A 57,671-nucleotide genomic window follows, 5' to 3' on the forward strand; every position below is an offset into this window, starting at 1 on the left:
CACTTTCGCCATAGCCAATCTCATCCAGTCGTGTGAGATGGCCACCGACGTCGTAGCTGAAACGCCGGGTCAGGTTATCCACCCGCACTTCTTCGCTCAGCCGGTCCGAAGCGTCGTAGGCAAAGCGGTACGTGGCGTTGTTTTCGTTGACCAGCGCGGTCAGGCGCATGGCCTTGTCGTACTCGTAGCGAACCCGCTGGCCCTTGGCATCCTGGCGGCTGCTCGGCAGGCCGCGGGCCGTGCGCATCAGGCGGGTGGTCTGGCCCTTGCCGTCGGTGTGGCTGAGCACCTGACCGTAGACGTTGTAGGTGAAGCTTTCCGTGGTGCCGTCCGGGTGGCTGATGCGCAGCACTTCGCCGTCGGGCTTGCGCTCCAGCGTGGTGGTCTTGTTCAGTGCATTAGTTAAGTTAGTCAAATGACGTAAAAACTAAGAATTTGCAAGAAAATGATAGCTCTCCCCAAGCGATAACACACTAACAATTTTTAAAAAACAAAACCACACAGCATACGAACCAATTAAACCTTATGTCAAAACAACAGCACGAAGCCATCGTCGCAGGTGAATTGCTAATGGGTTTCCAGATTGAGCTTGATAATAAAACGACCAATGGTGGCGCGCGCGAACAGACTGCGGCCTTACGGCACTCTCTGTTCGAGCCGTAGCCAATGTCACCCCTGGCTTCGGCAAGCAAGAAAAATCACGGCACATTGAAAACGGAGCGAAGCCAGTAGTTTAATAAACATCTCAGCATCGCCATAATTAACAATAATCAATGAAATTTAACTATCAACTCATTGCGAGACTTAGTATCCTCTAGGAATATTGCCATCCATGCATCCATAACTTCAAAAATATCAATCCCCATTTCTGGAGTCACAGGATCTTCATGCCACCATATCAAGCCTTCCGTATCATCTTGCTTGTCGGCCTCTACCGCGACATAGTCTCCGGCGCCATTCGAGAATACCGTAATCCACTTATCAGCAAAAGAGTCGTCCTCCTCATCAACTAAGTCGGAAACACGTGACTGGTCACTAAGGCATTGCGGCCCCATTGAGCGCGCCGGAAAGAAAGTGTACCCATCATGCACTTCACGATAAAAATCTTGAAGCCTACTGGGAAGGTGCTTGAATTCCCCAGCCTCAGTCCTTTCCACAGGCCTCCCCCCTACATAATAGTAGAAACTGGCGCCATCATGAAAGACATACACCATTTCAATCTCAGCATCTATCAATAATACGGTGCCCAGCAAGCAGTCCTTGAATAGCGCGAGCGTTGTTGGAAACTCATTTAAAAATGAATCCCAACCTTCAGGATATACAGGCGCAAGATCAAGACCAAGCCCAAAACCCTCCCAACTTGCGGGCAAGACGACATCTTGAGGGATGTCTTTGAGATCGAAGCACAACTTACGGCCAGAAAATTCAACACTGAGATCTTGCAAAATATCATCAAGAGTAATCATCTAATTTTTCCTACAAGACACCAGATATCATTTCTTGCAACTCAACTTCCAATTTCATCGCTCGCTCCATCATACTACTTCTGAAACCAGCGTCAACATCTACTCCACCTTTTTTATACCGAGTCCATTCTGAGTAGGTTTTAGCGCCGCGCGAGGTATTAGCAGTTTCACTCAACCCATGAAAATTAGGCTTGTAATTCAATATCTCGACTTGCTGTTCAAATGTCAATTTATCAAATCCTTTCATTTCTGTAATCGTCTTCATCGGGACGATATGATCAGCATGCAACGGCTTTGTAACTTCCAGCCCCGGCAGCGCTGGATCCTTCATGGGTAATACAACATCCTTATTCACCATCGCCTGGATTTCTCTGCTGGGCGTCTTCGCTCGCAACTTCTGGTAAAGCTGTGGAGATATTCCTTTCTTAGGTGTAAGTGGAGGTGCAGCCCGTCTAACAACTTTAACATTCCCGAGGTTAGAACCGAAACCATGAGACCGGATCTCATATCGGGCGTCAAATGCTCTTCCGCCTTTCGCGCCGATGCCCCCCCCAAGCAGAGCACCACCAAACGCCATCAGCTTCTGGCCATCAGAGCCCTCACCAAAAAGCTCGCCGCCAGCCCAATGTCCAGCCATTCCGCCAGCAATACCACCTGCCAACCCCGCCATCACCAACACTGGACTTGCCAGTACAAAAGCACTAGCCAGCCCCAACGCCATCACCGAACGCTCAAGCCAAACAGGAACTTCCGGGTCAATTGCATCAGTCGTCGCTGTCCCCCCTCCTATACACACATTAGGGGAGCCAGCACTTATTTTTGCATCACAAACTGTCCGGTCACCGACTCGAGCCGCAGGCTGACCATTGATATAAACCGAGTCACTGCCCTGGGCCAATATCTTAGGCCCCCCTGGATGATCCGAACACTCGGCATTATCCAGATGAGCCCTCGCAGCAGGCTTCCCATTTATATAAACGTTACTTGAGCCTGATCGTATTTGCCCTGTTTCACTACAAGCGAAAGATAGGCTACCAATCAGTTGACCGATTCCAGCGCCAGTAGCTGCTCCCGCGCCAACCATCGCGGCTAGCGCTACAGCCCCAAGCCCGCCGGTCCCGATAACGGCAATACCTATGAGTACCGCGCCTGCACCAATTGCTAAGCCAGCAAGCAATCCACCTAAAGCGCTGGAGTGCTCGATTGGATCATCTAATCTCGCAGCAGCCGCAGTCATGCTGATTCGGCCTGTTCAGCATCCCCCTCGTTCGCGGGCAGATAGCGCAGTTGAAGACTTTCAACCAACGTATCGAAAGCACTACGCTCCTCCGCCGTCATGCCTTTGGGACTGTTGCTCGTACCAGTAATTTGCATGAGCAAAGGCCGCTTGTACTCATCCTGATGCAGAAAAATCAGCTGTACTTGATGAACCGGTTGGCCTTGTTGTCGCCAACGAAACTCGACACGTCGGGCCTCCAATCCAGCTACCTCTACCGGGGAAACCGGCTCGATCCACTGAACATGGGACAACGTCTTTTTCAACTCACCAAGCAGTTGTTGCGCAAGCGTCTCCAAGTCCGTACCCGGTTCCACTGGCGAACGCCCCACGACGAACGAGAACGGGCTAGGTCCGATGTCCGTCAGCGTGAAGACGTGAAACGTCTTGTCTTTTAAATTTTCTGGACGAACGAAACTCAATTCATTTGTAAGAAAACGCTCTGGTGGAGGGGGCTCCGCATTGCGAGCCTCCTCTTCTAGACGCTCACGCTCAAGGCATTCTTCGCGTTCGCGCCGTTCAGATAATCGGTCGTAGATGTTTCTACGCATGGGACTTTTCCTTGTCGCTAATCAAGACTTGTTCAAATTGATTATTTTGCTGCCTGCAACGTCCACGGAGATGCCTGACAGGGTAATCGTGCCATCCGATTTCATTTCCAGCTTGCTGCTTCCGACCTCCAACGTGATGGACGTTGCAGCCTTAATTTTCACTGCCCCTTGATCCACCGTCACAAAATACGAACCCTCCTCCACCGCAATACTGGTTTCCAGCTTGATCGTTTCGGAATGTTTGCCTTCGACGTTGATCGTTCGATTCCCGCCCACCTTGAGACTGTCATCTGCCTCAACCTCTGTATCCAGATTGCGCTCGGCGTGCATGATGATCTGCTCAGCACCAGCCTTGTCTTCGAAGCGGAAGAAGTTGGCATTCGACCCTTTGCCCTTCATCGACCGCGTCAGGAACCCACTCTGGGTCTTGTTCGCCGGCAGCGACCATGGCGGGGTGTTGGTGCTGTTGTACAGGCTGCCCATGATCAGCGGCCGGTCCGGGTTGCCGTCCAGGAACACCACCACCACTTCGTCGCCTACACGTGGGATCTGGATGCTGCCGAAGCCACCGCTGGCGCCGGACTGGGCGACACGTACCCAGCAGGAGCTGTGATCGTTGTATTTGCCATTGCGGTCCCAGTGGAACTGGACTTTCACCCGGCCCAGTTCGTCGGTGAAGATCTCCTCACCCGGTGGGCCGACAATGATCGCGGTCTGCGGGCCGGCAATGGTCGGTTTGGGCGTACTCAGCTGCGGGCGGAACGGGATCTTCTTGCGCACGCAACTGAAGGTGTTGAAGTAGCTGGCCTGCTGGCCGGTAAGGTAGTTGTTGTGGCCTTCGCTTTCCACGCTCATCAGCAGGAACTGACGGTCTTCTACCGGCCCCTGGTCGTGGATGTAGTGCTGCAGCAGTTCGAAGGTGTAGCCCGGCTTCATGGCCCGGCAGTTGCTGGCACCTTCAAACTTTTTGCCGCGCAGCTCCAGCGCCTCAATGCGCAGGCGCAGCAGGGTTTCGCCTTCGTCATAGGTACCGTGGGTGTACTGGCCGGGGAAGTCGTAGATCTCGAAGTTCTCGACATCGCCTTGATTGTTCACGCTGTTCAGCGCCACCGGCAGGCGGTTGTTCGGTTGGCGGTAGTCAAAGGTTTGCGTGGCCATCTTGCCGGATTGCAGTTGACGGTTACCGCTCCACTGGGTAATGGAGTCGGCGGTCTCGGTGACCGAGGCGCTGTGGAAGCGGATTTGCGGTTGCTCGGGGATGGCCACCAGCGTGCTGGAGTCATCGCAGATGATCATGGTGTGGCCTTCGGCGGTGTGCTCGAAGTAGTAGAACATCCCCTCTTCCTCCAGCAGGCGCTGGACGAAGTTGAAGTCGGTTTCGCGGTACTGGGTGATGTAGGTGTAGCGCTTCTGTGGCCGGGTCAGGCGAAACTCGTGGCGGGAAAACGCCGGGCATAGGGCGAACACTTCGGTGACCACTTCCTCGACCGTGTTGCCCTGGAAGATCCGCGTGTCGAAGCGGTTCTTCAGCATCGAGAACCACGGGTTGAGGGTGGCGGTATAGCGTGCCATGCCGCCGTCGCTGCCGATGCTGGCAAAGCGTGTGAGGTAGCCGGTTATGTACCGCGGGCCGCCTTCGGCCAATTCGATCTCGATGCTGACGTGCTGGCCCATCATGGATTTGAGCGGCACGCCGGAGTCTTCGCAGACCAGCAGCAGTTCGTAGTTGAACGCCCGCGACAGGGCTTCGGTGCCCTTGAAGGTTTCCAGCAGCAGCTCCTGCTCGGGGTTGGCCAGGTTGTGAAACTTGAACAGGCGGCGGTTCTGTGGCGACAGCAGCGCGGAGGCCAAGTCCATGATCATGCGAAATCTCCTTGAAAACACGGCCAGCACGCGCTTGCGATGCTCAGCTGCAACCCTGATCTTGCGGGCGTATTCTGCATGCGCGCATAACGCGCGTGCTTGCGGAATCATGCGACTGCCTACAGAAAGGAAAGTGCCATCATGCATTGAAATAAATGCGACAGGGTTCACATTCCCAAATGCCAGGCAGGCAGAAAGGCCCAAAGGAAACACCGGCAAAAGCTGCCCTGTCAACTCACTACAGGCCTAGGAAAACCGGGCAATACCGCCCTGCAAGGCAATGTCATATCGCCATCCTTCATCCTCCTCACTGGCGCCCGGAAGCGCCCCCGGCAATCGCCGAACGGCCCGTCACAGAAGGTTTTTGAGGTATCGATCAGAGCCCATGCCTGACAGCTCCCACTCGAACTGTCTCGCTACCTGACGCATCAACTCCACTGGCGGAGAAAAATGTTTCATAACGTGGATTGGTTCAAATTTTTTGCCACTGGCCAATTCCGCCAAATGGCCATCGCGAACGCGGCCGTAATGGCACTTGCGGGATGCGGTCAGCCACAAAGCCGTGCAGCGATGCTCAATTGCCATTATTGCCGCGCACGCCTGTCATGAGAACAATGGGCTCTCCGCCGGACTTCGCCCCCATCCTGAGGTCTGAAGCGACATGCTGCGCTCGCCGCCGAGCGCCGCCACTTCCATGGACAGTGAAGCGAAAATGGATCTTTTAGCCAACATCCCCAGTTGGGGAGACATCGAACGCAATCTCGAGCAGAAATTCAGCGAGCTCAACCAGAGCGTCGACAGCGGCCTGAACAGCGCCCATGAGGCCTGGGACGGTTTCAGCCGGCGAGTGAGCAATGGCGCCAACCAGGCCTATGGCAACCTCGGTGGCCAGCGTATCGACAACGTGCGCCAGGCCATGGCCCTGTCCTACCCGATCATTCAGGACAACCTCAAGCGCAAGTGGTCCTCGATAGGTATCGAGCAAATCCTGCCGGTACTGCTGCAACTGGTCAAAGAGGTGTCGATGATCCTCGGTGGCAGTGTGGCGGTTGGCTCGCTCGCCGGTGGCGTGGCCGGGGCGTTCGCCTTTGGCGTCGGCGCGGCGCCGGGCGCGGTGGCCGGCGCCGGCATTGGCCTGCAGGTCGGCAACCTGATCCTCATGGGCCTGGGGCTGTCCGCCATCGCCGAGTATTTTTATCAGGGCCTGCCTGCCTGCCTGTCGACCCTTCAGCAAGGCATGGCCACGGCCTGGTTCGCCGAGGATGGCCTCAAGCCCGCTGGCCTGGACCCGAGCGGCGGTTCCGCGGCGCAGGCCCAGGAGCGTGTCGAGCGTGCGGCGCGCCAACTGGCCCGCGGCCAGGAGCAACTGGTGTTGCTGCTGCTGACGGCCATTGTAACCTACCTGACCCGCGGGCAGATAAAGGCGGGCATTCAGAGGAATATGGAAACGCCCGCCATACGCAGTGCCCGGCTGCAGGCGGAAATGTCCAACAAGCAACTGGCCGCCTGGCTGGCAAAGAACGAGCAAAAGCTGCTGGCACATGCTGAACTTCAAGCACGTGACGCCACACCATTCAAGCGTGCAGAGACTGAACCACTACCTGCCAACGGACGCTCTCGCGAGCTATCGCAGAAGGCTGTTGAGCCGCCAAAACCCAAATACAAACCTGGATTCACCGAAGAAGATATCCTTGCAATCGCCAAAGGCGAAAGGCCCGACCCCACCACTTATCTAGACCCAGATTATGTCGCGCAACACTTGGCCCAATTCGAAAATGGCGCCTCACGCTTCATGACCCAGACCAACCTTGAGAAATACGGCATCGCACAGAGAGATGGTACGTCGTTCATCATGCCAGGCCACGAAGCAACCGAACTACTTGCCAAGACAGCAGGTGACAAGCGCGCGTTGGAGCAAGCCCTTGGCTTGCCTGAGAATTTTCTTGATACCAATGCACTGGTCCGGGTAGACATCCCTGATCCGAAGCAGTTGAATCTACGGATTCCATCAGGAAATGAAGCCGGTGCAAACGAATTCTGGATCCCTGGTGGCAAGCTACCTGACGGCAACAGTGAAGCCGTCATAGACGCGGCGGGTATTTCCGCCAAGATGTTCAGCACCTCTCCCCTTTTTTGAAGGCCCCCTATGAAATTCAAAGATCTTTTCATCAGTCGTCAACACATGTACTCAATCGGCATCGAAGAAGACGCTGGCCAGTATTACGTTTCGTTCCCCGTCAGCAACGGCATGGTTGACTACGAAGAATATTACGCCATCGCTCCAGCTACATTTGATGCCTTCATGGATGATCCTGATGCGGCGCTGGCTTTCGTGATAAAATGCCGCAAAAGACAACTCGATGAATTACTAATCATCAAGCCAGGAAAAAATCGGGGCACGGCCATCTAGTGCCACATAGATAAATGCTGACTAAATCCGACATTGCATGAACGTTTGACCCTGCCAACAAATGAGTGGCGCCCTCTTACGTTGCGGTGAAGTGGTGCATTTCCTTACCCCAATAAGGACTGACCATGAACACCGAAACACTCAAGCAAAAATTACTCAAGCTTCGCTTGATCATCGACAGCCTGATGGCGCAAGACCCTGCCGCGATGAAGCTGAGCGTCGAACTGGAGCCACTGCTGAAAGCCGCAGGCCATTAGCCCCATGCCTCCAAGTGAAAACGGCCAAGAATCGTACACATATCGATACAACTCATGCACATCACGTGGACCGAAATCCATTCCGTGGAACGATGCAAATAACCTGTATCGGAAATAACCTTTCAAACTAATATGAGCAGGTGAGAGATGAAACCAGCCACACCACTGGAGTATGTAGATAACGCAATTGCGCTGGCGATTGACCGACAAAAGCGCATTCCTGGCTTTACGGTTTACGCGACTATAGTCGACCAGTTAAAGTACATCAGGGCAGTTTTCGACGGTACCGAAAAGGATAAATCCAAGCTGCACAGGCTAACGATTGGAGCTGTTGCATCGAAGGAATTCGAGGAAAATGACCCGGAGCTGGCCAGGGTATTGAAGGACGCTTACTACGTGGCCATTCAGTCGGCCCGCGGCTTGACGATTCAACTACCTGATTGAACTCGGCCACTCGCGAGTTCATACCTTGGTTGATTACGAAGAGTACTATTGGACCGAACAGGCACCGTTCGTTGCCTAGCGGCAGCGGCCGAGCATCGCCCCTGCGATGGTCAGCAAGGGCCGGAAACGCCAGATGGACATGAGTTGATCTACCCGCCAAGCGCCAATCGAGGTCGAGCGCGCAGGACTCTCAATGCGCCACGCTATGGCATCCAAAAACATCGCGGGTAGAATTGCCGACGAGCTTTACGATGAAGCCAAGTGGTGGGTCATCCGCAAGCTGCGCCCCGACGGAATAGACTTGCCTACCTGGCCAAGCGCCCTCAGGCTGCCATCGATGCCCTCACTGCCATCGCCCCCACGTTCAACCTGCCCAAGCTCTGCGAATGAATACACGCTCCTCACAAATGTCACCCGGGCTTACGCCTCTCAAGATGAGGCTGCTGGCCGTCGCCATGTTCATCGCATTGCTCCTGGTAGGGGCCGTCTCGCTTTATGCCTATACCAACTACCTGTTCCCGCTGTACGGCAGGCTGCTTCGTGGCGCTCCGGTCGTGGAAACACCGTACCTCGCGTTCGGCCTGCTCATGGCGCCACCGGCACTCGCCATCCTGCTCGTTGGCAGCGCGATCTGCGCCTGGACCGGCAAGAAGTTCGACCCACCCCCTGCATCCCGGCTGCACCGCTTCCAGGCGTTGATGTTCGGGATATCGATTAAAACGCTGATCCATGTCGTCCCTGCGGTGATGATTCTGACTACGGGGGCTTTGCTGGCCAGGGGTTATACGCCCTGCTCGAAGCTGCTGATATCGGGTTCTGCCTGGCAGTTGTTCTGGGTCAATGATGATCGGGTGTGCTTCAAGCCGGATCACTACATCAACGACAACTGGCCATGCAAGGTCATCGACGGCAAGGACATTTGCGTCCAGGTCGATGGGCGGTGAGTTGCCTACCTTGGTCAGGCTCAAAGCGAGTACGGCGGAGAAAACCGACAAGGTGACAGTTGATAAGCCGCAGCAACTTGGAGACGGGGCGACGTGGACTTACAGCGGCGCCCCTCTGGACTATGCATACTCGGGCATTAAATGGACAAGCACACACTGAAAATTACAGCCAGAGCGCTTCGCGAAAAGCTTGAAACTATCAAGGACCAGAATCCTGACGCCATGACCATGCTCAACCTACTTCGCGACCTTCTGTTGAAATCTGAGAACGGTGAAATCCACGCACCTTTAGAGGCGCGAGACATCTCCTGGTATCGTTATCTACAGGAAACAAACTTACAAGACGACCATGAACTTAGCGAGGCTTTTGCCAAATTCTATATGGCGTTAATCAATGGACAAGAATGGAGTTCATTTAAAAAATTCCAGGCTAAAAGCCACTGAGCATAAACTGACCTGTTAACGTTCGACCTACTGCGATTTTGCCGGGCTGCAGTTGACGCGTTGAGAGCCATTACCTGATCAAAGGTGCTATCACTCACTGCCAGATAGCAGCTCGTCCATTTCATCCCCCTGAGGCGCGAGTTCAAACAACCGGCTTGCCAGTTCACAAATGTGCCGCGACCAGGCAACCTTGGCCACCCATTCCGGCGGCATGCCCGACACCCCATACAAGGCGCCCGCAATCTGCCCTGCCGTCGCCGCCACGCTGTCGGCATCATCGGCAAGGTTGGCAGCCAACAGAATCGCATCCCTGAAATTGTCCGTATTCCACACAGCCCAGAGCGCTGCTTCCAAGGTATCGACCACATACCCTGACGAGCGAATCTGCTCACGGGTTTTGTGCTTGTACTCCCCGGCATTGATGATCAAGGCCCGGGGCTGCAGGGGGCGCACCTTCGGCGACAACGCCTCTTCCTTGTCCGCGCCATTGAGCGCCAAATGCAGCTGTGCACCGAACAACTTGCAGCACTCCGAGACCTCAATCGCGCGATGGGTCACGCTGCTCTGCGTCACACTCTCCCACCAGGTTGCCGACAGCGAGTGGCGTCGGAAAATGGCCGTAGGCGCGAGCCGTATCAACGAACCGTTGCCCGCTGTCGAGGCCTCGAGATTGCCCATCCACGCAAGCCCTTGGGCCTCCCACCCTTCCAGGGCTCGGCGGGTGACATTGCCGATGTCGAAGCAGCGGCCATTGGCGCTGTTTTCGCCCTGCCGGTACCAGCGCACCATGGCATCGGCAAAGGTCGCGAAATCGAACTTGCCTTGGCTTGCGTAGGTGTCTGCCAGGCACAGCGCCATGCTGGTATCGTCGGTCCACTCACCTGGCGCGAGGCGGAACGGCCCACCGCCGACCATGTCGCTGACCTGCCCCTGATCGCGGCGCCGGAACTCCAGGGTGGTGCCTACCGCATCACCAATCGCCAGGCCCAGCAATGCACCCTGCGCGCGGTCTATCGCCTGGCCTGGTGTCAACGTGCAGGATCGGTCGCTCAGCCAGGCGGGCTTTGTCAGCGGCAGCCTTGGTGCGTCGGGCTCCGGCATGTAGGCCATGCGCTGTTGCAACTGCGGCGATAGTTCGGGGAGCAAATGGGCGTAACGCTTTGCGTAGTCGCTCAGGATTGCATCCGGGCTTCTCAGGTCGATCATGCTGATTCCTTGCAGTAGGTTGCTCTCGTCCATGCGCTCATTTTGCTTGACCTGCACTACTCCGGCAATGACCCGAGCAGGCCGCCGACCATGAGGATGGCACCGGCTACGCCGGTGTTCGCGGGTGAACCCGCTCCCACAGGGGCCGTGCAGGTTTCACGGTTTTGGCTGAGGCAATTGTTGCTGCAGGTAGGGCACAAACCCTGGGGCCGGCGCTGTTCCTGTGGGAACGGGCGTGCCCTCTCCCACAGTGATCGCGCACGTTTTCAAGGTTTTCGGTAAGACCGTTGCCTGTGCAGGTGCGGCACAGGCCCGGGGGTCGACGCTATTTCCGAGGGAGCGCGCGAGCTTTCAAAAGTCACCATCCAAACGGATGAATCACGCCTGATAACACTCTTTCCGCGCGGCACATTCCGTCGCATTGCCATCATCCTGAGGCGCCTCGCCAACACCTCCGCGAGAAAGCGGTCAGCGCAAAAAATGAGACCGGATTCACTTTTTGAAAAAATCTTTTGCCAACGATTTTCATCGCTTTCCAGCCCCTTTCGTACCCAGTCTTTAGGGCTTGACCCCCCATATTCTGCGCCCAAGACACGCTGTCAATATCATCGCGCCATTATTGCGTCGCGTCTCAAAACGGGGAAAAAATCCCCCCCTCGCCGGAACTTCTTCCGCAGCGAGGTGCCCTACTCGGCATTGCTGGCAACACAATATTCATATGCCAGCACTCAAATTCGCTGTAGCCGAAAGGCGATTTTTCAAGTCCACGCCACCGGCGTTTCAGGACGATCAAGCAGGCACATGGACGATGCACCAATGACACAGACATTCGATGTCGAAGCACTGATCAAGCTGCGTAGCCAGACGCGGGCGATCTCCGATGCGCTGAAGGCGCAGGCGGCGGATTACCTTGCCACCGTGGCACCGCTGATCCGTCCGCAAACCCTGTTTGGCGAATACCTGCAAGGCGCACAGCGCAGCAGCGGGCGCGAAACCCAGGGCCACTTCCAGGCCCTGGTCGAACTCTACGAACGTATCGGTTCGGCCGCGCCGTTCCAGCTGGTCACCGAGCTGGAAGTACCGCTGAACCTGATCAGCACCACCCCCGAACTGTTCCCGCTGGAATACGACAAGACCCTGGAACACAGCGGCCAGGTCATCCGCATCACCAGCCCGACCCGCTGGGTAGTGGGCTTCCACGCTTTCGACCTGGCACGGTTTCGCAATGTCATCAAAGACCCCAACCGCAGCAGCGCCGAGCTGTACCGCTTCGTGGTGCACTACCTGGTGCTGTTCTACTGCCTGAGCAAGTCGCCTGGCCTTGGCCGCCTGTTCGAGGGCTTGCGCTACGGCCTGAGCTTCGAGCGCCTGAAGGGCTTTGGCGACCTGCCGTTCTGCGTCATCAGCTCGCCGGTGCGCTCGGAACTTCCCGACGACTCGGTCATCCGCAGCAGCACGCAGATTGCCGGCAACACCAGCTTCGAAGAACTGGTAGGCCGCGACAACATCCTGGAAATGAACGACGAAATCCGTCAGCGCCTGCTGCTGACGATCGAAGGACTGTAACGCGCAGCGCCCGGCACCGGGCCGCGCAATGATTCGCAGCGAATTGCTCGCACTGGAGAACACGATGGCGAAGAAGGAAAGCACTCAGCACAAACTCGACCGCGTTCGCGCGCCTCGGGTCCATATCACCTACGACGTGGACATCGGCGATGCCATCGAGAAAAAGGAGCTGCCCTTCGTCGTCGGCGTACTGGGTGATTTCTCCGGCAACCCGCTGGAGCCGCTGCCCAAGCTCAAGGACCGCAAGTTCGTGTACATCGACCGCGACAACTTCAACGGTGTGCTCAAGGGTATCAAGCCACGCTTGACCTACCGCGTCGACAACACCCTGGCCAAGAACGGCACCCAGCTGGGCGTGGAACTGAACTTCAACAGCCTCGAAGACTTCGAGCCACAGAACGTGGTCAAGCAGGTCGAGCCGCTGCGCAAGCTGCTGGAAGTGCGCAACAAGCTGGCCGACCTGCGCAACAAGATGGGCGGCAACGACAAGCTCGAAGAGCTGCTGATGGATGTGCTGCAGAACACTGAAAAGCTCAAGACCTTGGGCAAGGAATTCGGCCGTGAAGCCGAAGTGGAAGACCCGTCCAGCGACGATCGCGCCTGAGCAGGAGCCCGAACATGACCGACAAGCAAACCGCACCGCAACAGGCCGGCGACCTGGTCGAAGTGGAAAACTTCGCACCACAGCCCTCGCTGCTCGACAGCATCATTTCGCAAAGCCGCGTGGCCCGCTCCGACACCGAGCGCAACCGCACCCGCGACCTGATTGGCGAACTGGTGAACCAGGTGCTCGAGGGTGAGATGACCCCGAGCAAGGACCTGATCGCCGTGCTCGATTCGCGCATCGCCGAAATCGACGCGATGCTCTCCGAGCAGATGAACGAGATCATGCACGCCCGCGAGTTCCAGCAGTTGGAAGCCTCCTGGCGCGGCCTGAAATACCAGGTAGACCAGACCGAGACCAGCACCACGCTGAAGATCCACCTGCTCAATGCCTCGAAGAAAGACCTGGTGCGCGACCTGAAGGCCGCCAGCGAATTCGACCAGAGCGCGCTGTTCAAGAAGGTCTACGAAGAAGAGTACGGCACCTTCGGTGGCGCGCCTTTCGGCATGTTGATCGGTGACTACGAGTTCAACCGCAACCCCGAAGACATGTACCTGCTCGAAGAGATCTCGCATGTCGCGGCGGCGGCGCACGCGCCGTTCATCTCGGCCGCTTCGTCCGAGCTGTTCGGCTGGGACTCGTTCACCGAGATGTCCGGCCCGCGTGACCTGGCGAAGATCTTCGACACCGTGGAATACGCCAAGTGGAAGTCGTTCCGCGCCTCGGAAGACTCGCGCTACGTCGGCCTCACCCTGCCCCACGTGCTCGGTCGTCTGCCGTATGGCCCGGATACCACCCCGGTGGAAGAATTCAACTTCGTCGAAAGCGTCGATGGCCGCGACCACAACAAATACCTGTGGATGAACGCCGCCTACGCCCTCGGCACCCGCGTCACCGATGCCTTCGCCCGCTACGGCTGGTGCGTGGCCATCCGCGGCGTGGAAGGCGGCGGCCTGGTCGAAGGCCTGCCGACCCATACCTTCAAGACCGACGACGGCGAAATCGCCCTCAAGTGCCCGACCGAAATCGCCATCACCGACCGCCGCGAAAAAGAGCTGTCGGATCTGGGCTTCATCCCCCTGGTGCACTGCAAGGGCACCGACTATGCCGCGTTCTTCGGCACCCAGTCGGCGCAGAAACAGAAGCAGTACAACACCGACATCGCCAACGCCAACGCACGCCTGTCGGCCCAGCTGCAATACATCTTCGCCACTTCGCGCATCGCCCACTACATGAAGGCGATCATGCGCGACAAGATCGGCAGCTTTGCCTCGCGTATGGATGTCGAGCGCTTCCTCAACCAGTGGCTGGCCAGCTATGTGCTGCTCGACGACACCGCCAGCCAGGAGGCCAAGGCCAAGTTCCCGCTGCGCGAAGCCCGCGCCGAGGTGTTCGAAGTGCCCGGCAAGCCAGGCGTGTACAAGGCCGTGACCTACTTGCGCCCGCACTACCAGCTGGATGAACTGACCGCCTCGCTGCGGCTGGTTGCCGAGCTGCCACAGGGCGCACGCGGCTGACAGGCCGTTGTGTACAGGGATGACACATGAGTAACCAGGCCCGCCTGCTGCCCTCGCTGCTCGACCGACTGCTGGACGACCGTCCCTACCAGTCGGCCGAGCCCGCAGCACAGCGCACCTGCTCGCTGGCCGAGTACAAGGCCAGCATCGTCCGCGACCTCGAAGTACTGGTGAACACCCGCCAGTCCCTGGTCGCCGAAGAGCTCGACGGCTTCAGCCAGCTCGGTGGTTCCATCCTTGAATACGGCATGCCGGACTTCATCAGCCGCAGCGTGCTCGACCCGCACGATCGTCGCCTGATCCAGCAACAGCTGGAGCGGGCGATCAGCACCGGAGACCGGCGCTTTCGCCGGGTCCGTGTTCAGCTGTTGGCCCAGCAGAACGGCCACCGCATGTTGACCTTCCGCGTGGACGCCGTATTGCGTCTGCAGGACATCAGCCGCCAGGTGTCATTCGACGCCGTGCTGCAGGTCAACACCCAGGAATACAAAGTGCAGAACCTCAACTGATGCTCGACGAACTGCTGCCCTACTACGAAAAGGAACTGTCGCACCTGCGCTTTCTCGGCCAGGAGTTTGCCGCGCAGTACCCGAAGATCGCTTCGCGGTTGCTGATCGAGGGCGACAACTGCGAAGACCCGCACACCGAGCGCCTGATCGAGGCGTTCTCGTTCCTGTCTGCGCGGGTGCACAAGAAGCTCGATGACGAGTTTCCGGAGATCGTCGAATCCTTCCTCGAGGTGCTGTACCCCCACTACCTGCGCCCTACTCCGTCGATGTCGATTGTCGAACTGAGCCTGGGCAGGCACGAGAAAGTCACCGAAGCCTACCGCGTGGCGCGCCATACCGAGATGCATGCCAACCCCGTGGAGGGCGTGGTGTGCAAGTTCCGCACCTGCTACCCGGTAGAGCTGTGGCCGATTGCCGTGCAGCAGGCCTCGTTCACGGAAATGGAACGTTCGGCCTTCAACGGGCACAGCGCCGACCTGGTCGCTCGTCTGCGCATCCGCCTGGCAGCCACCGGCGATGCCCTGTTCGGGCAGATGGACATGAACCGCCTGCGGTTCTTCCTCGACGGCGAAGCGACCCTGATGCTGCAGCTGTACGAGCTGTTGTTCAACAACCTGGCCAAGGCCACGCTGAGCTTCGACGACCAGGGCCGCAGCCGCGAAGTGGCGCTGCCGGCCGATGCCCTGAAAACCGTGGGCTATGCCCGTGACGAAGGCCTGGTGGACTACTCCGAACGCTCATTCCTGGGCTACCGCCTGCTGCACGAGTATTTCACCTTCCCCGACAAGTTCATGTTCTTCGACCTCAGTGGATTTGCCCGCATCCTGCAGGGCAAGGCCATCGAGCAGGTAGAGGTCAACTTCTATTTCTCCGACTACGACCTCAGCGAGCGCCTGGCGCGGCTGACCCAGAACATCGGGCGCAACAACTTCAAGCTCAACTGCACGCCGATCATCAACCTGTTCCGCCAGCAGGCCGAGCCGATCAAGCTGACCCACACCCAGCACGAATACCCGGTCACCCCTGATACACGGCTGCACAACGCTGCAGAAGTGGTCTCGATCGACCGGGTACGGCGGGTGCGCAAACTCGGCGGTATCGACCAGGTCGCCACCTGCCAGCCGTTTTTCGAACCCCGGGGTGAGCAAGACCCACACAGCAGCTTCTGGGTCGCGCGCCGGCGAAACCAGGGTGACGCCACTGCCATGAGCATCCGCGTGGTCGACCGCGATCTGGAATTGATCGACGCCAGCAGCGACACCCTCAGTATCGGCCTTACCTGCAGCAACCGCGACGTGCCGCTGATGCTGCCGTTCGGTGGGGAACGGGGCGATTTCACCATTCCCGCCAACTCGGTGATCAAGGATATCCGCTGCCTGCGCAAGCCCACCGCCACGGTGCGTGTGCCCTTGGGCAAGGGCCTGATCTGGCGGTTGATCGCCCACCTGTCGCTGAACCATCTGTCGCTGGTCAGCCAGGGCCGCGAAGTGCTGCTGGAGCTGTTGTCGCTGTACAACTACCGCAATGTCTCCGCCATTCGCAAACAGATCAACGGCATCAAGGCGATCAGCAGCGAACCGGTGGTCGCGCGCATTGGCCACCCGCGGCCAAATTTCGTGCGCGGCGTCGGCATCACCCTGACCCTGGACGAAAGCCAGTTCATCGGCAGCGGCGTGTTTCTGTTCGGCAGGGTGCTGGACCACTTCTTCGGCCAGTACTGCTCGATGAACAGCTTCACCCAACTGACCCTGCGCACCCAACAACGAGAAAAGAGAGTCGTCCAATGGCCAGCACGCACCGGCGATCAGCCCCTGGTCTGATCGATCAGGCCCGAGCCGAGCCGCACCGATTCGAATTCTTTCAATTGGTGCGCCTGCTCCGCCTGCACTACAGCCGCACCGGGCGCATGGACCTGGCAACCCGGCCGCACGAAGACCCGCTGCGTTTTCGTACCCAGCTGTCGCTGGCGTTCCCGGCCAGCGAGGTCAGCGACCTGCACTTCGAGCGCGAAGGCAAGGTGTCGCCGGCCGGATTGCCGCTGTCGGAAGTGCAGGTCACCTTCATGGGCCTGGTCGGGCCGTCAGGCGTGCTGCCACGCCCGTACACCGAGCTGCTGCTCGAGCGCCACGTGCAGTATCGCGACGATGCCGCCCATGCGTTTCTCGACATCTTTTCGCACCGCATGACCACGCTGTTCTACGAGGCCTGGCAAAAATACAAATTCCACATCGAGCACGAGCGCAATGGCACCTCAGGCTTCGATGGCTACCTGCTCAACCTGGTTGGCCTCGGGCCGCGCGCCCAGAAGCTGAAGTTCGAAGAGCAACCGTCAGCATTGCGTCGTGAGCTGTTCAGCTATTTTGCCGGCCTGCTCAGCCAGAAGCCGCGCAATGCGCTGAACCTTGAACGCATGCTCGGCTTCTATTTCTCGCTGCCGATCAAGGTCCAGCCGTTCGCCGGGCGCTGGCTGCACCTGCAGCCCGAACAATGCACCCAGCTCGGCCGCCGCAATGCCCAGCTCGGCCACAGCGCCGTCGCCGGCAACCGGGTCTGGGACTACCAGTCGTGCATCCGTATCGAGTTGGGCCCGCTGAACCTGGCCGACTACCAGCGCTTCCAGCCGGGCACCGCCTGCTACCGCAAGCTGGTCGAGCTGGTGCGCTTCTATATAGGTTCCGAACTGGATTTCGAAATTGCCCCACGCCTCAAGCGCGAGGCGGTGCCACGCGCCCAACTGGGCCGCAGCGGCAATGTCGCCCTGGGCTGGCTGGGTTGGCTCAAACGCCCTGGTCGTGACGCGGAGCCTTCGCGTTGCGCCGTCTTCCACATTCCTTACGATGGGGTCGCCTTGTGAACCTGAAGTCTCTGTTCGCCAAGCTCAACGAAACCAGCCGCACGGCCACCGAAAGCGCGGCGGCCCTGTGCCTGTCCGAGCACCATTACGACGTGGAAGTGGAGCACCTGCTGCTGCAGTTGCTCGACAACATCGACAGCGACCTGGCGCCGATCCTGCGCCACTACGAGGTCGTCGCCGAACGCCTGCAGGCGCAGCTGGTCACCGCCTTGGGCACCTTCAAGAAAGGCAATACCCGCACCCCGGCGCTGTCGCCACACATTACCCGCATGATCGAGCAAGCCTGGTTGCTGGCCTCGATCGAATACGGCGTAGGCCAGGTGCGCAGCGCCCACCTGCTGCAGGCCCTGCTTGACGATGCAGAACTGCGTCGCGTGGTGATCGCCTCGGCGCCGGAGCTGGAAAAAATCAACGCCGATGACCTGCGCCTGAACCTTGCCGCGCTGGTGGAGGGTAGCGCCGAGTCCAGGCAGGCCAGCCCGCTGGCCAGCCCAGCGGCGCCAGTGAGCACGTCGAGCAAGGCCAGCGGCAAGACCCCGGCGCTGGACCAGTACACGGTCAACCTTACCCAAAGTGCCCGCGAAGGCCGCATCGACCCGGTGCTGGGCCGTGAGTTCGAAGTACGGCAGATGGTCGACATCCTCACCCGCCGCCGGCAGAACAACCCGATCCTCACGGGCGAAGCCGGGGTCGGCAAAACCGCCGTGGTCGAAGGCCTGGCGCTGCGCATCGCCCAGGGTGACGTGCCGGCGGTGCTCAAGGACGTTGCCCTGCACACCCTCGACCTGGGCCTGTTGCAGGCCGGCGCCGGGGTCAAGGGCGAGTTCGAGAACCGCCTCAAGGCTGTGATCGAAGAGGTCAAGCGCAGCCTGCACCCGATCATCCTGTTCATTGACGAAGCCCACACCCTGATTGGCTCCGGCGGCCAGGCCGGGCAGAACGATGCCGCCAACCTGCTCAAGCCGGCCCTGGCCCGTGGCGAGTTGCGCACCATCGCTGCCACTACCTGGGCCGAATACAAGAAGTACTTCGAGAAGGACGCCGCCCTGGCCCGCCGCTTCCAGGTGGTCAAAGTGGAAGAGCCCGACGAAGACAAGGCCATTCACATGCTGCGCGGCCTGCTCGGCAAGATGCGCGAGCACCATAAGGTGGCGGTGATGGACGAAGCGCTGGTTCAGGCGGTACGCCTGTCCAACCGCTACATCACCGGCCGCCAGCTGCCCGACAAGGCGGTCAGCGTGCTCGACACGGCCTGCGCGCGCATTGCCCTGGCGCAATCTTCGCTGCCCGGCGCACTGGAAGACTGCCGTCGGCAGATCGACAACCTGCAGGCGGAAATCGGCGTGCTCGGCCACGAAGCCGGCAAGGGGCACGACCATGCCCGCCGCCTGGAAGCGCTGCAGGCTGCCCTGCAGGCCGAGCAGCAGCAGGAACAGCAGCTCAATGTTCAGTGGCAGCAGGAGCTGGAGCTGGTCGAACAGCTCAAGGCGCTGGACGCCGCCAACGATGCCGACGCCCAGCAGCTCAATACCCTGCGTGCCGAACTGGCGCGCGTGCAAGGCGACCAGCCACTGGTCCATGCGCTGGTCGACAGCGGCGCCATCGCCCAGGTTATCAGTGGCTGGACCGGCATCCCGCTGGGCAAGATGCTGCGTGACGAAATCGATACCGTGCAGCGCCTGCCGGCCCTGCTTGGTGAACGCGTGCTGGGCCAGGACCACGCCCTGCATGAGATCGGCAAGCGCATCAAGATTTCCCGAGCGCGCATGGAAGACCCGAACAAACCGATTGGCGTGTTCCTGCTGCTCGGCCCCAGCGGTGTCGGCAAGACCGAAACCGCCCTGGCCCTGGCCGACACCCTGTACGGCGGCGAGCGCAACCTGATCACCATCAACATGTCCGAGTACCAGGAGGCCCACACCGTGTCGAGCCTCAAGGGCTCGCCACCCGGCTACGTCGGCTACGGCGAAGGCGGCGTGCTGACCGAAGCGGTGCGCCGCAAGCCGTACAGCGTGGTCTTGCTCGACGAGGTGGAAAAAGCCCACCCCGACGTGCTGGAACTGTTCTTCCAGGTGTTCGACAAGGGCGTGCTGGACGATGGCGAAGGCCGCGAGATCAATTTCCGCAACACGGTGATCATCCTCACCTCCAACACCGGCACCGAGCGCATCATGCAGACCTGCCTGAACGCCACCGAGCTGCCGACGCCCGAGGCGATCGTCGAAGACCTGCGCGACCAGCTCAACCATGTGTTCAAGCCGGCCTTCCTCGGTCGCCTGAGCATCGTGCCGTTCTACCCGGTGCAGGACCAGATCCTCGAGCGCATCGTCGCCCTCAAGCTCGAACGCATCGCCAAGCGCTTCGCCCGCAACCACCAGGCCGAGCTCAGCTATGACCAGGCGCTGGTCAAGGCCATCGCCGCGCGCTGCACCGAGGTCGACAGCGGCGCACGCAACATCGACAACATCCTGTCCCAGACCCTGATGCCCGAACTCGCCCAGCGTGTGCTCGAGCGCATGGCCCAGGACGCGCCGATCCAGCACCTTGCGATCGAGCTGGGCAGCGATGGCGATTTCGCCTATCGCCTGGCCTGACCAGTACCCGGAGGTTTTGCCGTCATGCAACACAAGCACATCGTCCTCAAACGCCTGACCGCAGCCGCCTTGCTGGTGGCGCTGGCCGGCTGCGGGGTCACCGACCGTATCGGCAAGCGCATGGAAGACAGCTGGGCGGCCGACATGCTGGCCGACAGCGAAAAGGTCATCCTGACCTCCGACGGCGGCAACCAGCTCAACCCCGACGCCGAGGGCAAGCCGCTGTCGGTGGTGATGCGCGTGTATCAGCTGACCGACCTCGAGCGCTTCGCGGCTACCGATGCCGAGACCCTGTGGGACGCCCCGGAAAAAGCCTTGGGCAACACCCTGGTGGAAACCCGCGAGATCACCCTGCTGCCCGGCATTGGCCAGATCGACCAGTGGCCGCTGGCCAAGAACGCGCGCTACGTCGGCGTGGCGGCGTTCTTCCGCGATGAGCAGGACGCGCGCTGGAAAGTCGCCTTCGACGCCAACTCGCTGCGCAAGGACGGTATCTGGTTCTCCTCCGACGGCCTGCGGGTGCTGGTGGACAACACCGAAATCAGCGCCATGCGGGGCGTAGACGTACTGAACAAACCGCCGACCGCCGACCAGCTTGCCGCTGCGCAGAAGGCCAAGGATGCCGACGCGACCCTCACCGACAAGGTGCAGGACGCGGCCATCGACAAAGCCACCGACGCCGCCAGCCAGTCGGCCAGCAACGCCATGGATTCAACCTTCAACTCTTTAGTGGATAGCGTCAAATGAGCAAGCAGAGCCGGGTGATGTGGTCGGAAGGCATGTTCCTGCTGCCCCAGCACTTCCAGTATCAGGACGAATTCCATCAGCACCAGTTGGCTGAGGCGACCCTGCGCAGCACCCCTTTCCATTGGGGGGTTCAGGCGCTGCAGGTGGACGAGGACGCCCTGGCCAATGGTTCACTGCAGCTCAAGCGCCTGAAGCTGGTGTTCCCCGATGGCAGCCTCTACGACGCGCCGCAGCACGATCCGCTGCCGGCCGCGCGCGACCTCAAGGACCTGCTCAAGGCCAACGACCTGAAGGTGTATGCCGCGCTCAAGCTGCCCGAGCCATTCGGCCTCAACTACGTCGAGGATGGCCACGAACACAAGGCCGCACGGCGTTTCCGCAAGCAGTTCGACACCCTGCCCGACCTTAATGAAGGCGAGCTGGAAAACGAAATCACCAGCTTGCGCCTGAACGTCGTACTGCTGGTCGACGGTGACAGCCTCGACGGTTACAGCCACTGCCCACTGGCCAAGCTGACACGCAACAGCATGGGCGGTTTCAACGTTGACCCACATTTCGTCCACCCCACCTTGCACCTGGGCAGCCACGAGACCATTGCCGGCATCGGCAAGCGCCTGCTCGGCGCCCTGCAGGCCAAGAGCAAGGCGCTTTCCGGCCGACGCCGCGAGCGCGCCGACCAGATCGCCGAGTTCGGCTCCAGCGATGTGACCCTGTTCTGGCTGCTGAACACGGTCAACCGTGCCCACCCGCAGCTGGCGCATCTACTGGCCCACCCGCGCCTGCACCCGGAGCGCCTGTACCTGTTCCTGGCCGACCTTGCCGGCGGCCTGCTGACCTTCACCCTGGACACCCAGCTCAGCGACATCCCCGAGTACGACCACCACGACCCGGCCGCGTCGCTGGTCAAGCTCGACGAAATGATCCGGGTGATGCTCGACAACGTTGTGCCCAACCAGTGCATTGTCATCAACCTGACCCAGACCAAGCCATCGCACTGGCAAGGCCAACTGCACGACCCGCGCCTGGCCGAAGCCGACTTCTATATCGCCGTGCATGCCGACATGCCCGGCGCCAGCCTGCTGGAGCTGGTGCCCCGTGCCTTCAAGGTCGGTTCGCCGGAAGACATTGAAGTGGTGGTCAACAGCGCCATGCCGGGTGTCACCCTCAATCATGCCGCGCGGCTGCCGAACGCGATTCCGGTGCGCCTGGACAACCAGTACTTCGCCATCGAACCACACGGCACTGTGTATGAGCGAATGATCAGCGCCCAGGCCATCTGCTTCTATGCGCCCAGCGCCTTTACCAACCTCAAGCTTGAACTGATGGCGGTGCTCAAATGACCGAAGCCGTACTGCAACAGGGCGCCGTCCCGGCCGCCAGCGACAAACCGACGCTCAAGGACCTGGTCCAGGACTTCATCAGCATGGCGTTGATCGTACGTCGCGGCCGCCAGGTCACCTCGGTGCAGGCCTTCGAAGGTAGCGTCGAACGCTTCTTCGCCAACCTGGAACGTGATGCCCGTGCCGCCAACTACAGCGTCGAGCAGGTCAAGGACACCCAATACGCGTTGTGCGCCTTCCTCGACGAAAGCGTACTGCGCTCGGACGACAACGCGTTGCGTCGGCACTTTGAACTTCAGCCGTTGCAGTTCCGCTATTTCGGCGTGCACCTGGCCGGCGAAGGCTTCTTCGAGAAGGTCGATGCGCTGCGCGCCGACGTCAAGCAGAACATCGACGTGCTCGAGGTTTACCACCTGTGCCTGGCACTGGGCTTCGAGGGCAAGTTCAGCCTCGGGCAGAAAGACCAGCTGCGTTACCTGGCCAATACCCTGGGCCAGGATATTGCCCGCTACCGCAAGGCGCCCAAAGCCCTGTCACCGGACTGGGCACTGCCCGACCAGGTGTCGCAGATGCTGCGCCACGAAGTACCGCTGTGGGTGTATCTGGCGCTGATCGCGTTGGTCTGCGTCGCCGTGTACCTGACGCTGGACTGGTTGCTGGACAAGGACGTCGCCGCCCTGTCCGAACAAATCCGCCAGCTGTTCAGTGCCTGAGCACATACCAGGTAGCCGAGTCAGGAAGACATGAAAACATTACTGCGTCTGTTGAAAAGTTTCTGGGTGCTGCTGCCATTGCTGTGGCTGGCTAGCCTGTTGATTTGCTGGCTGGCCGCGCCGCTGGTGCCGTGGCTGCGTCATCATGTGCCTGAAGCGCTGGCAATCATCAGTGCCTGCTTCCTGCTGGTAATCGTGCTGCGCCAATACCAGCGCATTCGCGCCGAACACAACCTGGAGAGCCTGCTGCAGATCGAGGTCGACCGCTCGTGGAATGCCACTGGCGAGTTCCGTGACCAGCAGGTGCTGCGTGAGCGCCTGAAGCACGCCATCGCCATGCTGCGCACCGACCGCTCCGCGGGTGGCGGCGGCAAGGCGGCGCTGTCCGACCTGCCCTGGTACCTGGTGGTCGGCATGTCGGCGGCCGGCAAGACCTCGCTGCTGACCCATTCCGGCCTGTCGGCCAGCATCGCTACGGCCAACGACAGTGAAAGCGGCACCCAGCACTGCGACTGGTACTTCAGCCCCGACGCCGTGATGATCGACACCGCCGGGCGCTACCTGCGCGACGACCAGTCGGCCAGCGAGTTCTCGGCCTTTCTGCGCATGCTGCGTAAGCAGCGCGGCAAAGCGGCGATCAATGGCCTGGTGCTTGTGGTCAGCCTGCCCGAGCTGCTGGCGGCCAACAGCGATGAGCGCAATGCCCTGGCGGCCCAGTTGGTGGCACGGGTGGAAGAATACGCCGAATGCCTCGATGCCAACCCGCCGGTTTACCTGATGCTGAGCAAGACCGACCAGTTGCCGGGCTTCAGCCAGGCTTTCGACGGCCTCGACCTGCACGAACGCCAGCAGCCGCTGGGCATGACCTTTGGCCTTTCGGAAATCCGCACCAACGGCCTGCACGCCGTGCTGCAGACGCGCCTCAAGAAGCTGCAAGCTCATATTCGCCAGCACGTCGACGCGCAGATGATCGCCCTCGGTGCCGAAGCCGACAGCACCCTGCTGAATTTCCCGCAGTACTTCGCCGCCCTCAGCGGTGTGCTCGAGCAATTCCTCGAACACTTCACCCGCGGCCATCGCGGCGGCGCCCCGCTGCTGCTACGTGGCCTGTACTTCACCAGTGCACTGCAGAACGGGCAGCAACTGGGGCAGGTCTATGAAGACGTCATCGCCGACGAATTCGCCCTGCAGGCCGCCTACGATGAACAGGCCGGGCACGTCGGCAAGGCCCTGGGCAACCGGAGCTACTTCATCACCGACACCTTCCGCCAGGTGATCTTCCCCGACCGCGACCTGATCCTTTACCAGTCGCGCCTGGGCCGCCAGGCTGCGTTCAGCCCGCTGCTACTGGGCCTGGCCGCCGCCACCGGGTTGCTGTTCATCGGTTGGCAAGCGCTGTCGTTCGCCAATAACCGCCAGTGGCTGGACAGCCTGCGCGGGCAGCTGGCGCACATCGAGCAGGCAGCAGACCGCGAGCAGCAGCTGGCCGCAGGCAAGGGCCTGGAAGTGCTGCGTGAGCAGATGGCCAACGTCGAGGCCCATCGCCTGCAGGGAGTGCCCTTGCAGCTGGGTGGCGGCCTGTACCAGGGCGAGGCGATTCACCAGGTGACCCGCAGCGCCTACCTGGCGCAGCTGCGCAGCCAGGCGCTGGAACCGATCGCACGCAGCCTGCAAGTGCAGATGCGGGCGTTCAACACCTTCGCCAACGGTATCAACCAGGAGCTGGAATTCACCCCGGCCCCGCTGCCGAAGAAACGCAATGGCAAGCCGCTGGCCCCTGCCGTTGCAGCCAGGGCCAAGGCCGCGCTGGGCAACACCCGCGCTGGCGCCTATGCCGCCAAGGTCAACCTGGCCACTGCCAGCGATGGCGCCGAGCTGTCCGCCGCCACCGGTGGGCTGTCACTGTCCGAAGAAATGCTCGGGCGCCTGGACGAGCAGCAGGTGGCCTCGATCATCGAGGCCTACAACACCCTCAAGCTGTACCTGTTGCTGACCGAGCCCCAGGCCCATCCAGACCCGGCCTTCGTCGCTGCCAGCCTGCCCCAGGCCTGGGCCAGCGCCGCCGCCGAAGGCACCCCGGCCGACGCTGGCGTGATCGCGGAAAATGCCCCGCTGTACGTGCAGTTGCTGGAGCAGGGCCAAGCGCCGTCGTTGCCGCGCAACGAACAGCTGATCAACGAAACCCGGCAGAACCTCAAGTCGTTCATGATCTCCAGTTCGCTGGTCGATCGCGAATACCTGCGCCTGCAGCTCGAGTCGAGCCGGCAGTTCCCGGCGCTGAGCCTCAACGACCTGGTCCCGCAACCAGGCCGCGCGCTGCTGTACGGAACCGCGGGTGTGCCGGCGATCTACACCCGCCAGGGCTGGGACACCTTCGTCAAGCCCGAGCTGATCAAGCTGGTGTCGGGCAATCTGCGCAACGAGTCGGACTGGGTGCTGGACGGCGAAGGCGGCGATGCCATCGTGCAGAAGGCCAACTTCGTGCGCGAGTTCATGACCCGCTACAAGCGCGACTACACCCAGGCCTGGTACAAGATGGTCAGCAGCGTTGGCGTGCGCCACTTCGCCGACCTGGCCTCGGCGACCCGGGAACTGGGGCTGTTGAGCGACGTGCAGAACTCGCCAGTGAAGAACCTGCTGCAGGCGGTCAACGACAATACCCAGTGGGACCTGCCGGTCAAGCAGGCCATCCCGGCCCCAGGCACCAGCCGCGATGACGGTTTCTGGAGCAAGGTCACCGGTCTGTTCGACGCCAACGACACCCTGCCTGCCAACGTCGCCCCGGCCCTGCCGGCGGTGGACGACGGTAGCCTGGCCAAGCGCTTCGAGCCGGTGGCGCGGGTGTTCGCCGAAAACAACGCCGAAGGCGCCGACAGCACCATCATGGACCGCTACCTGGCCGCCTTGCGCAAACTCAAGGTGCGCATGAACAACATCCAGCGCTCGCAGGATGTGGGCAAGAGCAGCAAACAGTTGATCAGCGAGACCCTGGAAGGCCAGCCGAGCGAGATCACCACCGTGCGCAACTACGTGGAAAGCAGCGTCGACACCAGCCAGGATGGCCTGTCGCGCTCGCTGCAGGGGCTGTTCAGCCTGCCCATCCAGTATGCCTGGGCGACCCTGCGCGACCCGGCCGGCGAGCAGATCGCCAAGGCCTGGGCGCAGCAGATCGCCAAGCCCTGGGAGCAGGTCATGGCACACCGTTACCCGATTGCCGGCAGCAGCCGCAACGAGGCTTCGGTGAAAGACCTGCAACGCTTCGTGGATCCGGACAGCGGCCTGCTGCCGGCCTTCAAGCGCAACGAAATCGGCAACCTGGCCGGTGGTGAAGGTCTGGGCGTGGGCGATGGCAAGGGGCCGGCGCTGGTCAACCCTGGCATGCTCAACAGCATCGACAAGGCCAGCTCCGTGGGCCAGGTGATCGCCAGCCTGTCGGACCGTGACAACGGCTTCGAAATCATGCTGGAACCTTCGGCCAACTTCACCGACATCGTCTTCACCCTCGATGGCCAGGAGCAGCACTACCGCAACGGCCGCAGCAGCTGGAACCGCTTCGCCTGGCCGGGCACCAGCACCGCGCCGGGCGCGCGCCTGGACGTCGTCACCCTGAGCGGCACACGGGTCACCGTGTTCGACTTCCCTGGGCGGTGGGGCCTGCTGCGCATGAACGAGAGCGCTCGGGTCGACGACCTGGACGGCATTCAGCAACGCTTCAGCTGGAACACCGCCAGCGGCCGCGTAAGCCTTGTCGTGCGCAACTTCGGTGGGGTCAAGCTGACCGATCTGGGTGACGTCAAGGCCCTGAGCGCCCTCAACAGCAGGGGCGCGCAATGATCGGTTGCTTCGGCAAGCTGCCGTCGAGCGCAGATTTCGTCAGCCTGCATGGGGCGGCGGAAGAAGTCTGCGAGTTCGACGCCTGGTTGCAGTCATCACTGGCAGCCATGCGCTACCGCGATGACTGGCAGGCGTTGTTCGACGCGCTGCCGATGTGTTTTTTCACCTACCGCGCACGCAACGGCAACTGGCTACTGGGTGGCCTGCTCAGCTCGCGCGATGCCAGCCAGCGGCGCTACCCGTTCTTCATCTTCCAGCTGCTCAAGGGCGATGACAGTACTGGGCTGGTCAACCCGTTCACGCTTGGCGAGCTGTTCAGCGCGCAGATCAAGCCGATGCTGCACCAGGCCGTGCAAGGCGCCGACTGCATCCGCCTGTTCGAACGGATCAAGGCCTTGCGCCCGCTGCAGGGCCAGGACCTGGACCTGTTCCGCCGGGTGCACGCCAAGTTCCTGCATGATTTCAGCTTCGCGGATGTGGCCCGTGCCCTTCATGGATCCTGGCCAGGTTTCGACAGTGCCACCGCCCTCGCCCACCTCAAGCTCGGCAGTGCCTCGCTGCAGGGCGACTTTGCAGGCGGCATCGAATTGCCGTTGCCGGCCGAACGTGGCCTTAAAAACCCCACTGCCGACCTGTGGCTGACCTGGCTGGCCCGCATGAGCGAACACCGAGCGCTGCCGGCAGTGAGCCTGTTGGCCGACGATTTCATGCACCCGCAGCTGTACTGCTTCCCGGCGCGCCACGCCAGCTGTGCCTACCGCCTGCTCAGTGGCTGTGCCGACCCGCGCCAGCACCTGGAGTTGCTCAGCCCGCTGACAACGGTGCCACGGCTGCACGATTACGACCGCCCCCTTGAACATGTCATCGACCAGTTCGTCGATGCACTGGATGCGACGCCTGTATGAACAAGCTCAAGTACTACTGCCTGCGCTACCAACCCTACCTGCTGGGCGTGGCGTTCTTCCTGGCGATTTTCCTGGTCTGGGCCATCGGCCGAGCCTTCGGCTTCGCCTCGCTGCACAGCCTGCTGGCCGGGATCGGCGTGTTTCTGCTGCTGTCGGCGGGCTATGTACTGCTGCTGTACCGCGGAGTGGGTCAGCACCACAACCTTGAAGGCCTGCTGCGCGACGACGCCGACCAGGCTGTACTCAGTGCAGCCCCGGCCGACCGGGAAGAAGTCAGCCTGTTGCGCGAGCGCCTGCTGCAGGGCATCGAGCGCCTGCACAGCAACAAGCCGCGCGGTACCTCGAACAAGGATGCACTGTATGCCCTGCCCTGGTACCTGGTCATTGGTCAGCCTGCCGCCGGCAAGAGCACGATGATCCTGCAGTCGGGCCTGAACTTCCCTTATGCCGAGCGCGAAGGCGTGCGGGTCGCGGGCCTGGGCGGCACGCGCAACTGCGACTGGTTCTTCAGTTCTGAAGCGGTACTGCTGGACACTGCCGGGCGCTACATGAACAGCCCCGAGGAAGCCGGCAAGTGGCGCGGCTTTTTGCAACTGCTGCGCCAGCATCGCCAGCGCCGCCCCCTTAACGGCTTGATCGTCAGCGTCAGCATCGCCGATATCCTGCATGGCTCGGTCGAAGACCAGGAGCGCGTGGCCAAGCGCCTGCGCGAACGCATTCAGGAAAGCTGCGCGCTGCTGGAAGTGCGTCTGCCAATCTACCTGGTTTTCACCAAGTGCGACCTGATCCCTGGTTTCACCGCGTTCTATCGCCAACTGGACGACGCGGCTCGTGGTGAAGTGATGGGTAAAACCTTCTCTCACAAGGGTTACGAGCAAGCCGACTGGGGCCAGCGCTTCAGCAATGCGATGGACGAGCTGACCCGTTACTGGGGGCAGATGGCGAGCCAGCAGCTGGTGCAGCAGGATATCCAAGTCACTCGGCAGAACAACGCTGCCTACCGCTTCCCGCTGGAGCTGGCCGCGCTCAAGCCGCGCCTGCATCAGTTCGTCGACAGCCTGCTGCGTGCCAACCCTTACCAGAATGCCGAAATGCTGCGCGGTTTCTATTTCACCGCGGCGCTGCAGGCCGACGAGGCTCAATGGGGCTGCCACGGCCAGCATGTGGCCGAACGCTTCGCGCTCGAACACGCAGAAGGAACGGGCACTGCCGGCAGCCAGCCGGCGCCGCTGTTCATCAACAGCCTGTTCCGCAAAGTGATCATTCCCGACCAGCATTTGGTGGCGCTGTACACCAGCAACCACCGTGAACGCCGGCGCAAGGCCGGGTGGGTGGGCGCTGCCGGCCTGGCGGCACTGGTGCTGTGCAGCCTGTGGGGCTGGTCGTACCTGAACAACCGCGCCACCCTGGCCAGCATTGCCGGCGAACTGGCCCAGGCCAAGGCCGACGACCAGGCGGCCAGCGGCCAGTACACCGCCTGGCGAAGCCTAGACCGCCTGCGCTTCTGGGCTGCTCACTACCATGAGCAACACCACGCAAAGGGCGTGCCCCTCGGTATGCGCCTGGGCCTGTACCAGGGCCATGAGGTCGAGCCGCTGCTACGCGACCGCTACTTCGCCACGTTGCAGAATGTGATGCTAAAGCCCACGGCCGATAATCTGACCCGTACCCTGTACCTGCTGACCACGCTCAAGGTCTACCAGCGCAACACCCGTGAGCTGCAGCCAGTGAGCGGTATTGACAGCGTGGAGGCCGAGGCGCTGCCCCATGACAACCGGGCCCAGTCGATCGCCAATTTCGGAAAGGCGGCGCTGGACACTTATGTGATGCTTTCTCCGGGCCAGCGCGAGCATGCCGACCCGGCGTTTCTCAAGGCGCACCTGCCGGACTACTGGTACCCGGCCATCGCCCGCCATACCGGTAAGAGCATGGCCGCCGCTGGCAGCGAGGCCGGTGGCAACCAGGACTACCTGTACGCCAGCCGCCAGATCACGTTCTACAGCGACCAGATTCGAGAGCCAGATGTACCGCGCATCCTCGACAACGCCTTCCTGATGTCCAGTTCGCGCAACTACATCGATAGCCTGCGGGCCCAGTCACTGCGTGCCATCGAGACCATCACGCTGGAGTCCGACACCCTGTTCGCCTTCGGCCGCGCCGACTTCCAGAGCCTGAAAAACGAAGGCCAGCATCAGCTGAGCGCAATTGCCAGCAAGCTGCTGAACACCCCGAATATCGGCAAGATCATCATCTCGGGGCACGCCGACCAACTGGGTGACAGCCAGGGCAACCTGCAGGTTTCGAAACAACGGGCACAAACCATCCGCACCTATCTGGTTGGCAAGGGCGTACCTGCCGAGCTGGTGGTCGCGCAGGGTGAAGGCAGCCGCAAGCCATTGGTCAACTGCGACATGCAACAACCGCGAACGCAGTTGATCAAGTGCCTGGAGCCCAACCGCCGGGTGGAAATCGAAGTGCGTGGGCTTAACTGAGCCACGCCGCAAAAACCGGTCGCCGGGGCCTCACAGGATGAGGCCCGGGCGGCGGCAAGCTACCTCTGCCGGCGCGCCCGGCGAGGTCAAAACCAAGGGGCGCATGAGCAACCCTTTACATGTTGTTAATGGAGAGTTTCACAATGGCATTTGACGCGTATATCCAAATCGACGGCATCCCAGGCGAAGTTCTGGATGAAAAACACAAGGACTGGATCGAAGTGCTGGGCTACGAGTACGGCGCCACCCAGGCTACGTCGGCAACCGCCAGCTCCTCGGGCGGTGCGTCCTCCGAGCGCGTTGCCCTGAGCGACTTCAAGATCCGCAAGGCAGTCGACAAGGCATCGGCCAAACTGTTCGAACACTGCTGTACCGGCAAGCACATCGCCAAACTGAAGCTGAACGTGAACCGCGCCGGTGGTGACAAGGTCACCTACCTGACCATCGACATGGAAGAAGTGGTGGTCTCTTCGGTCAGGTTTGTCGCCGGTGGCAACCAGAGTGGTGAAGACAAGGCGGTCAGCGACCTGCCAGTTGAAGAAATCAGCTTCAACTTTGCCCGCATCAAAACCACCTACACCCAGCAGAACCGCACCGACGGCCAGGCCGGCGGCAACATCGTGGGTGGCTGGGACCGCACCGCGAACAAAGTGTTTGCCTAAGCACGTACCGAACCATGGGCCGCTTCGGCGGCCTGTGTTCTGCAGCGCGCCGGGTTTTCCGGCGCGCTGTTCACTAGCCATGTCCAGAGTGTTCTATGCCTGAAATTCTCAATGACCTCTCGCTGGCCACACTGGTCGCCCCTATCGAGGGTGGCAGTGGCGAAGACTTGAGCTTCTCTGCCTTGTTCGACCAGATCAAGGAGGCACGCCGGGCGGACCCAGACTACCTGACCCAGGGCGACTGGCAAACCGACTTGAAGACTGCCGACTGGGAGCAGGTGATCAACCTGTCGGCTCAAGGGCTTGCGCAGCAAAGCAAAGACCTGATGCTGGTGGCCTGGCTCTGCGAGGGGCTGGCCCAGCGTGAACACTTCGAAGGCATCACCTTTGGCCTCGAGCTGACCGAACAGCTCCTGGTTGCGTTCTGGGAAACGCTGTACCCCACCCTCGAAGACGGCCTGGACGAGCGCGCGGCGCGACTGTCCTGGTTGAAGACCACGCTCACCGACATTGCCGGTGGCTTGCCCATTATCCAGGGGCAGCATTTTGGCGTGTTGCGCTATGACGAATCACGCCATGTAGAAAACCTCGCCTTGCAAAACCCCAAGGCGATGCAGACAGCACTGAACGAAGGCAAGATCAACGCCGAGATCTTCCAGCGTTCGGTAGCGCTTACCGACACCGACTACCTGCGCGCCAAGGCCCAGCAGATCGCTACCAGCCTGAATGCATGCAAACGCCTGCAGGCCAGCGCCGACCGCCTGTTCGGCCACGAGGCGCCCAGCTTTGCCAGCCTTGCCGACATGCTTTCGCGTGCCAGCCAACTGGCGGAAAAACTGCTCAAGGACCGCGGCGTCGAGCTACACCCCGCCATCCCGGAAGAAGCACAGCCACAGGCCACGGGTGCCAACCTCCACGAAGCAGGTGAAGCGATGAATGCCACGCCCCCGACGACCGCGCCTGCAGCCCTGCGCACCACCCCGCTGACCCGCGACGAGGCATTCACCATGCTTGCGGGCATCGCCCAGTACTTCAAACAGAGCGAACCGCAAAGCCCGGTACCCTACCTGATCGAACGTGCGATCAAGTGGGGCAACATGCCGTTGGAAGGCTGGTTGAGTGACGTGATCAAGGACAACAATGTGGTGGACAACATCCGCGATGTGCTGGGTACCCGCTAGGGTCTGCAATAAAAGCCTTGAGACGAACGTCAGGTAAGGCGAAGACAGCCGGCGCCCTGCCACCCCACCGGCTCCATCGGGTAGATTCCTTGACTGCTGCCCACGCAAGGGCGCTGCAATTGCTGTTAACTTGAGCGCACTGCTCAGCTTCAGACAAGGACTGATTCATGCCTCCAAGCCCGACCACCCCAAGCGGTTTCATCCGCGTTCGTGGCGCCCGCGAGCACAACCTGAAGAACATCGATGTCGATATTCCCCGCGATGCCTTGGTGGTGTTCACCGGCGTGTCCGGCTCGGGCAAGTCCTCGTTGGCGTTCTCCACGCTGTATGCCGAAGCCCAGCGGCGTTATTTCGAATCGGTGGCGCCCTATGCCCGGCGCCTGATCGACCAGGTTGGCGTGCCGGATGTCGATGCCATCGACGGGCTGCCGCCGGCGGTGGCCCTGCAGCAACAACGCGGCACGCCGAGTGCACGTTCCTCGGTGGGTAGCGTGACCACCTTGTCCAGTTCGATCCGCATGCTCTATTCACGCGCAGGCCACTATCCGGCCGGGCAAGCGATGCTGTACGCCGAAGACTTTTCTCCGAACACGCCCCAGGGCGCTTGCCCGCAGTGCCATGGCCTGGGCCGTGTCTACGAGGTGACCGAAGCGACCATGGTTCCCGACCCGTCGCTGACCATTCGTGAGCGTGCGGTGGCGGCGTGGCCAATGGCGTGGCAAGGGCAAAACCTGCGCGACATTCTGGTCACGCTGGGCTATGACGTCGATATCCCTTGGCGCGACCTGCCTCAGGCGCAGCGCGACTGGATCCTGTTCACTGAAGAGACGCCCACCGCCCCCGTGTATGCCGGCCTGACCCCGGCGCAGACCCGCGAAGCGCTCAAGCGCAAGCTGGAGCCCAGCTATCAAGGCACGTTCATGGGTGCCCGGCGTTACGTGCTGCATACCTTCATGCACTCGCAGAGCGCGCAGATGCGCAAGCGTGTGGCCCAGTACATGCGCCCCAGCCCCTGCCCGCTGTGCCAGGGCAAACGCCTGAAGCGCGAAGCGCTGAGCGTGACCTTCGCCGGGCTGGACATCGCCGAACTGTCGCACCTGTCGTTGCAGGCGCTGGCCGAAGTGTTCCGCAAGGTGGCGGCAGCCGACTACCTGACCCGGCAGCAGGACGAGCTGACACTGGAAAAACGCCTGGCGGCCCAACGCATCGCCAACGAGCTGCTCGAACGCATTGATACGCTGCTTGACCTCGGCCTCGGTTACCTGGCACTGGAGCGCAGCACCCCGACCTTGTCTTCTGGTGAACTGCAACGCCTGCGCCTGGCCACGCAGCTGAATTCGCAGCTGTTCGGGGTGGTCTACGTACTCGACGAGCCGTCGGCCGGCTTGCACCCGGCCGACAGTGAAGCGCTGTTCGAAGCCCTGCAGCGCCTGAAACAGTCTGGCAACTCGGTGTATGTGGTGGAGCACGACCTGGACACCATGCGCCGCGCCGACTGGCTGGTGGATGTAGGGCCAGCTGCCGGCGAGCACGGCGGCACAATCCTCTACAGCGGGCCGCCTGCCGGCCTGGTCGAGGTGCAACAGTCATGCACCCGCACCTACCTGTTCAATGCCCCGGTACAGGCCGCACGCGCCCCCCGCCAGGCCCGCGACTGGCTGAAGCTTGAAGGCATCACGCGCAATAACCTCGATAACCTGAGCGCTGCATTTCCGCTGGGCTGCTTTACCGCCGTTACCGGTATTTCCGGCTCGGGCAAATCCAGCCTGGTCAGCCAGGCCCTGCTGGAATTGGTGGGGGCACACCTGGGCCATGCCGAGCAACGTAGCGAGCCCGAAGCGCAAAGCCTGGAAGACGAACCCGAACAGACCAGCAGCGGCCACGTAAGCGCCGGGCTTGGCAGCATCAAGCGGCTGGTGCAAGTTGACCAGAAGCCGATCGGCCGCACGCCGCGCTCCAACCTGGCCACCTACACAGGCCTGTTCGACCACGTGCGCAAACTCTTCGCGGCGACCGAGCAGGCCAAGGCACAGGGCTTCGACGCCGGGCGCTTTTCCTTCAACGTTGCCAAGGGCCGGTGCGCCAACTGCGAGGGAGAGGGTTTCGTCAGCGTAGAGTTGCTGTTCATGCCCAGCGTATATGCGCCCTGCCCGACCTGCCAGGGTGCCCGCTACAACCCCGAAACCCTGGCGGTGAGCTGGCAAGGCATGAACATCGCGCAAGTGCTGCAGTTGACCGTCGACCAGGCCCTGCAGGTTTTTGCCGAGCAACCGCCTGCCCGCCGTTGTCTGCAAGTGCTGCAGGATATCGGCCTGGGCTACTTGCGTCTGGGCCAGCCGGCCACCGAGCTGTCCGGTGGTGAAGCGCAGCGGATCAAGCTGGCGACCGAACTGCAGCGCATGGCCCGCGGGGTGACCCTGTATGTGCTGGATGAGCCCACCAACGGCTTGCACCCGCAGGACATCGACCGGCTGCTGGTACAGCTGAACCGCCTGGTAGAAAGCGGGCATAGCGTGGTGGTGGTCGAACACGACATGCGAGTGGTGGCGCAGAGCGACTGGGTGATCGATATCGGGCCGGGTGCTGGCGATGCCGGGGGCAAGGTGGTGGTCAGCGGCACGCCGCAGGTGGTGGCGGCATCTACCGACAGCCGCACGGCGGCGTTTTTGGCCAAGGCCTTGTGACCCCTGCGCATTGACTCAACGGAAATTGCTGTCGTTGCCTATAGCTTACATCCACCAAGCCAGCACCACCGGCAACCAGGCAAACGACAGCACCGTAGAACACATCACCAGGTTCGCCACCTGCTCTGGCTCACGGTTGGCCCGCACCGCCATCAGGTAGTTGAACACGGCTACCGGCATCGCCGACTGCACCATCAGCACCGCACGCTCCAGGCTGTCCATACCCAGTACCGCGCCCACTGCCCAGCCCACCGCAGCCCCCAGGCCAATGCGCAAGCCGCCCAGCAGCATGCCGCTGCCCACGTGACGCAGGCGAATGCTGGCCAGTGACACCCCCAGGGTCAGCAGCATGAGTGGAATGGTCATGCCGCCCAGCAGGTCTGCGGTGTTGGCCAGCCAACGCGGCAGTTCGAAATCGAGAAAAATGATGGGCATGGCGCCGGCCAGGCTGATGACGATAGGGTTGCGCAACAGCGCCTTGAGCGAAGCCGCCGTGCCGGAGATGGCCATGCCGATGGTGAACTGAACGATCGACAGGGTCAGGAAGAATGCCACGGCCAGGGCCAGGCCATGCTCACCGAAGGCATACAGACTGATCGGCAGGCCCATGTTGCCGGTGTTAGGAAACATGAACGCCGGCAGCAGTACCCGCCAGTGCATGCCCGACGCGCGACACACGAGCAAAGCGGCCAGGGCCATACCCAGGGTGCACAGCAAGCAGGCCACGGCCATGCTGGTAAAGGCATTCGGGTCCAGCTCGGTACGGCTGAGGGTGGACAGTACCAGCGAAGGTGTGCCGACGGTCATCACCACCCGGGCGATGAAGTCAGTGGGGTAATCCAGGCCCTTGCGGGCCCAGGCAAAACCAATTCCGGCGACGATGAAAACCGGGGCCAGGACTGCGAACAGCGACGCGAACATGGGGGCCTTCCTTGGTGGGGTTCGGCATTATGCAGCACTCTGTGAGATTACCGGGCCGATTTCAACGCACGCAGGAGCCGCCATCGAAAATGTCTGTGGAAGACATGTTCATGTCGCGCTGAGACTGCGGCGTCTCGTCGCACACCCGATCCCCTTGGGCAAAAGCGTCCAAGCCCGTAGAATCCCGCTTCCTTTTCGCCCGTCGCCTTGAACGGTGGCAACCAGCAGCAATGACAGAGTCAGCGCCTGAACACATGAACGCACATGTGAAGTAGGCTCAACCCTCCCCGCCCGGCCCATCTCCCATAGCGCCCAGCGGTTGAGTCTTGCCCAGGTCGCATCCGTGTCGCCACTCGCCCCTTGCCGGGTCGAGCCGGTGTGCGCGCCGAGAAGGTGCTCATTCCGCTCATCCAACTAGAGGTACGTATGTCTCCGCGTTTGCTGGCCATGGCGCTGGCGCCCCTGCTCGGGCTGTTCATCATTGCCCTGGGCAACGGCTTCATGTCTTCCCTGACCACCCTGCGCCTGGGCGCCGCCGGTGAGTCTGCAACTACCATTGGTATCGTCTCGTCGACTTACTTCATCGGCCTGACCCTCGGCGCCATCTTCAACGACCGGCTGATCCTGCGCATCGGCCACATTCGCGCCTATACCAGCTTCGCCTCGCTGATCGCCGTGACCATCCTGCTGCAAGGGTTGTTCTACGAGGTCACCTGGTGGTCGGTGCTACGCCTGATCAACGGCTGGGCCGCGGTGGGCGTGTTCCTGGTGATCGAAAGCTGGCTGCTGCTGGCCGGCGACGCGAAAATCCGCGGCCGCCTGCTGGCGCTGTACATGATCGCCTTCTACGGCGCCGGGGTGATCGCCCAGGCCGGTCTTGGCGAAATCACCCAGCTAGGCGATACCGCCCCGTTCATGCTGGCCGGCGTGCTGGCCGCACTGTCGGTGTTGCCGATCGTGATCCTGCCGCGGGTGTCGCCGCTGCTGGACCAGGTCGAACCCCTCAAGCCCCGCCAGTTGCTGGGCGTGGCACCGTCGGGCCTGGTCGGCTGCTTTGGCTCGGGTGTAGCGATTGCCGGCATCTATGCGCTACTGCCACTGTACTTGCAGCGCATCGGCCTGGAGGTGGGTGAGGTCGGCAACATGATGGCCTGGGTGATCCTTGGCGCGATGCTGCTGCAATACCCGGTCGGGCGCTGGTCCGACCGCAAGGACCGCCTCGATGTGCTGCTCGCGCTGGCCGCGTTGTGCGTTGTCCTGTCGCTTGTAACGGTGTTCCTGCCATCGGACTCGTTCCTGCTGCCGGCCATGCTGTTCCTGCTGGGTGGTGGCGTGTTCACCCTGTACCCGGTGGCGGTCAGCCATGCGGCCGACCGCGCGCCGTCCGATGCGCTGGTACCGATGATCCAGGGCCTGCTGCTGATCAACTCGCTGGGCTCGGCCATGGCACCGGTGGCCATTTCGCCGATGATGACCGAGTTTGGCGAGGCTGGGCTGTTCTGGGCGTTTGCCGTGGTCAACCTGGCCATGGTGTGCTTCTTCATGTGGCGCCGCGGCAAGCGCCCGGCGGCAGAGCACCCGGCGCCGTTCACCGCTTCGACCACCTTCTCGCCAACCGGTGCCGAGTTGCGGGTGACCGAAGACCTGATGCATGCGGCGCAGGAGCATCCGCCGCTGGAGCCGGTCGAAACCCCGGCACCCGCTCAGCGCTCGGAATCTTGTTGATTGCCACTCGTCGCCCAGAAGGCACCTCGCCAGCCGCTGCCAGCCAAACGAATGACAGATCTTGCACAAAGGAGAAGTCCCATGATCCGCATTCGCCCGCTGTCCCTGTGCCTGGCGCTGGCCCTGACCAGCCTGACCGGCGCTGCCTTCGCCGCCACCGACACCCATACCGACAGCCATCCGCAAACTGACCAGTCCGGCGGCAAGACCGCCGGTGAAGGCAGCAGCGTCAACAGCCCCGGTAGCAGCAAAGGTAACGACAGCAGTGACACAGGCAGCAACGCCGATGCCGCCGACGGTGCCACTGGCGGCTCCAACAGTACCGGCGAAGCCACTGGCTCTGGTGCCGGGGCCAGCGGAGGTACTGCCGAGGACCAGGACAGCCGCTGAAGCAGACCTGAACTAGACTAAGCCCTTGACGCCCTGCCAAGGATTGACCATGCACCTCAGACACTGGCTGTTCGCTGCTTTGCTGCCCTGCACAGCGTTAGCCGCCGCAGGCGGCCAAGGCGCGATGTCGGTCAGTTCCTCGTCTTTCACCGATGGCGGCGTCATTGCCCTGCAACAGGTCGGCCAGGACCCGGCATGCGGGGCCGGTGAAGAGCGGACCCCGCAACTGAGCTGGGACAACCTGCCCGCAGGTACGCGGTCGCTGGCCCTGATCATGTTCGACCCGGACGGTGGCAAGGGCGTGGGTGTGGTGCACTGGGTGGCCTACAACATCGATCCCGAACACGATGGGCTCAAGGAAGGCATGGCGGGGTTGAGCGGGCCCTACGTGACAGTGGGCCGCAACTCCCGTGGCACCCAGAGCTACCGCGGCCCCTGTCCACCCGCCGGCGACAACCCCCATCATTACGCCCTGACCCTGATTGCCACCGACCTGCCCTTGGGTACCTTGCCCGAGGGGCTGGACCGCAGCGGCCTGCTGCAACTGCTGCAAGGCCACGCCCTGGGGGCGCAGAGCCTGGTCGGACGCTACGGCCATTGAACCAGTCAGTACAAAAATAAATGATCGGCCCCATAGCATTTATCCATTGAATGGCCCGCACGAACTGAAGTAAGCTCGGGCTCATTCACTGGAGAGCAACATGCCGAAACACACCCGCAACCACGCCAACCACACCGGTCGCAGCCTGCGCCCTGTGCTGGCCGTTGCCGGTTGCGTGGCACCTGCCAGCTATTACTTTGGGTATTGGTTTAGCCACTAGGCGCCGATACCCACCCGGCGTCCACCTTCGAGGGGCCGCCGAACATGAGAATACTCAAACCCCCGGTCGGCTTCCCGACCGGGGGTTTTGTTTTTCAGGCCTTTGACCAACACCGATTCACTTTGAGGACAGATTCATGAACTACGCCACTTATTACTACGCAAACACCTGCGCCTGGCGATTTAGCCAATCCCGTTCGGGCCAGCCTGCCGCCTCCGATCGGTCTTCTACAGGTGGCAATGCAGCAGCCAATACGAATTCAACGATCTGTCGAACACCTCGATAGGGCCGACCATGCGGGCTTGAACCCGCTGTCCGCCCAGGGAAAAACGCCATGCACGCTTCCAGCCTCGCCCTGCCCCTGACCCAGCCGCAAGCGGCCAACACCACTGTCAGCAAACGCCTGCCCAGCCCGCACCTGCTCAAGCAGCAGATGCCACTGCCCAGCGAACTGGCCCAGCAAGTCCAAGCCCATCGCCTGGCCATCCGCAACATCCTCGAAGGCCGCGACCCGCGCCTGCTGGTCATCGTCGGCCCCTGCTCGATTCATGACCCACGCTCGGCCCTTGAATACGCCGACCGCCTGGCCGCCCTTGGCCGCGAAGTCAACGACAAGCTGCTGCTGGTGATGCGCGCCTACGTCGAAAAACCACGTACTACAGTGGGCTGGAAAGGCCTTGCCTACGACCCGCACCTCGATGGCAGTGACGACATGCACTCGGGTATCGCCTTGTCTCGCGGGCTGATGCTGAGCATGATCGAACGCGGCCTGCCGATCGCCACCGAGTTGCTGCAACCGATGGCCGCCGGCTACTTCGACGACCTGTTGGCCTGGGCGGCGATCGGCGCACGCACCACCGAATCGCAAATCCACCGCGAAATGGTCAGTGGCCTGGAGCTGCCGGTCGGCTTCAAGAACGGTACGGACGGCGGCATCGCCATCGCCAGCGACGCCATGCGCAGCGCTGCCCACCCGCACCGCCACTTCGGTATGGATGCACAGGGCCATCCGGCGATCATCGAGACCTTGGGCAACCCGGACACACACCTTGTGCTGCGCGGCGGCCACAAAGGCCCGAACCACGATGCCAACAGCATCGCCATGGCCCGTCAGGCGTTGGCCAAGGCCGGCCTGCAGGCACGGATCATGGTCGATTGCAGCCACGCCAACAGCGGCAAGGACCCGGCGCGCCAGCCAGCGGTCTTCAATGATGTGCTGGAACAGCGCCTGGCCGGCGACCGTTCGCTGGTCGGCGTCATGATCGAAGGGCACTTGTTCGATGGCTGCCAGGCGCTGGGCAAGGGCACACTGAAATACGGTGTGTCGATTACCGACGGCTGCCTGGGCTGGGCCTCCACCGAAACCCTGTTGCGTGAGGCGGCACAAAAACTGTAGGCCGAAGGTTGTAAGCCTGGCGAGACATACCCCGGACAAGTGCGCTAGGCTTGCCTTTTTACCCCCAAGGAGCAGTACCCATGGCCCGTGCAACCGCCCGCCACATTCTGGTCAGCAGCGAAGACAAGTGCAACGAACTCAAAGCCCAGATCGAAGCAGGCGCCGACTTCGCTGAAATCGCCAAAGCCAACTCCACCTGCCCGTCCAGCCGTCAGGGCGGTGACCTGGGCTCGTTCGGCCCAGGCCAGATGGTCAAGGAATTCGACACCGTGGTCTTCAGCGCCCCAGTCAACACTGTGCAAGGCCCGGTGAAGACCCAGTTCGGCTACCACCTGCTGGAAGTGACCAGCCGCCAGGACTGATTCACCCCTCCCGGTGATCAGCCCCCCTGTGGGAGCGGGTTTGCCCGCGAAGAGGCCAGACCAGACAACCTCGTTGCCTGCTCCGACGCATTCGCGGGTAAACCCGCTCCCACAAGTATGGTGGGGGCTTGTATTTTCGTGCATGGGCTTTACGGTCCAGGCCGCTCCCACCCACGCCCTCACGGTCTACGGTGAAGCCCCCCGCTACGCCGCCAGCTTCCGGCATTTCGACTATGTAAACCCCTCCGCCCCCAAGGGCGGCATCTTGCGCCGCTCGGCCATCGAGATCGGCCAGTTCGACCACATCCTCCCCTATATCGACAAAGGCATCGGTGTCAGCGAAGTCGATGGCCTGCTGTACGCGCCACTGGCGGTACGCTCGTACGATGAACCCTATACCGTTTACGGCCTGATCGCCCGGCGCATGGAGCGCGGCCCCAATGATGAGTGGCTACGTTTCGACCTCGACCCACGCGCCACCTTCGCCGATGGCAAGCCGGTGCGCGCCGAAGACGTTCGTTTCACCTTCGAACTGCTGATGAGCAAGGGCAGCCTCAAGTACCGTACCCAGTTTGCCGACGTGGCCGGCGTGACCGTGGAAAGCCTGCACAGCGTGCGATTCGACTTGAAGCCCGAGCACGGCCGCACCCTGGCGCTGGACCTCGCCAGCCTGCCGGTAATGCCCGAGCACGACCTGCAGCAGCGCGACTTTGCCAACGGTGCCGGCTTCGACAAGCCAGTCGGCAGCGGGCCATACCGCATTGGGCGCATCGACAACGGCCGCAGCATCACCTTCGAACGCGACCCGGCATGGTGGGCACGTGACCTGCCCGCCAGCCGTGGCCGCTACAATTTCGACAAGCTGCGCATCGAGTACTTCGGCGACACCGAAGTGGCGCGCCAGGTACTCAAAGGCGGTGGCTACGACTACAACCGCGAGTTCTCCGCCACGGCCTACACCTTGGGCTACAACGGTGCGCAACTGGACGACGGCCGCCTGCAGCGCGCCCACCTGGGCCCGGCCAAACCGCAGGTGGCCCAGGGTTTCGTGTTCAACCTCGACCAGCCGCAGTTCAAGGACCGCCGTGTGCGGCAGGCGCTGGGTATGTTATGGGACTTCGAGTGGAGCAACCGGCAGATGATGCGCAACCTGTACATCCGCCAGCAAAGCGTGTTCTCCAATACGCCGTTGGCCGCTCGCCAGTTGCCGGATGCGGGCGAGTTGAAGCTGCTCGCCCCCTTGCGCGGCCAAGTGCCAGATGAAGTGTTCACCACGGTGTTCACTGCCCCGGTCACCGATGGCTCGGGGATCATCCGTCAACAGCAGTTGCAGGCCCTGGCCCTGCTCGAACAAGCCGGCTGGCACCCCGAAGGCGACCGTCTGGTCAATAACCAGGGCACGCCGCTGGCGTTCACGTTCCTCAATGGCCAGGCGGGCCTTGAACGCCTGCTGCTGCCTTGGAAGCGCAACCTGGCCCAGATCGGCGTGACCCTGAACATCCGCAACGTCGACTCGGCCCAGTACGTCAACCGGCTGATGGCGCGCGATTACGACATGATCGTCACCGGCTACCCGGTCACCTTGTCGCCAGGCGCCGAGTTGTACAACTACTTTGGTTCGGCGGCCGCTCACGACCCTGGCTCGAACAACCTGATGGTCCTGCAGGACCCGGCCGTAGACCACCTGATCGACGGCCTGGTCCGCGCCGACACCCAGGCCGACATGCTGCGTCACGCCCATGCCCTGGACCGCGTGCTGCAATGGAATTACTACTGGATCCCCAACTATTACCCGCCGGGCAGCTCCACCGTCTGGTGGAACCGCTTCGGCCTGCCCAAGGTCCAGGCTACCTATGACGAGGGCCTGGACACCTGGTGGGAGGTAAGCCCTACCCCGCTGACCAACGCGCAGATGGCCGAACGCCGGAAGGCCTCGCCATGACCGCTTATATCCTGCGCCGTCTGTTGCTGATCATCCCGACGCTGCTGGCAATCCTGCTGGTCAATTTCGCCATCGTCCAGGCCGCGCCGGGTGGCCCGGTGGAACAAGCCGTGGCGCGCCTGCAGGGCATCGGTGGCGGCGCACCCGGCGCGCGAGCTGAAGTGGTCCATGGCGAATCCCGGGCCACACGCGGCCTGGACCCAAAACTGATCGAAGAGATCAAGCGCCAGTATGGCTTCGACAAATCCGCCCCCGAGCGGCTTTGGTTGATGCTCGGCCAATATGCCCGGCTGGACTTTGGCAACAGCTTCTTCCGCGGCGCCAAAGTCACCGACCTGATTCTCGACAAGTTGCCGGTCACCCTGTCGCTGGGCTTCTGGGCCACGCTGATCACCTACCTGGTGTCTATCCCGCTGGGCATCCGCAAGGCGATGCGCCACGGCAGCCGCTTCGATGCCTGGAGCAGCGCGTTGATCGTGATCGGTTACGCCCTGCCTTCGTTCCTGTTCGCCCTGCTGCTGATCGTCCTGTTTGCCGGCGGCACTTCGCTCAACTGGTTCCCGGTGCGCGGCCTGGTCTCGGACAATTTCGACGAGCTCAGCCTGCTGGGCAAGGTCGCCGACTACTTCTGGCACCTGGTGCTGCCGGTCGCGGCCCTGGTGATCGGTGGGTTCGCCACCCTCACGTTGCTGACCAAGAATGCCTTCCTCGACGAGGTTTCCCGCCAATACGTGGTCACTGCCCGGGCCAAGGGCCTCAGCGAACGCCGCGTGCTGTATGGCCATGTGTTGCGCAACGCCATGCTGCTGGTGGTGGCCGGGCTGCCACAGGCGCTGATCACCGTGTTCTTTGCCGGCTCGTTGCTGATCGAGGTGATCTTCTCGCTCGATGGCCTGGGCCGCATGAGCTATGAGGCCGCCGTGTCGCGGGACTACCCGGTGGTGTTCGGCACGCTGTTCATCTTCACCCTGGCGGGCCTGCTGATTCGCCTGATCGGGGACCTGTGTTACACCCTGCTCGACCCGCGCATCGACTTCGATACGAGGGCGCACTGATGCTATCGCCCCTGTCGCGCCGTCGCCTGCAACGTTTTCGCCGCCACCGCCTGGGCTGGGTGTCGCTGTGGTTGTTTGCCGGCCTTCTGCTGCTCAGCCTTTGCGCCGAACTGGTGGCCAACGACAAGCCACTGCTGCTGGGCTACAAGGGCAATTTGTACGTTCCGGCGCTCAAACGCTATACCGAGCAGCAGTTCGGCGGGCAACTGCCGTTTCAGCCCGACTACCGCAGCGCCTATGTGCGCCAACTGATCGCTGAACAGGGTGGCTGGATGCTGTTCGCACCTATCCCGTTCAGTGCCGACACACCTAATTACGACCTGCAGGTGCCCACCCCCAGCCCGCCCAGTGCCAGCAACTGGCTAGGCACCGACGACCAAGGCCGGGACGTGCTGGCGCGGGTGCTTTATGGCACGCGGGTATCGCTGCTGTTCGCCTTTGCCCTGACCGTGGTCAGTGTGCTCATTGGCGTGGCGGCGGGCGCCCTGCAAGGCTACCACGGGGGCTGGGTCGACCTGCTCGGCCAGCGCTTGCTGGAGGTATGGTCGGGGTTGCCAGTGTTGTATCTGTTGATCATCCTCAGCGGTTTCGTCGAGCCGGATTTCTGGTGGTTGCTGGGGATCATGGCGCTGTTCTCCTGGCTGACCCTGGTCGACGTCGTGCGCGCCGAGTTCCTGCGCGGGCGCAACCTGGAGTATGTAAAGGCTGCGCGGGCGTTGGGGTTACCGGACAGTCAGGTGATGTTGCGGCATATCTTGCCCAATGCCATGAATGCCACGCTGACCTATGTGCCGTTCATGCTGACCGGGGCGATCACCACACTGACCGCGCTGGACTTTCTGGGCTTTGGCATGCCAGCGGGCAGCGCCTCGCTGGGCGAGTTGGTGACCCAGGGCAAGCAGCACCTGGAGGCACCGTGGTTGGGCTTTACCGCGTTCTTTGCGCTGGCGGTGATCCTGTCACTGCTGGTGTTTATCGGGGATGCCTTGCGTGAGGCGTTTGACCCCCGACGATGAGTTTTCAGGCCTGGCCTTTTCGCGGGCTTGTGCCAATACATGATTCAGGATGTTCACCCATGCACGACAGCGACAGCCTCAAGGACTACCCCCAGGTACGGCAACTGGCGATCCGCTCGCTGTTCGAGATCATCGAACAGTCCAGCGAGGGCACGGTGATCGTCGACCGCCAGGCACGCATCGTCTGGATGAACGAACGCTACGCCCGACGCTTTGGCCTGGCCGACGCTGCCAGTGCCATCGGCCAGCCCTGCGAAACGGTAATCCCCGGCAGCCTGATGCGCGACGTGGTGAGCAATGGCCGGCCCATCCTGCTGGACATGCTCGACACGCCGAACGAGCCGTTGGTGGTCATGCGCCTGCCCATCCACGATGACCAGGGCGCGCTGATCGGCGCCATTGGCTTTGCCCTGTTCGACGAACTGCGCAGCCTGTCGCCGCTGCTCAAGCGCTACGCCAGCATGCAGCAGGAACTGGCCTCGACCCGCTCGCAACTGCGCGCCCGCCAGGCCAAATACAGCTTCGCCCAGTTCGTAGGCAGCAGCGCGCCCAGCCTGGAAGCCAAACGACGCGCCCGGCGTGGCGCCGGCAGTGATTCGCCCGTGTTGCTGCTGGGCGAAACCGGCACCGGCAAGGAGCTGCTGGCCCACGCCATTCACGCAGCGTCGGCACGGGCACACAAAGCTTTTGTCAGCATCAACAGCGCAGCCATCCCGGAGACGCTGCTGGAAGCCGAATTCTTCGGTACTGCGCCGGGTGCCTTTACCGGCGCCGACCGCAAGGGCCGCAGCGGCAAGCTGCAACTGGCCGAAGGCGGCACGCTGTTCCTCGACGAGATCGGCGACATGCCGCTGGCCCTGCAGAGCAAGCTGCTGCGGGTGCTGCAGGAAAAGGAATACGAACCGGTCGGGTCGAACCAGATGCTGCGCAGCGATGTGCGCATCATTGCCGCCACCTCCATCGACCTGCAGGCTGCCATGGCCCGCGGGGCCTTCCGCGCCGACCTGTACTACCGGCTGAATGTGCTGCCGATCGATGTTCCGCCGTTGCGGCAACGGCTGGAGGACCTGCCCGCGCTGTGCGAGGCCATATTGGCTGAGCTGGGCAGCCAGTACGAGTTGGAAGCTGAAGCGCAGCAACTGCTGGCCAGGCATGCGTGGCCGGGGAACATTCGCGAGCTGCGCAATGTGCTGGAGCGCGCGACCCTGCTGGCGGATCAGCCCCGGTTGGGGGTTGCGGACCTGCGTGCGGCATTGGGGCCATTGAGCCCGCTGGCTGAAGCGCCCGTGCGGCAGAGCTACCGTGAGGCCTGCGAGGCCTTTGAACGCGGCCTGATTGCCGGGGCGCTGGCCGAACAGGGGGGAAACGTGCCAGAGGCAGCAGCAGCCTTAGGGCTGGGGCGGTCGACGCTGTACAAGAAGATGGCGGCACTTGGTCTCTGATTGGAGACTTTTGTTTCTGATTTGAGATTACCGCCAGAGCTCCGCCCTTAACCACAGGCAAGCCAGCGATGGGCTGTAAGGCAGCCCATGGCGTCTCTGAATGTAGACACAGACTTCTAACAAAACCCTTTAACCCTTACAAATCAGCCAGTTACATAGTTGGCACGATTCCCGCTATCTCCTGCTCAACGATAAAAACAAGACTCACCCAGGAGACCCACCCCGATGACCGTGCTCATCGCACTCGCTGCTTTGGCCTTGCTGATGCTGGCCGCCTACCGCGGTTACAGCGTAATCCTCTTCGCCCCCATCGCCGCCCTCGGCGCTGTCCTGCTCACCGACCCTGCCGCCGTCGCCCCTGCGTTCACGGGGGTGTTCATGGAAAAAATGGTCGGTTTCATCAAACTGTACTTCCCGGTATTCCTGCTGGGGGCGGTGTTCGGCAAGCTGATCGAGCTGTCCGGTTTCTCCCGCTCGATTGTCGCCGCCGCCATCCGCCTGCTCGGCACCCGCCAGGCGATGCTGGTAATCGTACTGGTCTGTGCCCTGCTCACTTACGGCGGTGTTTCGCTGTTCGTGGTGGTGTTCGCGGTGTACCCGTTCGCCGCCGAAATGTTCCGTCAGAGCAACATCCCCAAACGCCTGATCCCGGCCACCATCGCCCTGGGCGCATTCTCGTTCACCATGGACGCCCTGCCCGGCACCCCACAGATCCAGAACATCATCCCCAGCACCTTCTTCAACACCACTGCCTGGGCCGCACCGTGGCTGGGCCTGATCGGCACGCTGTTCGTGTTCTTTACCGGCATGGCCTACCTGCAGCGCCAGCGCAACAAGGCCCTGCGCGCCGGTGAAGGTTATGGCACCGACTTGCGCAACGAACCGGAAACCGCTGCCGACCTGAGCCTGCCCAACCCTTGGCTGGCGCTGTCGCCGCTGCTACTGGTGGGGGTGATGAACCTGGTGTTCACCCACTGGATACCGCATTGGTACGGCCCCAGTCACAGCCTGCAATTGCCAGGCATGAGTGCACCGGTACAAAGCGACGTGACCAAGCTGACGGCCATCTGGGCTGTGCAGGCCGCGTTGCTGGTGGGCATCCTGATGGTCCTGGTATGCGCCTTTGGCGCCATTCGTACACGCCTGGCCGAAGGCACCAAAAGCGCGGTGGGTGGTGCCTTGCTGGCAGCCATGAACACCGCTTCGGAATACGGCTTTGGCGCGGTAATCGCCTCGCTGCCGGGTTTTCTGGTGCTGGCCGATGCCCTGCGCAGCATCCCCAACCCCTTGGTGAACGAAGCCATCACCGTGACCTTGCTGGCCGGCATCACTGGCTCCGCTTCGGGCGGCATGAGCATCGCCTTGGCAGCCATGGGCGACACGTTCATCGCCGCCGCCCACGCGGCCGATATCCCGCTGGAAGTGCTACACCGGGTAGCCGCCATGGCCAGCGGTGGCATGGACACCCTGCCGCACAACGGCGCGGTGATCACCTTGCTGGCGGTGACCGGCCTCACCCACCGCGAGGCCTACAAGGACATTTTTGGTATTACCCTGATCAAGACCCTGGCGGTGTTCGTGGTCATCGCCACGTTCTACGCCACTGGCATCGTCTAAGGAGCATTGCATGACCCTTGAAGGCAAAACTGCACTCGTCACCGGTTCCACCAGCGGCATTGGCCTGGGCATCGCCCAGGTATTGGCCCGGGCTGGCGCCAACATCGTGCTCAACGGCTTTGGTGACCCGGGCCCCGCCATGGCGGAAATTGCCCGGCACGGGGTGAAGGTTGTGCACCACCCGGCCGACCTGTCGGATGTGGTCCAGATCGAGGCTTTGTTCAACCTGGCCGAACGCGAGTTCGGCGGCGTCGACATCCTGGTCAACAACGCCGGTATCCAGCATGTGGCACCGGTTGAGCAGTTCCCGCCAGAAAGCTGGGACAAGATCATCGCCCTGAACCTGTCGGCCGTATTCCATGGCACGCGCCTGGCGCTGCCGGGCATGCGCACGCGCAACTGGGGGCGCATCATCAATATCGCTTCGGTGCATGGCCTGGTCGGCTCGATTGGCAAGGCAGCCTACGTGGCAGCCAAGCATGGTGTGATCGGCCTGACCAAGGTGGTCGGCCTGGAAACCGCCACCAGTCATGTCACCTGCAATGCCATATGCCCGGGCTGGGTGCTGACACCGCTGGTGCAAAAGCAGATCGACGATCGTGCAGCCAAGGGTGGCGATCGGCTGCAAGCGCAGCACGATCTGCTGGCAGAAAAGCAACCGTCGCTGGCCTTCGTCACCCCCGAACACCTTGGTGAGCTGGTACTCTTCCTGTGCAGCGAGGCCGGTAGCCAGGTTCGCGGCGCCGCCTGGAACGTCGATGGTGGCTGGTTGGCCCAGTGACGGGCGGCCTGGGCCTGGCGACGGTCGCGCATTCGTTTATCAGCAAGGAGGCCTTATGCGCCCTACCCCAATGACCGCGATTCTGGCCCTGAGCCTGGCCGCCGCCGCACCTGCGATGGCCGCCAGCCTGAAGGACATCGCGCCCTACCCCGAGGCGGAAAAAGGCTTCACCCGGCAGGTTATCCACCTGCCGGCCCAGGCCGACGAGTCGGCCTATAAACTGGAAATCCTCGCTGGCAAGACGCTGCAGGTCGACTGCAATCGTCAGCGCCTGGGCGGCAACCTTGAAGCACGCACCCTGGAAGGCTGGGGCTACAATTACTACCGCCTGGACAACGTCAGCGGCCCGGCCAGCACGCTGATGGCCTGCCCGGACGGCAAGAAGACCGAGGCCTTCGTGCCGGTGGTCGGCGATGGCTTCCTGCTGCGCTACAACAGCAAGCTGCCGGTGGTGGTGTATGTGCCCAAGGATGTCGAAGTGCGCTACCGCGTGTGGTCGGCATCGCAGGATGTGCAGAAGGCTAAAGTAGAGTAGGCAGGACCGCTTTCTCTGCAGGGTCAGCCTCTTCGCAACACGAGGCTGATCCTGCCCTGAGCCTGCTTTTGTTCCGGTAAAGGAGATTCGGCATGAACGATGTGCTCTGGCGACCGTCCACAACGCAGATCGAGGCCAGCCGGATGGATGCCTTCCGCCGCCGGGTCAACCTGCGCTACAACCTGCAACTCAACGACTACCAGGCCCTGCACGGCTGGAGCATCGAACAGCGGCCCGCCTTCTGGCAAACCCTGGCCGAGTATTTCCACGTGCATTGGCATACCCCGCCCAGCCAGGTGCTCAGCGAAGGGCCGCAAATGCCCGATGCGCAGTGGTTCGCCAATGCCACCCTGAACTTTGCCGAACACCTGCTGCGCCGCCGCGACGACCGCCCAGCCGTGGTCGCCGTACGCGAAGACGGCCAGCGCGAAGTGTTCACCCATGCCGAACTGGCCGCACAGGTGGCCGGGCTGCAAACGGCATTCAAGGCGGTAGGTATCGTCCCAGGCGACCGGGTAGCCGCCATCATGCCCAATACCTGGCAAACACTGGTGGCCATGCTCGCCTGCACCAGCCTTGGCGCGGTCTGGTCTACCTCCTCGCCCGAGTTCGGCGTGCACGGCATCATCGACCGCTTCGGCCAGATCGAACCCAAGCTGCTGATCGTCTGCGCCGGTTACGAGTATGCTGGCAAGGCCATCGACCAGGTGACCAAGGTCAACCAGGTGTGTGCGCAGTTGCCTGGCCTGGAGCACCTGATCGTGGTGCCCCATACCCGCAAAGGCACGCGTGCCGATGAATTCCAGGCAGCCAACGTCAGCCTGTGGGATGACTTCTTCCAGCCCGGCGGCGAGCCCCGTTTCACCCCGCTGCCGTTCGAACACCCGCTGTACATCCTCTATTCCAGTGGCACCACCGGGGTGCCCAAGTGCATTGTCCATCGCGCCGGAGGCGTGCTGTTGCAACACCTCAAGGAACACGGCCTGCACAACGACCTGAAGGCCGATGACGTGCTGTTCTACTACACCACCTGCGGCTGGATGATGTGGAACTGGCTGGCCAGCGGCCTGGCGGTGGGTGCCACGCTGGTGCTGTACGACGGCTCGCCGTTCCATCCGGGCCCCGAGCGCCTTCTGGACCTGATAGAGGCCGAGGGCATCCACGCCTTCGGCACCAGCGCCAAGTACCTGGCGGCACTGGAGCAGGCAGGCCTGGAACCTGCCAACAGCCACTGCCTGACCAGCCTGCGGCTGCTGCTGTCCACCGGTTCGCCGCTGTCACCGCACAGCTATGACTATGTATACGACAAGATCAAGGCCGACCTGTGGCTTGTGTCCATGTCGGGCGGTACGGATATCGTCTCCTGCTTCGTGCTGGGCAACCCGACCCTGCCTGTGCGTCGCGGCGAAATCCAGTGCAAGGGCCTGGGTATGGCGGTGGAGGTGTGGAACGAGCAGGGTCAGCCCGTGGTGGACGACAAAGGCGAACTGGTGTGCACGCGCAACTTCCCCTCGATGCCACTCGGTTTCTGGAACGACCCGGACGGTCGCCGTTACCACGATGCCTACTTCAGCCAGTTTCCGGGGGTGTGGGCCCAGGGCGACTACGCCGAGCAGCGTGCCAGCGGGGGCATGGTGATCCACGGTCGCTCCGACGCAGTGCTCAACCCGGGCGGTGTGCGCATTGGCACGGCAGAGATCTACCGCCAGGTGGAAAAGGTCGAACAGGTTGTGGAAAGCGTGGCCATCGGCCAGGACTGGAACGGGGATGTGCGGGTGGTGCTGTTCGTGCGCCTGCAAGACGGCCTGCAGCTGGATGAAGCCTTGCGCCAGCACATCCGCCAGGTGATACGCCAGTACACCACGCCCCGCCATGTGCCGGCGGTGATCGCCCAGGTCAGCGACATACCGCGCACCATCAGTGGCAAGCTGGTGGAACTGGCGATTCGCGATGTGGTGCATGGGCGGCCGGTGAAGAACACCGATGCCCTGGCCAACCCGGAGGCGCTGGAGCAGTTTCGCGATCGCGCTGAGCTGAAGAGCTGACATTCATCGCGGCCATTTGGGCGCGATCGCTTCAACGGGATTCAATCAGGCATAATGCCGCCTTTTTCCCCGATGCACAGGTAGCCCATGAAAGCCCAAGCCCGCCACATTCTGGTCAAGACCGCTGACGAAGCCGAAAAGCTCAGGCAGCGCATCGCCAACGGCGAGGCTTTCGACGTGCTCGCGAAAAAGTTCTCTCTTTGCCCATCCGGCAAGCGTGGTGGTGACCTGGGCGAAATTCGCCCGGGGCAGATGGTCGGCGCCATCGACCAGGTGATCTTCAAGAAGCCTCTGCGAGTGGTACACGGGCCGATCAAGAGCAAATTCGGCTACCACCTGGTGCAAACGTTCTACCGCGACTAATGCGCTAGCCCTTTGCCACCTGACATTTTTGCCAGTTGTGGTCGTGACGCACTCCTCTATACAACCCCGGTAACCCTGTGCACCACGCGTGGTGCGCAGGTCTCCCTGGAGAATGGAGGATTTCCTGATGCGTCTACGCCTGATGCTGACCCTGGGTTCGCTCCCGCTGCTGGGGATGGCCTCGCCCGCTGCACACGCGGCTTGTACCTTCTCACCCGGCCCGGGTAACGACACCTACACCTGTGACAGCGGCACTGCGCCCTCGCTGGTGGACACCAGCGGTGATAACCGCCTGGTATTCCCGGCATCCGGTAGCGGCGCCATCACCGGCGACGTAACCTTCGGCGCCGGCAGAGACAGCATCGACATGGCCTCTGGCAGCGTCGGCGGAAACGTCAACCAAGGCGCTGGCATCGATGACTTCGCCATGAGCGGCGGCGTCATCGAAGGCAACCTCAACCAGGGTGATGGCCTGGACACCTTTCACATGACCGGTGGCTGGATCAAGGGCACGTTCGACAGCGGCGACTATGCCGAAATGGACGACGGGCGTATCGGCAACGTCAACATGCGGCTGGACGAGAACACCTTCATCATGCGTGGCGGCAGCGTCGACCGGAACGTCATCGCGGCCTTCGACAAGGACTACATCGAAGTCTTCGAGGGCAACATCGGCGGCAACATCAGCGTCAGCGGTGGCGACGACCAGGTGCTGGTGCACGGTGGCCAGGTTGGCGGCGATGTGTTGCTGAGCACTGGCAGCGACCGCTTCACCTGGGACGGTGGCCGTATTGGCGGGCGCGTGGATGCCGGGCCAGGTGATGACACGGCACTGCTCAAAGGCCTTACGCCCGAGGTGCTGAGTATCACGTTGGACGGCGGCGAAGGTAACGACAGCCTGACGTTCGATGCCAGCCAGCCGGCAGGCGGTGCCCACTATGTGAACTGGGAGCGCGTGGCGCTGAACAACGGCAGCCGGCTGGCACTGGATGACACGCTGGTACTGGGCGACAGTGACAGCAGCACGGGCAGCCTCACCCTCGACGCCAGCAGCAGCATCACTTCACGCCAAGGGGTGATCACTGCGTTTGCCCCAGGCCAGCGCGCCGCAATCAGCAACGCAGGCACACTTGACCTCACCGCCGGCAATGATGCCATGGGCCGCTTGCGCATCGAGGGCGATTACACCGGCAACAACGGCACCCTGCGCCTGAACAGCGTGCTGGCCGGCGATGGCGCTGCTTCCGATCGCCTGGTGGTCAGCCGCGGCGCCATCGCCGGCTCTACCCAGGTGCTCATCAACAACCTCAACGGCGCAGGTGCGGCGACAGCGCAGAACGGCATCCAGGTGGTCGAAGCCCGTGACGGCGCCACCAGCACGGCCACCGCCTTTGTACAGACCCAAAGGCTGTCGGCCGGTGCCTACGACTATCGGCTGTTCAAAGGGGGCGTCACTGCCGGCAGTGAAAACAGCTGGTACCTGCGCTCGACGCTGGTTGCGCCACCCGCTCCAGCCCCTGTGCCGGCACCGGGCGAGCCGCCGGTGATCGCCCCGGCCGTCACCCCGCCCGTCGCTGCGCCAGCGCCCGGCCAGGCCGAGCTGCCTGCGCCGGTGCAGGGCCAAAGCCTGCCGCTGTACCGCCCCGAGGTCCCGGTGTATGCCGCCGCGCCACGGGGTGCCGCGATCATCGCCCGTCAGGCATTGGGCACCTTCCACCAACGCCAGGGCGACCAGCTGTTACTGCAGGGTGAAAGCGCCCTGCCAGCCAGCTGGGGGCAAGCCTACAGCGGCACGCTGCGCCAGCAATGGAGCGGCACGGTCAGCCCGAGCCTGGATGGCGACCTCTACGGTTTCAAGGTGGGCCAGGACCTGTATGCCAAGGTTGGCGAGAACGGTTACCGCCAGCATGTCGGTATCTACGTAAGCCATAGCCGCCTGGACGCCGACGTCAAAGGGTTTGCCCTGGCCGTTCACGACCGCAGGGTGGGCGACCTGAAGCTCGATGGCGATAGCGTGGGCACCTACTGGACGCTGGTCGGGCCACAGGGCGCGTACCTGGACGCGGTGTTGCAGTACACCCGCCTGGATGGCCGCGCCCGCTCCGATCGTGGCGACACGCTGAACCTCGACGGCCACGCCTGGACAGCTTCACTGGAATTGGGCTACCCCATCACCCTGTCCGAGCGCTGGCGCGTGGAACCGCAAGCTCAGCTGATTGCGCAAAAGGTCGCGCTGGACAGCGCCAGCGACAGCGTCTCGCGCATCAGTCATGACGCCCAGGTCGAGCTGACCGGCCGCCTGGGCCTGCGCCTGGAGGGTGCGTTCACGGGGAGCAGCGGGCGCCTGTTGCAGCCCTATGCGCAGGTCAACCTGTGGCACGGCGACGGTGGGCGCGACACCTTGACCTTCGATGACGCAGACAGGATCAAGACCGATTACCGCTATACCTCAGTGCAACTGGAAAGCGGTGTGGTAGCGCAGGTCAACGAAGCGCTGAGCCTGCATGGCGGCGTGCAGTACACCGCCAACCTGGACAGCCGCCAGCAGGAAGCCAGCGGCGTTAACCTGGGCGTGCGCTGGCAGTTCTAGCGGCGCGCAGCCAGCAGACCGAGGCCCGCGCAACCCAGCAAGGACGCGCTGACCCGGTTGAACATCCGGCGTGGGCCGGGCTGGCTGAACCAACGCTGCATGTAGGCGCCCAGGCCTGAGTAGATGGCGATGGCCGCCCATTCCAGCAGCAGGAACAACACACCCAGCCAAAGGAACTGCTCACTCACCGGGGTGCTGCTACCGACCGATACGAACTGCGGCAGGAAGGCGGTAAAGATCAGGATGGCCTTGGGGTTGCCGGCCGCCACCCAGAACTCCTGGCGCGCCAGGCGCCAAGTGCCGCCTGGGTGATCGCTTGCCACCACGGCCTCGCTCACGGGTGCGCGCCACAGTTGCCAGGCGATGTAGAACAGGTAGGCCGCGCCCACCACCTTGATGGCCAGGAACAGGTATTCGCTGGTATGCAACACCACTGCCAGGCCCATCGCTGCCAGGGCAATCATGCCGCAGAAGGCAAGGATCCGGCCGGCGCCGGCCACGCAGGCGGTGCGCAGGCCGTAACGGCTGGCGTTGTGCAGCGACAACAGGTTGTTTGGCCCTGGCGCCATGTTCAAGGCGAAGCAGGCGGGGATGAAAAGCAGCAGGCTTGAAAGGTCCATTCTCGTTTTCCTCTGACAACAGCCCTCTATTTCGGCGCGTTCCGGGTCCTGCGGTCAAGTAACAGCCAGCGATAAAAACTGTACGGGTGCACGGTACCTGCTACCCTGCCGGCAATACCGAGGAGCCTGTAATGCCCCGTTCCCACGCCGCCCTGTGGCGCGATCCGGCCCTGGCACATGTCGAGAGCCGGCGCGCCTGCCACAGCCGGGCCTGCTACAAGGCCCACAGCCACCCGACGTTTTCCATCGGTGCGGTGGATGCTGGCCGCAGCCATTTCACCGGGGCTGCCGACGGGCAGCAACACTTGGCGCCCGGCACGCTGGTACTGGTTCCGGCCCACCGCGTGCATGCCTGCAACCCGGCCCCCGGCCTGGCGTGGAGCTATCAGATGCTGCATGTGGATGCCGACTGGCTGACGCAGTTACGCCTGGAGTCGGGCCTTGGCGGAATCGAAGCTGGCGAACCGGTGCGCATCTGCAGGGAGGCCGAGGTATATCGGCAGTTCTGCGCGCTGAACAGGTTACTGTTTTCCAGTGCCTGCAATGGCGAGAAAGATGCGGCGCTGATTGCCTTTCTGGGGGACCTGGACTTTTCCGCGCACCCACCGCTGGCAGCGGCCCCCGCCCTGCAAGCCGCCACCTTGAACGGGTTGCTTGCACGCATCGAACACCAGGACCCTGCGCAATTGAGCCTGGAGGTGTTGGCGCGGGAGGCCGGGCTGGGGCGCTATCAGCTGATCCGCGCGTTTCGTGCGGCTACCGGGTTCACGCCGCATGCCTACCTGCTCAATGCCCGGGTCAATCGTGGGCGGCAGCTATTGAGTGAAGGGCTGGCCCTGGCGGAAGTGGCCTACCAGCTTGGCTTTGCTGACCAGAGCCATTTCCAGCGGGTGTTCAAGGCCCATGTGGGGGTTACACCGGGGCAGTACCGCGGAAACTGAAGGCTGCTGCAGGTGCAATATTGTTCAATACGCCAGAACGGGCCCGGCAGCAGACTGCGGTTTTTTCCGTAGAGCAGCCCCTAATGCAACAATTCATGATCATCGCCCTGGCCCACTTCCTTGCCCTGCTCTCACCTGGCCCGGACTTTTTCCTGGTCGCACGCAACGCGATCAGCAGCGGCTGGCGCATCGCCAGCGGCGCCTGTTTGGGCATAGCGCTGGCCAATGGCGCGTTCATCGTCATCGCCTTCACCGGGCTTTCGGTACTGCAGCAGGGCAGCCTGCTGTTCAGCGCCCTGCAACTGGCCGGCGCCAGCTACCTGCTGTACATCGGCGTGCTGTTCCTGCGCCATGCCGGGCAAACCAGCCTGGGCACAGTCGCCGGCAGCCAGCGGGTGCATGGCTGGTGGCGCAGTTTGGGCATGGGCTTCTTGTCTGGCATCCTCAACCCCAAGAACGCACTGTTCTATGCCAGCCTGGCCAGCATGGTCGCCAGCGTCAGCCCCGGCTGGAAAACAGCCTACGCGCTATGGATGTTCAGCATCGTCCTGCTATGGGACTTGCTGGTTGCCGTGGCCATCGGCAACCAGCGGGTACTGCGGCGCTTCGCCAGCAGCCTGGCGTGGCTGGAGCGGGCCTCGGGGGTCATGCTGGTGATGTTGGCGGGGGCGTTGTTGCTGCATCTGGCTCGGGGCTGACCCGTTGCAAGGTGCGCATGTCGACCAAGGTGAAATGGCCGCTGGCCCAGCCCCCCGTGTCCAGGTGCCACACATTGCCCAGCAGCTTGGCCTCCAACACCGGGGTGTGGCCGACCAGCAGGGCTCGCAGGCCCTGCACCGGTTGGGTGTCCCCCTCTTTCAGGCGCCGACGTGACCACTGGCACACTTGGCGCACGTCAGGGTCGTCATCCAGTTCCAGCCAGGAGCGTAAGACTGTCCAGTCGGCAAACGGGCTGTCTGCATGCAGCAGGCCTACCAGCCCGTCCGCACTCTCCACTTCCATGGCAATCGGCAACTGCTCGAAACGCTCCACGAAACGCAGTTGCTCGCGCCGCGGCAAGTCGAGGAACCAACCACCCCCGGCGGCGCGGTACATGCCCAGGTCGAGCCGCCCACCGCGCACGCGGGTGATTGCCAAGGCCTCATGATTGCCCTGGACGGCATGGAACCAAGGCTGGGCCAGCCATTCCAGCGCGGCTTCGCTGTGCGGCCCACGGTCGACCAGGTCACCCACGCTGAACAGGCGGTCCACCGCCGGATCGAAACCTACCGCATCCAGGCATTGTTGCAGGCGCTGGAAGTGGCCATGGATATCGCCCACGGCCAGATCCCGTCCCCGGATATTGGCGATCATCCGCCGAAACCGTGCCATTACAGTGTTCCTCCGCTGGTAGCACCCTGCCCGCCTTCATGCGGGCCGTGCTCATGGCGCTGTCACTGGACAGCATGGCACAAGGTACCGTGGCTGCGCAGGTCGGGGGGGCGTTTTGCTGCGCATCCCAGGCTTCCTGAAAAACCCTTCACTGGAACAGGCGTTGGTGCCGATAGTATGCTCGGCACGTCAATCTTCACCAGGGAATGGTTCTGATGAAACTGTGCGCCGTACAACTGGCGTCGCTCAAGGGCGATTTGCCAGGCAACCTCCAGCGCCATCTGGTTTGCATCGAGCAGGCTGCGGCCCTGGGTGCCGAACTGGTGGTGTTCCCCGAGCTGTCGCTGACCGGCTATGAGCCGAGTGTGGCGCGACAGGCCGCCCTGCCCGTCACCTCCGCGCGCCTGGACCCGCTGCAGGCAGCCTGCGACCGCTTGGGCATTACGGTTGCCGTGGGCCTGCCATTGCCGACGCCCGACGGCATACGCATCGGCATGCCCATCTTCTGCCCAGAGGCGCCGCGCCAGGCCTATGCCAAGCAGCGCTTGCATGATGATGAGCTGCCTTACTTCACCCCAGGTGATCAGGCATTGCTGCTGGAGGTGGGTGAACACCGGGTGGCACCGGCGATCTGCTACGAATCGATGTTCCTGGCGCATGCCGCCGTGGCCCGCG

The 57,671-nt window shown here is 62.3% G+C and carries 48 protein-coding genes and 1 pseudogene (1 of these 49 running past the window's edge); 40 read left to right on the forward strand and 9 right to left on the reverse strand.

The annotated features are described in order from the left end of the window. The 5 genes and pseudogenes from N5D53_RS08315 to tssI form a co-directional block, all read right to left on the reverse strand. Positions 1 to 421 (reverse strand): annotated as a pseudogene (locus N5D53_RS08315) (type IV secretion protein Rhs); the annotation flags it as partial. Between the two features lie 349 nt (positions 422 to 770). Beyond that, positions 771 to 1,466, reverse strand: coding sequence for a hypothetical protein (locus tag N5D53_RS08320; RefSeq protein WP_088512116.1), 696 nt, complete (start codon positions 1,464 to 1,466; stop codon positions 771 to 773). 10 nt (positions 1,467 to 1,476) lie between these two features. Then, positions 1,477 to 2,703: a PAAR domain-containing protein gene (locus N5D53_RS08325; RefSeq protein ID WP_088512117.1), complete on the reverse strand. Its 1,227-nt coding sequence runs from the start codon at positions 2,701 to 2,703 to the stop codon at positions 1,477 to 1,479. Next, positions 2,700 to 3,293, reverse strand: coding sequence for a DcrB-related protein (locus tag N5D53_RS08330; RefSeq protein WP_088512118.1), 594 nt, complete (start codon positions 3,291 to 3,293; stop codon positions 2,700 to 2,702). The genes N5D53_RS08325 and N5D53_RS08330 overlap by 4 nt, the downstream gene beginning before the upstream one ends. 21 nt (positions 3,294 to 3,314) lie before the next feature. Continuing rightward, positions 3,315 to 5,156, reverse strand: a complete 1,842-nt coding sequence (gene tssI, locus N5D53_RS08335) for a type VI secretion system tip protein VgrG (RefSeq protein ID WP_104961766.1) — start codon at positions 5,154 to 5,156, stop codon at positions 3,315 to 3,317. Positions 5,157 to 5,868: 712 nt separating this feature from the next. Between tssI and N5D53_RS08340 the strand changes: the two genes are divergently transcribed. From N5D53_RS08340 to N5D53_RS08365, 6 genes are all read left to right on the forward strand, one after another. Beyond that, the gene (locus N5D53_RS08340) at positions 5,869 to 7,293 is read left to right on the forward strand and encodes a DUF6861 domain-containing protein (RefSeq protein WP_223843625.1); all 1,425 of its coding nucleotides are present in this window, start codon (positions 5,869 to 5,871) and stop codon (positions 7,291 to 7,293) included. Between the two features lie 9 nt (positions 7,294 to 7,302). Further along, positions 7,303 to 7,566, forward strand: coding sequence for a hypothetical protein (locus N5D53_RS08345; RefSeq protein WP_014860357.1), 264 nt, complete (start codon positions 7,303 to 7,305; stop codon positions 7,564 to 7,566). Positions 7,567 to 7,691: 125 nt separating this feature from the next. Further along, complete coding sequence (locus N5D53_RS08350; protein ID WP_014860356.1) at positions 7,692 to 7,823, forward strand: hypothetical protein; 132 nt, start codon at positions 7,692 to 7,694, stop codon at positions 7,821 to 7,823. Positions 7,824 to 7,970: 147 nt separating this feature from the next. Beyond that, positions 7,971 to 8,267 (forward strand): immunity protein Tsi6 family protein, encoded by a 297-nt coding sequence (locus tag N5D53_RS08355; protein WP_014860355.1) that lies wholly within the window; start codon positions 7,971 to 7,973, stop codon positions 8,265 to 8,267. 434 nt (positions 8,268 to 8,701) lie between these two features. After that, positions 8,702 to 9,211, forward strand: a complete 510-nt coding sequence (locus N5D53_RS08360) for a hypothetical protein (RefSeq protein ID WP_014860353.1) — start codon at positions 8,702 to 8,704, stop codon at positions 9,209 to 9,211. Between the two features lie 141 nt (positions 9,212 to 9,352). Beyond that, positions 9,353 to 9,655 carry a hypothetical protein gene (locus tag N5D53_RS08365; RefSeq protein ID WP_019751691.1) on the forward strand — a complete coding sequence of 101 codons (303 nt, stop codon included), beginning with the start codon at positions 9,353 to 9,355 and terminating at the stop codon, positions 9,653 to 9,655. 90 nt (positions 9,656 to 9,745) lie between these two features. Here the strand turns inward: N5D53_RS08365 and tri1 are convergent, their stop codons facing one another. After that, the gene (gene tri1, locus N5D53_RS08370; RefSeq protein WP_029380649.1) at positions 9,746 to 10,861 is read right to left on the reverse strand and encodes an ADP-ribosylarginine hydrolase Tri1; all 1,116 of its coding nucleotides are present in this window, start codon (positions 10,859 to 10,861) and stop codon (positions 9,746 to 9,748) included. Positions 10,862 to 11,677: 816 nt separating this feature from the next. Between tri1 and N5D53_RS08375 the strand changes: the two genes are divergently transcribed. From N5D53_RS08375 to N5D53_RS08450, 16 genes are all read left to right on the forward strand, one after another. Continuing rightward, positions 11,678 to 12,427 carry a hypothetical protein gene (locus N5D53_RS08375; protein WP_028697263.1) on the forward strand — a complete coding sequence of 250 codons (750 nt, stop codon included), beginning with the start codon at positions 11,678 to 11,680 and terminating at the stop codon, positions 12,425 to 12,427. 64 nt (positions 12,428 to 12,491) lie between these two features. Beyond that, positions 12,492 to 13,031 carry a type VI secretion system contractile sheath small subunit gene (tssB, locus tag N5D53_RS08380; RefSeq protein WP_104962881.1) on the forward strand — a complete coding sequence of 180 codons (540 nt, stop codon included), beginning with the start codon at positions 12,492 to 12,494 and terminating at the stop codon, positions 13,029 to 13,031. Between the two features lie 14 nt (positions 13,032 to 13,045). Further along, entirely contained in the window at positions 13,046 to 14,548 is a 1,503-nt protein-coding gene (gene tssC / locus N5D53_RS08385; protein WP_003248356.1) for a type VI secretion system contractile sheath large subunit, read from the forward strand. Between the two features lie 26 nt (positions 14,549 to 14,574). Next, complete coding sequence (gene tssE / locus N5D53_RS08390; RefSeq protein WP_003248355.1) at positions 14,575 to 15,057, forward strand: type VI secretion system baseplate subunit TssE; 483 nt, start codon at positions 14,575 to 14,577, stop codon at positions 15,055 to 15,057. Further along, positions 15,057 to 16,877, forward strand: a complete 1,821-nt coding sequence (tssF, locus tag N5D53_RS08395) for a type VI secretion system baseplate subunit TssF (protein WP_121161668.1) — start codon at positions 15,057 to 15,059, stop codon at positions 16,875 to 16,877. Before tssE ends, tssF begins: the two co-directional genes overlap by 1 nt. After that, positions 16,841 to 17,911 carry a type VI secretion system baseplate subunit TssG gene (gene tssG / locus N5D53_RS08400; RefSeq protein ID WP_121161670.1) on the forward strand — a complete coding sequence of 357 codons (1,071 nt, stop codon included), beginning with the start codon at positions 16,841 to 16,843 and terminating at the stop codon, positions 17,909 to 17,911. The genes tssF and tssG overlap by 37 nt, the downstream gene beginning before the upstream one ends. Continuing rightward, entirely contained in the window at positions 17,908 to 20,505 is a 2,598-nt protein-coding gene (gene tssH / locus N5D53_RS08405; protein ID WP_104961768.1) for a type VI secretion system ATPase TssH, read from the forward strand. Before tssG ends, tssH begins: the two co-directional genes overlap by 4 nt. 24 nt (positions 20,506 to 20,529) lie before the next feature. After that, on the forward strand, positions 20,530 to 21,252 hold the full coding sequence (gene tssJ / locus N5D53_RS08410) for a type VI secretion system lipoprotein TssJ (RefSeq protein WP_014860349.1): 723 nt from the start codon (positions 20,530 to 20,532) through the stop codon (positions 21,250 to 21,252). After that, complete coding sequence (tssK, locus tag N5D53_RS08415; protein WP_003248343.1) at positions 21,249 to 22,592, forward strand: type VI secretion system baseplate subunit TssK; 1,344 nt, start codon at positions 21,249 to 21,251, stop codon at positions 22,590 to 22,592. Before tssJ ends, tssK begins: the two co-directional genes overlap by 4 nt. Further along, entirely contained in the window at positions 22,589 to 23,305 is a 717-nt protein-coding gene (gene icmH, locus N5D53_RS08420; protein ID WP_004576640.1) for a type IVB secretion system protein IcmH/DotU, read from the forward strand. The genes tssK and icmH overlap by 4 nt, the downstream gene beginning before the upstream one ends. A 30-nt stretch (positions 23,306 to 23,335) precedes the next feature. Next, positions 23,336 to 27,139: a type VI secretion protein IcmF/TssM N-terminal domain-containing protein gene (locus N5D53_RS08425; RefSeq protein ID WP_121161676.1), complete on the forward strand. Its 3,804-nt coding sequence runs from the start codon at positions 23,336 to 23,338 to the stop codon at positions 27,137 to 27,139. Beyond that, the gene (gene tagF / locus N5D53_RS08430; RefSeq protein WP_104961770.1) at positions 27,136 to 28,044 is read left to right on the forward strand and encodes a type VI secretion system-associated protein TagF; all 909 of its coding nucleotides are present in this window, start codon (positions 27,136 to 27,138) and stop codon (positions 28,042 to 28,044) included. The genes N5D53_RS08425 and tagF overlap by 4 nt, the downstream gene beginning before the upstream one ends. Further along, positions 28,041 to 30,536 carry a type VI secretion system membrane subunit TssM gene (gene tssM / locus N5D53_RS08435; protein WP_014860346.1) on the forward strand — a complete coding sequence of 832 codons (2,496 nt, stop codon included), beginning with the start codon at positions 28,041 to 28,043 and terminating at the stop codon, positions 30,534 to 30,536. Before tagF ends, tssM begins: the two co-directional genes overlap by 4 nt. A 143-nt stretch (positions 30,537 to 30,679) precedes the next feature. Beyond that, positions 30,680 to 31,198 carry a type VI secretion system tube protein Hcp gene (locus N5D53_RS08440; protein WP_003248334.1) on the forward strand — a complete coding sequence of 173 codons (519 nt, stop codon included), beginning with the start codon at positions 30,680 to 30,682 and terminating at the stop codon, positions 31,196 to 31,198. A 95-nt stretch (positions 31,199 to 31,293) separates the two neighbouring features. Then, a complete protein-coding gene (tssA, locus tag N5D53_RS08445; protein ID WP_012052418.1) occupies positions 31,294 to 32,379 on the forward strand; it encodes a type VI secretion system protein TssA in 1,086 nt (361 codons plus the stop codon). Positions 32,380 to 32,546: 167 nt separating this feature from the next. Next, positions 32,547 to 35,063: an excinuclease ABC subunit UvrA gene (locus tag N5D53_RS08450; protein WP_104961771.1), complete on the forward strand. Its 2,517-nt coding sequence runs from the start codon at positions 32,547 to 32,549 to the stop codon at positions 35,061 to 35,063. Between the two features lie 45 nt (positions 35,064 to 35,108). On the opposite strand, the gene N5D53_RS08455 is transcribed toward N5D53_RS08450, so the two are convergent. Further along, positions 35,109 to 35,984, reverse strand: coding sequence for an AEC family transporter (locus N5D53_RS08455; RefSeq protein WP_014591064.1), 876 nt, complete (start codon positions 35,982 to 35,984; stop codon positions 35,109 to 35,111). Positions 35,985 to 36,410: 426 nt separating this feature from the next. On the opposite strand from N5D53_RS08455, the gene N5D53_RS08460 reads away from it, so the two are divergent. The 15 genes from N5D53_RS08460 (at position 36,411) to N5D53_RS08530 (ending at position 54,064) form a co-directional block, all read left to right on the forward strand. After that, a complete protein-coding gene (locus N5D53_RS08460) occupies positions 36,411 to 37,709 on the forward strand; it encodes an MFS transporter (RefSeq protein ID WP_003248327.1) in 1,299 nt (432 codons plus the stop codon). An 81-nt stretch (positions 37,710 to 37,790) separates the two neighbouring features. Beyond that, positions 37,791 to 38,099 carry a hypothetical protein gene (locus tag N5D53_RS08465; protein WP_014591066.1) on the forward strand — a complete coding sequence of 103 codons (309 nt, stop codon included), beginning with the start codon at positions 37,791 to 37,793 and terminating at the stop codon, positions 38,097 to 38,099. Positions 38,100 to 38,148: 49 nt separating this feature from the next. Continuing rightward, positions 38,149 to 38,700 carry a YbhB/YbcL family Raf kinase inhibitor-like protein gene (locus tag N5D53_RS08470; protein WP_104961774.1) on the forward strand — a complete coding sequence of 184 codons (552 nt, stop codon included), beginning with the start codon at positions 38,149 to 38,151 and terminating at the stop codon, positions 38,698 to 38,700. A 554-nt stretch (positions 38,701 to 39,254) separates the two neighbouring features. After that, positions 39,255 to 40,316: a 3-deoxy-7-phosphoheptulonate synthase gene (locus tag N5D53_RS08475; protein ID WP_104961775.1), complete on the forward strand. Its 1,062-nt coding sequence runs from the start codon at positions 39,255 to 39,257 to the stop codon at positions 40,314 to 40,316. 80 nt (positions 40,317 to 40,396) lie between these two features. Continuing rightward, positions 40,397 to 40,678, forward strand: coding sequence for a peptidylprolyl isomerase (locus N5D53_RS08480; RefSeq protein WP_003248318.1), 282 nt, complete (start codon positions 40,397 to 40,399; stop codon positions 40,676 to 40,678). Between the two features lie 142 nt (positions 40,679 to 40,820). Next, on the forward strand, positions 40,821 to 42,620 hold the full coding sequence (locus N5D53_RS08485; RefSeq protein ID WP_223843518.1) for an extracellular solute-binding protein: 1,800 nt from the start codon (positions 40,821 to 40,823) through the stop codon (positions 42,618 to 42,620). After that, complete coding sequence (locus tag N5D53_RS08490; protein ID WP_104961777.1) at positions 42,617 to 43,675, forward strand: microcin C ABC transporter permease YejB; 1,059 nt, start codon at positions 42,617 to 42,619, stop codon at positions 43,673 to 43,675. Before N5D53_RS08485 ends, N5D53_RS08490 begins: the two co-directional genes overlap by 4 nt. Further along, on the forward strand, positions 43,675 to 44,691 hold the full coding sequence (locus N5D53_RS08495) for an ABC transporter permease (RefSeq protein ID WP_020190943.1): 1,017 nt from the start codon (positions 43,675 to 43,677) through the stop codon (positions 44,689 to 44,691). The genes N5D53_RS08490 and N5D53_RS08495 overlap by 1 nt, the downstream gene beginning before the upstream one ends. A gap of 59 nt (positions 44,692 to 44,750) precedes the next feature. Continuing rightward, positions 44,751 to 46,133: a sigma 54-interacting transcriptional regulator gene (locus N5D53_RS08500; RefSeq protein ID WP_104887575.1), complete on the forward strand. Its 1,383-nt coding sequence runs from the start codon at positions 44,751 to 44,753 to the stop codon at positions 46,131 to 46,133. A gap of 225 nt (positions 46,134 to 46,358) precedes the next feature. Beyond that, positions 46,359 to 47,750, forward strand: a complete 1,392-nt coding sequence (locus tag N5D53_RS08505) for a GntP family permease (RefSeq protein ID WP_104961778.1) — start codon at positions 46,359 to 46,361, stop codon at positions 47,748 to 47,750. A 10-nt stretch (positions 47,751 to 47,760) separates the two neighbouring features. Further along, positions 47,761 to 48,531: a 3-hydroxybutyrate dehydrogenase gene (gene hbdH / locus N5D53_RS08510; protein ID WP_010953972.1), complete on the forward strand. Its 771-nt coding sequence runs from the start codon at positions 47,761 to 47,763 to the stop codon at positions 48,529 to 48,531. Positions 48,532 to 48,586: 55 nt separating this feature from the next. Further along, positions 48,587 to 49,066, forward strand: coding sequence for a serine protease inhibitor ecotin (gene eco / locus N5D53_RS08515; RefSeq protein WP_012052429.1), 480 nt, complete (start codon positions 48,587 to 48,589; stop codon positions 49,064 to 49,066). A gap of 92 nt (positions 49,067 to 49,158) precedes the next feature. Next, the gene (locus N5D53_RS08520) at positions 49,159 to 51,111 is read left to right on the forward strand and encodes an acetoacetate--CoA ligase (protein WP_190869288.1); all 1,953 of its coding nucleotides are present in this window, start codon (positions 49,159 to 49,161) and stop codon (positions 51,109 to 51,111) included. An 87-nt stretch (positions 51,112 to 51,198) separates the two neighbouring features. Beyond that, on the forward strand, positions 51,199 to 51,474 hold the full coding sequence (locus N5D53_RS08525; RefSeq protein WP_014860332.1) for a peptidylprolyl isomerase: 276 nt from the start codon (positions 51,199 to 51,201) through the stop codon (positions 51,472 to 51,474). A 112-nt stretch (positions 51,475 to 51,586) separates the two neighbouring features. Continuing rightward, positions 51,587 to 54,064: an autotransporter outer membrane beta-barrel domain-containing protein gene (locus N5D53_RS08530; RefSeq protein WP_104961780.1), complete on the forward strand. Its 2,478-nt coding sequence runs from the start codon at positions 51,587 to 51,589 to the stop codon at positions 54,062 to 54,064. Here N5D53_RS08530 and N5D53_RS08535 read toward each other — a convergent pair. After that, positions 54,061 to 54,684: a LysE family translocator gene (locus N5D53_RS08535; protein WP_003248288.1), complete on the reverse strand. Its 624-nt coding sequence runs from the start codon at positions 54,682 to 54,684 to the stop codon at positions 54,061 to 54,063. The genes N5D53_RS08530 and N5D53_RS08535 overlap by 4 nt on opposite strands. A 131-nt stretch (positions 54,685 to 54,815) precedes the next feature. Between N5D53_RS08535 and N5D53_RS08540 the strand changes: the two genes are divergently transcribed. Next, positions 54,816 to 55,625 (forward strand): AraC family transcriptional regulator, encoded by an 810-nt coding sequence (locus N5D53_RS08540; RefSeq protein ID WP_104961781.1) that lies wholly within the window; start codon positions 54,816 to 54,818, stop codon positions 55,623 to 55,625. An 83-nt stretch (positions 55,626 to 55,708) separates the two neighbouring features. Continuing rightward, on the forward strand, positions 55,709 to 56,323 hold the full coding sequence (locus N5D53_RS08545; RefSeq protein ID WP_020192416.1) for a LysE family translocator: 615 nt from the start codon (positions 55,709 to 55,711) through the stop codon (positions 56,321 to 56,323). Here the strand turns inward: N5D53_RS08545 and N5D53_RS08550 are convergent. Then, positions 56,271 to 56,996, reverse strand: coding sequence for a serine/threonine protein phosphatase (locus N5D53_RS08550; protein WP_104961782.1), 726 nt, complete (start codon positions 56,994 to 56,996; stop codon positions 56,271 to 56,273). The genes N5D53_RS08545 and N5D53_RS08550 overlap by 53 nt on opposite strands. 215 nt (positions 56,997 to 57,211) lie before the next feature. Here N5D53_RS08550 and N5D53_RS08555 point away from each other — a divergent pair, with 215 nt between their 5' ends. Continuing rightward, a protein-coding gene (locus tag N5D53_RS08555; protein ID WP_104961783.1) for a carbon-nitrogen hydrolase family protein crosses the window boundary here: on the forward strand, positions 57,212 to 57,671 show its 5' portion. 284 nt of this gene lie beyond the right edge of the window; the window shows 460 of its 744 coding nt (coding positions 1-460); the start codon lies at positions 57,212 to 57,214; its stop codon lies off the right edge, out of view.

Source organism: Pseudomonas sp. GD03862 (assembly GCF_029840855.1).
Lineage (GTDB): Bacteria > Pseudomonadota > Gammaproteobacteria > Pseudomonadales > Pseudomonadaceae > Aquipseudomonas > Aquipseudomonas alloputida.

Coding starts and splice junctions, on each gene's coding strand:
- N5D53_RS08345 (WP_014860357.1), top strand. CDS start 7,303: ATGAAATTCAAAGATCTTTTCATCAGTCGTCAACACATGTACTCAATC.
- N5D53_RS08540 (WP_104961781.1), top strand. CDS start 54,816: ATGCCCCGTTCCCACGCCGCCCTGTGGCGCGATCCGGCCCTGGCACAT.
- N5D53_RS08475 (WP_104961775.1), top strand. CDS start 39,255: ATGCACGCTTCCAGCCTCGCCCTGCCCCTGACCCAGCCGCAAGCGGCC.
- N5D53_RS08495 (WP_020190943.1), top strand. CDS start 43,675: ATGCTATCGCCCCTGTCGCGCCGTCGCCTGCAACGTTTTCGCCGCCAC.
- icmH (WP_004576640.1), top strand. CDS start 22,589: ATGACCGAAGCCGTACTGCAACAGGGCGCCGTCCCGGCCGCCAGCGAC.
- N5D53_RS08350 (WP_014860356.1), top strand. CDS start 7,692: ATGAACACCGAAACACTCAAGCAAAAATTACTCAAGCTTCGCTTGATC.
- N5D53_RS08465 (WP_014591066.1), top strand. CDS start 37,791: ATGATCCGCATTCGCCCGCTGTCCCTGTGCCTGGCGCTGGCCCTGACC.
- tssK (WP_003248343.1), top strand. CDS start 21,249: ATGAGCAAGCAGAGCCGGGTGATGTGGTCGGAAGGCATGTTCCTGCTG.
- tssJ (WP_014860349.1), top strand. CDS start 20,530: ATGCAACACAAGCACATCGTCCTCAAACGCCTGACCGCAGCCGCCTTG.
- N5D53_RS08520 (WP_190869288.1), top strand. CDS start 49,159: ATGAACGATGTGCTCTGGCGACCGTCCACAACGCAGATCGAGGCCAGC.
- hbdH (WP_010953972.1), top strand. CDS start 47,761: ATGACCCTTGAAGGCAAAACTGCACTCGTCACCGGTTCCACCAGCGGC.
- N5D53_RS08325 (WP_088512117.1), bottom strand. CDS start 2,703: ATGACTGCGGCTGCTGCGAGATTAGATGATCCAATCGAGCACTCCAGC.
- N5D53_RS08340 (WP_223843625.1), top strand. CDS start 5,869: ATGGATCTTTTAGCCAACATCCCCAGTTGGGGAGACATCGAACGCAAT.
- N5D53_RS08365 (WP_019751691.1), top strand. CDS start 9,353: ATGGACAAGCACACACTGAAAATTACAGCCAGAGCGCTTCGCGAAAAG.
- N5D53_RS08505 (WP_104961778.1), top strand. CDS start 46,359: ATGACCGTGCTCATCGCACTCGCTGCTTTGGCCTTGCTGATGCTGGCC.
- N5D53_RS08550 (WP_104961782.1), bottom strand. CDS start 56,996: ATGGCACGGTTTCGGCGGATGATCGCCAATATCCGGGGACGGGATCTG.
- N5D53_RS08330 (WP_088512118.1), bottom strand. CDS start 3,293: ATGCGTAGAAACATCTACGACCGATTATCTGAACGGCGCGAACGCGAA.
- N5D53_RS08360 (WP_014860353.1), top strand. CDS start 8,702: ATGAGGCTGCTGGCCGTCGCCATGTTCATCGCATTGCTCCTGGTAGGG.
- N5D53_RS08425 (WP_121161676.1), top strand. CDS start 23,336: ATGAAAACATTACTGCGTCTGTTGAAAAGTTTCTGGGTGCTGCTGCCA.
- N5D53_RS08500 (WP_104887575.1), top strand. CDS start 44,751: ATGCACGACAGCGACAGCCTCAAGGACTACCCCCAGGTACGGCAACTG.
- N5D53_RS08530 (WP_104961780.1), top strand. CDS start 51,587: ATGGAGGATTTCCTGATGCGTCTACGCCTGATGCTGACCCTGGGTTCG.
- N5D53_RS08545 (WP_020192416.1), top strand. CDS start 55,709: ATGCAACAATTCATGATCATCGCCCTGGCCCACTTCCTTGCCCTGCTC.
- N5D53_RS08455 (WP_014591064.1), bottom strand. CDS start 35,984: ATGTTCGCGTCGCTGTTCGCAGTCCTGGCCCCGGTTTTCATCGTCGCC.
- N5D53_RS08375 (WP_028697263.1), top strand. CDS start 11,678: ATGACACAGACATTCGATGTCGAAGCACTGATCAAGCTGCGTAGCCAG.
- tssA (WP_012052418.1), top strand. CDS start 31,294: ATGCCTGAAATTCTCAATGACCTCTCGCTGGCCACACTGGTCGCCCCT.
- tssB (WP_104962881.1), top strand. CDS start 12,492: ATGGCGAAGAAGGAAAGCACTCAGCACAAACTCGACCGCGTTCGCGCG.
- N5D53_RS08485 (WP_223843518.1), top strand. CDS start 40,821: ATGGGCTTTACGGTCCAGGCCGCTCCCACCCACGCCCTCACGGTCTAC.
- tssE (WP_003248355.1), top strand. CDS start 14,575: ATGAGTAACCAGGCCCGCCTGCTGCCCTCGCTGCTCGACCGACTGCTG.
- tssG (WP_121161670.1), top strand. CDS start 16,841: ATGGCCAGCACGCACCGGCGATCAGCCCCTGGTCTGATCGATCAGGCC.
- N5D53_RS08460 (WP_003248327.1), top strand. CDS start 36,411: ATGTCTCCGCGTTTGCTGGCCATGGCGCTGGCGCCCCTGCTCGGGCTG.
- N5D53_RS08470 (WP_104961774.1), top strand. CDS start 38,149: ATGCACCTCAGACACTGGCTGTTCGCTGCTTTGCTGCCCTGCACAGCG.
- tssF (WP_121161668.1), top strand. CDS start 15,057: ATGCTCGACGAACTGCTGCCCTACTACGAAAAGGAACTGTCGCACCTG.
- N5D53_RS08490 (WP_104961777.1), top strand. CDS start 42,617: ATGACCGCTTATATCCTGCGCCGTCTGTTGCTGATCATCCCGACGCTG.
- tssC (WP_003248356.1), top strand. CDS start 13,046: ATGACCGACAAGCAAACCGCACCGCAACAGGCCGGCGACCTGGTCGAA.
- N5D53_RS08355 (WP_014860355.1), top strand. CDS start 7,971: ATGAAACCAGCCACACCACTGGAGTATGTAGATAACGCAATTGCGCTG.
- N5D53_RS08440 (WP_003248334.1), top strand. CDS start 30,680: ATGGCATTTGACGCGTATATCCAAATCGACGGCATCCCAGGCGAAGTT.
- N5D53_RS08480 (WP_003248318.1), top strand. CDS start 40,397: ATGGCCCGTGCAACCGCCCGCCACATTCTGGTCAGCAGCGAAGACAAG.
- N5D53_RS08535 (WP_003248288.1), bottom strand. CDS start 54,684: ATGGACCTTTCAAGCCTGCTGCTTTTCATCCCCGCCTGCTTCGCCTTG.
- tssM (WP_014860346.1), top strand. CDS start 28,041: ATGAACAAGCTCAAGTACTACTGCCTGCGCTACCAACCCTACCTGCTG.
- N5D53_RS08525 (WP_014860332.1), top strand. CDS start 51,199: ATGAAAGCCCAAGCCCGCCACATTCTGGTCAAGACCGCTGACGAAGCC.
- tri1 (WP_029380649.1), bottom strand. CDS start 10,861: ATGATCGACCTGAGAAGCCCGGATGCAATCCTGAGCGACTACGCAAAG.
- tssI (WP_104961766.1), bottom strand. CDS start 5,156: ATGATCATGGACTTGGCCTCCGCGCTGCTGTCGCCACAGAACCGCCGC.
- N5D53_RS08320 (WP_088512116.1), bottom strand. CDS start 1,466: ATGATTACTCTTGATGATATTTTGCAAGATCTCAGTGTTGAATTTTCT.
- eco (WP_012052429.1), top strand. CDS start 48,587: ATGCGCCCTACCCCAATGACCGCGATTCTGGCCCTGAGCCTGGCCGCC.
- N5D53_RS08450 (WP_104961771.1), top strand. CDS start 32,547: ATGCCTCCAAGCCCGACCACCCCAAGCGGTTTCATCCGCGTTCGTGGC.
- tagF (WP_104961770.1), top strand. CDS start 27,136: ATGATCGGTTGCTTCGGCAAGCTGCCGTCGAGCGCAGATTTCGTCAGC.